The sequence below is a fragment of the Mycobacterium sp. genome, from assembly GCF_052145595.1.
Lineage (GTDB): Bacteria > Actinomycetota > Actinomycetes > Mycobacteriales > Mycobacteriaceae > Mycobacterium.
The window spans coordinates 1-56459 of sequence record NZ_JBKQOI010000367.1 but is presented as its reverse complement, the minus strand read 5'-3'; the positions used below and the strand labels follow the sequence as shown (position 1 = coordinate 56459).

Annotated in this window: 52 protein-coding genes and 4 pseudogenes; 30 read left to right on the top strand and 26 right to left on the bottom strand. The window is 65.7% G+C overall.

Annotated features, from left to right (window positions below; all coding sequences use genetic code 11):
* Nucleotides 1-1034: pseudogene (locus tag ACLP4W_RS30170) on the top strand (PE family protein); the annotation flags it as partial.
* Between the two features lie 144 nt (nucleotides 1035-1178).
* Here the strand turns inward: ACLP4W_RS30170 and ACLP4W_RS30165 are convergent.
* The 3 genes from ACLP4W_RS30165 to ACLP4W_RS30155 form a co-directional block, all read right to left on the bottom strand.
* Entirely contained in the window at nucleotides 1179-1466 is a 288-nt protein-coding gene (locus ACLP4W_RS30165) for a hypothetical protein (RefSeq protein ID WP_442391269.1), read from the bottom strand.
* A gap of 25 nt (nucleotides 1467-1491) precedes the next feature.
* On the bottom strand, nucleotides 1492-1761 hold the full coding sequence (locus tag ACLP4W_RS30160; RefSeq protein WP_442391267.1) for a DUF732 domain-containing protein: 270 nt from the start codon (nucleotides 1759-1761) through the stop codon (nucleotides 1492-1494).
* A gap of 308 nt (nucleotides 1762-2069) precedes the next feature.
* Nucleotides 2070-2441 (bottom strand): hypothetical protein, encoded by a 372-nt coding sequence (locus ACLP4W_RS30155; protein WP_442391265.1) that lies wholly within the window; start codon nucleotides 2439-2441, stop codon nucleotides 2070-2072.
* A 413-nt stretch (nucleotides 2442-2854) separates the two neighbouring features.
* Here ACLP4W_RS30155 and ACLP4W_RS30150 point away from each other — a divergent pair, with 413 nt between their 5' ends.
* The 6 genes and pseudogenes from ACLP4W_RS30150 to ACLP4W_RS30125 all read left to right on the top strand — a co-directional run bounded on the left by ACLP4W_RS30150 (nucleotide 2855) and on the right by ACLP4W_RS30125 (nucleotide 8286).
* Entirely contained in the window at nucleotides 2855-4132 is a 1278-nt protein-coding gene (locus ACLP4W_RS30150) for a bifunctional 3,4-dihydroxy-2-butanone-4-phosphate synthase/GTP cyclohydrolase II (protein ID WP_442391263.1), read from the top strand.
* A complete protein-coding gene (gene ribH, locus ACLP4W_RS30145) occupies nucleotides 4129-4611 on the top strand; it encodes a 6,7-dimethyl-8-ribityllumazine synthase (RefSeq protein WP_442391261.1) in 483 nt (160 codons plus the stop codon). The genes ACLP4W_RS30150 and ribH overlap by 4 nt, the downstream gene beginning before the upstream one ends.
* A complete protein-coding gene (locus ACLP4W_RS30140) occupies nucleotides 4608-5081 on the top strand; it encodes a PH domain-containing protein (RefSeq protein WP_442391259.1) in 474 nt (157 codons plus the stop codon). Before ribH ends, ACLP4W_RS30140 begins: the two co-directional genes overlap by 4 nt.
* Nucleotides 5082-5179: 98 nt before the next feature.
* A pseudogene (locus tag ACLP4W_RS30135) lies at nucleotides 5180-6265 on the top strand (HNH endonuclease signature motif containing protein); the annotation flags it as partial.
* A gap of 15 nt (nucleotides 6266-6280) precedes the next feature.
* Entirely contained in the window at nucleotides 6281-7720 is a 1440-nt protein-coding gene (locus ACLP4W_RS30130) for a recombinase family protein (RefSeq protein WP_442391257.1), read from the top strand.
* A gap of 194 nt (nucleotides 7721-7914) precedes the next feature.
* Nucleotides 7915-8286 (top strand): hypothetical protein, encoded by a 372-nt coding sequence (locus ACLP4W_RS30125; protein ID WP_442391255.1) that lies wholly within the window; start codon nucleotides 7915-7917, stop codon nucleotides 8284-8286.
* A gap of 8 nt (nucleotides 8287-8294) precedes the next feature.
* Here the strand turns inward: ACLP4W_RS30125 and ACLP4W_RS30120 are convergent, their stop codons facing one another.
* The 4 genes from ACLP4W_RS30120 to ACLP4W_RS30105 form a co-directional block, all read right to left on the bottom strand.
* Nucleotides 8295-8549 carry a hypothetical protein gene (locus ACLP4W_RS30120; RefSeq protein ID WP_442391253.1) on the bottom strand — a complete coding sequence of 85 codons (255 nt, stop codon included), beginning with the start codon at nucleotides 8547-8549 and terminating at the stop codon, nucleotides 8295-8297.
* Entirely contained in the window at nucleotides 8546-10069 is a 1524-nt protein-coding gene (locus ACLP4W_RS30115; protein WP_442391251.1) for a replication initiator, read from the bottom strand. Before ACLP4W_RS30115 ends, ACLP4W_RS30120 begins: the two co-directional genes overlap by 4 nt.
* 2 nt (nucleotides 10070-10071) lie before the next feature.
* Nucleotides 10072-11481: an FtsK/SpoIIIE domain-containing protein gene (locus ACLP4W_RS30110; protein WP_442391249.1), complete on the bottom strand. Its 1410-nt coding sequence runs from the start codon at nucleotides 11479-11481 to the stop codon at nucleotides 10072-10074.
* A gap of 104 nt (nucleotides 11482-11585) precedes the next feature.
* Nucleotides 11586-11948: an SCO3933 family regulatory protein gene (locus ACLP4W_RS30105; protein ID WP_442391247.1), complete on the bottom strand. Its 363-nt coding sequence runs from the start codon at nucleotides 11946-11948 to the stop codon at nucleotides 11586-11588.
* A 94-nt stretch (nucleotides 11949-12042) separates the two neighbouring features.
* On the opposite strand from ACLP4W_RS30105, the gene ACLP4W_RS30100 reads away from it, so the two are divergent.
* Both ACLP4W_RS30100 and ACLP4W_RS30095 read left to right on the top strand, forming a co-directional pair.
* Complete coding sequence (locus tag ACLP4W_RS30100) at nucleotides 12043-13311, top strand: hypothetical protein (protein ID WP_442391245.1); 1269 nt, start codon at nucleotides 12043-12045, stop codon at nucleotides 13309-13311.
* Nucleotides 13308-14039, top strand: coding sequence for a creatininase family protein (locus ACLP4W_RS30095; protein ID WP_442391243.1), 732 nt, complete (start codon nucleotides 13308-13310; stop codon nucleotides 14037-14039). The genes ACLP4W_RS30100 and ACLP4W_RS30095 overlap by 4 nt, the downstream gene beginning before the upstream one ends.
* Before the next feature lie 305 nt (nucleotides 14040-14344).
* Here the strand turns inward: ACLP4W_RS30095 and ACLP4W_RS30090 are convergent, their stop codons facing one another.
* From ACLP4W_RS30090 to ACLP4W_RS30080, 3 genes are all read right to left on the bottom strand, one after another.
* Nucleotides 14345-15208: a DUF4352 domain-containing protein gene (locus tag ACLP4W_RS30090; protein WP_442391241.1), complete on the bottom strand. Its 864-nt coding sequence runs from the start codon at nucleotides 15206-15208 to the stop codon at nucleotides 14345-14347.
* Nucleotides 15209-15730: 522 nt separating this feature from the next.
* Entirely contained in the window at nucleotides 15731-16033 is a 303-nt protein-coding gene (locus tag ACLP4W_RS30085) for a hypothetical protein (RefSeq protein ID WP_442391239.1), read from the bottom strand.
* A gap of 59 nt (nucleotides 16034-16092) precedes the next feature.
* The gene (locus tag ACLP4W_RS30080) at nucleotides 16093-16578 is read right to left on the bottom strand and encodes a hypothetical protein (protein ID WP_442391237.1); all 486 of its coding nucleotides are present in this window, start codon (nucleotides 16576-16578) and stop codon (nucleotides 16093-16095) included.
* 89 nt (nucleotides 16579-16667) lie between these two features.
* On the opposite strand from ACLP4W_RS30080, the gene ACLP4W_RS30075 reads away from it, so the two are divergent.
* Complete coding sequence (locus tag ACLP4W_RS30075; protein WP_442391235.1) at nucleotides 16668-16805, top strand: hypothetical protein; 138 nt, start codon at nucleotides 16668-16670, stop codon at nucleotides 16803-16805.
* 256 nt (nucleotides 16806-17061) lie between these two features.
* On the opposite strand, the gene ACLP4W_RS30070 is transcribed toward ACLP4W_RS30075, so the two are convergent.
* Complete coding sequence (locus ACLP4W_RS30070; RefSeq protein ID WP_442391233.1) at nucleotides 17062-17979, bottom strand: hypothetical protein; 918 nt, start codon at nucleotides 17977-17979, stop codon at nucleotides 17062-17064.
* Nucleotides 17980-18076: 97 nt separating this feature from the next.
* Nucleotides 18077-18643, bottom strand: a complete 567-nt coding sequence (locus ACLP4W_RS30065) for a DUF732 domain-containing protein (protein WP_442391231.1) — start codon at nucleotides 18641-18643, stop codon at nucleotides 18077-18079.
* 68 nt (nucleotides 18644-18711) lie between these two features.
* Between ACLP4W_RS30065 and ACLP4W_RS30060 the strand changes: the two genes are divergently transcribed.
* Nucleotides 18712-19869 (top strand): phage major capsid protein, encoded by a 1158-nt coding sequence (locus ACLP4W_RS30060; protein ID WP_442391277.1) that lies wholly within the window; start codon nucleotides 18712-18714, stop codon nucleotides 19867-19869.
* Nucleotides 19870-20251: 382 nt separating this feature from the next.
* Here ACLP4W_RS30060 and ACLP4W_RS30055 read toward each other — a convergent pair whose 3' ends face one another.
* On the bottom strand, nucleotides 20252-20734 hold the full coding sequence (locus ACLP4W_RS30055) for an Ltp family lipoprotein (protein ID WP_442391229.1): 483 nt from the start codon (nucleotides 20732-20734) through the stop codon (nucleotides 20252-20254).
* Nucleotides 20735-21268: 534 nt separating this feature from the next.
* On the opposite strand from ACLP4W_RS30055, the gene ACLP4W_RS30050 reads away from it, so the two are divergent.
* Both ACLP4W_RS30050 and ACLP4W_RS30045 read left to right on the top strand, forming a co-directional pair.
* On the top strand, nucleotides 21269-21712 hold the full coding sequence (locus ACLP4W_RS30050) for a helix-turn-helix domain-containing protein (protein ID WP_442391227.1): 444 nt from the start codon (nucleotides 21269-21271) through the stop codon (nucleotides 21710-21712).
* Entirely contained in the window at nucleotides 21709-21834 is a 126-nt protein-coding gene (locus tag ACLP4W_RS30045; RefSeq protein ID WP_442391225.1) for a hypothetical protein, read from the top strand. The genes ACLP4W_RS30050 and ACLP4W_RS30045 overlap by 4 nt, the downstream gene beginning before the upstream one ends.
* Before the next feature lie 38 nt (nucleotides 21835-21872).
* Here ACLP4W_RS30045 and ACLP4W_RS30040 read toward each other — a convergent pair whose 3' ends face one another.
* Entirely contained in the window at nucleotides 21873-22610 is a 738-nt protein-coding gene (locus ACLP4W_RS30040; RefSeq protein ID WP_442391223.1) for a DUF732 domain-containing protein, read from the bottom strand.
* 375 nt (nucleotides 22611-22985) lie between these two features.
* Nucleotides 22986-23222 (bottom strand): hypothetical protein, encoded by a 237-nt coding sequence (locus tag ACLP4W_RS30035; protein ID WP_442391221.1) that lies wholly within the window; start codon nucleotides 23220-23222, stop codon nucleotides 22986-22988.
* A gap of 326 nt (nucleotides 23223-23548) precedes the next feature.
* Here ACLP4W_RS30035 and ACLP4W_RS30030 point away from each other — a divergent pair.
* From ACLP4W_RS30030 to whiA, 5 genes and pseudogenes are all read left to right on the top strand, one after another.
* Nucleotides 23549-23923, top strand: a pseudogene (locus ACLP4W_RS30030) (HNH endonuclease signature motif containing protein); the annotation flags it as partial.
* A gap of 204 nt (nucleotides 23924-24127) precedes the next feature.
* Nucleotides 24128-26083: an excinuclease ABC subunit UvrC gene (gene uvrC, locus ACLP4W_RS30025; protein ID WP_442391219.1), complete on the top strand. Its 1956-nt coding sequence runs from the start codon at nucleotides 24128-24130 to the stop codon at nucleotides 26081-26083.
* Nucleotides 26080-27012 carry an RNase adapter RapZ gene (gene rapZ, locus ACLP4W_RS30020; RefSeq protein WP_442391217.1) on the top strand — a complete coding sequence of 311 codons (933 nt, stop codon included), beginning with the start codon at nucleotides 26080-26082 and terminating at the stop codon, nucleotides 27010-27012. The genes uvrC and rapZ overlap by 4 nt, the downstream gene beginning before the upstream one ends.
* On the top strand, nucleotides 27009-28085 hold the full coding sequence (yvcK, locus tag ACLP4W_RS30015) for a uridine diphosphate-N-acetylglucosamine-binding protein YvcK (RefSeq protein WP_442391215.1): 1077 nt from the start codon (nucleotides 27009-27011) through the stop codon (nucleotides 28083-28085). Before rapZ ends, yvcK begins: the two co-directional genes overlap by 4 nt.
* Entirely contained in the window at nucleotides 28082-29059 is a 978-nt protein-coding gene (whiA, locus tag ACLP4W_RS30010) for a DNA-binding protein WhiA (RefSeq protein ID WP_442391275.1), read from the top strand. The genes yvcK and whiA overlap by 4 nt, the downstream gene beginning before the upstream one ends.
* Nucleotides 29060-29177: 118 nt before the next feature.
* On the opposite strand, the gene ACLP4W_RS30005 is transcribed toward whiA, so the two are convergent.
* A complete protein-coding gene (locus ACLP4W_RS30005) occupies nucleotides 29178-29507 on the bottom strand; it encodes a hypothetical protein (RefSeq protein WP_442391213.1) in 330 nt (109 codons plus the stop codon).
* Between the two features lie 384 nt (nucleotides 29508-29891).
* On the opposite strand from ACLP4W_RS30005, the gene ACLP4W_RS30000 reads away from it, so the two are divergent.
* On the top strand, nucleotides 29892-31286 hold the full coding sequence (locus ACLP4W_RS30000) for a WS/DGAT/MGAT family O-acyltransferase (protein ID WP_442391211.1): 1395 nt from the start codon (nucleotides 29892-29894) through the stop codon (nucleotides 31284-31286).
* Here ACLP4W_RS30000 and ACLP4W_RS29995 read toward each other — a convergent pair.
* Genes ACLP4W_RS29995 through ACLP4W_RS29985 form a run of 3 tightly spaced genes read right to left on the bottom strand, consistent with a single transcriptional unit; the run spans nucleotide 31283 to nucleotide 34971 of the window.
* Entirely contained in the window at nucleotides 31283-32539 is a 1257-nt protein-coding gene (locus ACLP4W_RS29995) for an alpha/beta hydrolase (RefSeq protein WP_442391209.1), read from the bottom strand. The genes ACLP4W_RS30000 and ACLP4W_RS29995 overlap by 4 nt on opposite strands.
* Nucleotides 32539-34158 carry an acyl-CoA ligase FadD12 gene (fadD12, locus tag ACLP4W_RS29990; RefSeq protein ID WP_442391207.1) on the bottom strand — a complete coding sequence of 540 codons (1620 nt, stop codon included), beginning with the start codon at nucleotides 34156-34158 and terminating at the stop codon, nucleotides 32539-32541. Before fadD12 ends, ACLP4W_RS29995 begins: the two co-directional genes overlap by 1 nt.
* Before the next feature lie 3 nt (nucleotides 34159-34161).
* Nucleotides 34162-34971 carry a 1-acyl-sn-glycerol-3-phosphate acyltransferase gene (locus ACLP4W_RS29985; RefSeq protein ID WP_442391205.1) on the bottom strand — a complete coding sequence of 270 codons (810 nt, stop codon included), beginning with the start codon at nucleotides 34969-34971 and terminating at the stop codon, nucleotides 34162-34164.
* A 353-nt stretch (nucleotides 34972-35324) separates the two neighbouring features.
* Between ACLP4W_RS29985 and ACLP4W_RS29980 the strand changes: the two genes are divergently transcribed.
* From ACLP4W_RS29980 to ACLP4W_RS29965, 4 genes and pseudogenes are all read left to right on the top strand, one after another.
* Nucleotides 35325-35660 (top strand): hypothetical protein, encoded by a 336-nt coding sequence (locus ACLP4W_RS29980; RefSeq protein ID WP_442391203.1) that lies wholly within the window; start codon nucleotides 35325-35327, stop codon nucleotides 35658-35660.
* 162 nt (nucleotides 35661-35822) lie between these two features.
* Nucleotides 35823-37574: a DUF3556 domain-containing protein gene (locus ACLP4W_RS29975; protein WP_442391201.1), complete on the top strand. Its 1752-nt coding sequence runs from the start codon at nucleotides 35823-35825 to the stop codon at nucleotides 37572-37574.
* Nucleotides 37571-38996: pseudogene (locus ACLP4W_RS29970) on the top strand (phytoene desaturase family protein). The gene ACLP4W_RS29975 and the pseudogene ACLP4W_RS29970 overlap by 4 nt, the downstream one beginning before the upstream one ends.
* A 138-nt stretch (nucleotides 38997-39134) precedes the next feature.
* Complete coding sequence (locus ACLP4W_RS29965) at nucleotides 39135-39950, top strand: L,D-transpeptidase (RefSeq protein WP_442391273.1); 816 nt, start codon at nucleotides 39135-39137, stop codon at nucleotides 39948-39950.
* 202 nt (nucleotides 39951-40152) lie between these two features.
* Here the strand turns inward: ACLP4W_RS29965 and ACLP4W_RS29960 are convergent, their stop codons facing one another.
* Nucleotides 40153-40935 (bottom strand): beta-xylosidase, encoded by a 783-nt coding sequence (locus ACLP4W_RS29960; protein ID WP_442391199.1) that lies wholly within the window; start codon nucleotides 40933-40935, stop codon nucleotides 40153-40155.
* A 644-nt stretch (nucleotides 40936-41579) separates the two neighbouring features.
* Here ACLP4W_RS29960 and gap point away from each other — a divergent pair.
* The 7 genes from gap (at nucleotide 41580) to ppc (ending at nucleotide 49936) form a co-directional block, all read left to right on the top strand.
* Complete coding sequence (gene gap / locus ACLP4W_RS29955; RefSeq protein WP_442391197.1) at nucleotides 41580-42599, top strand: type I glyceraldehyde-3-phosphate dehydrogenase; 1020 nt, start codon at nucleotides 41580-41582, stop codon at nucleotides 42597-42599.
* Nucleotides 42600-42601: 2 nt separating this feature from the next.
* Nucleotides 42602-43861, top strand: coding sequence for a phosphoglycerate kinase (locus ACLP4W_RS29950; protein WP_442391195.1), 1260 nt, complete (start codon nucleotides 42602-42604; stop codon nucleotides 43859-43861).
* Between the two features lie 15 nt (nucleotides 43862-43876).
* Entirely contained in the window at nucleotides 43877-44662 is a 786-nt protein-coding gene (gene tpiA, locus ACLP4W_RS29945) for a triose-phosphate isomerase (RefSeq protein ID WP_442391193.1), read from the top strand.
* A gap of 72 nt (nucleotides 44663-44734) precedes the next feature.
* A complete protein-coding gene (locus tag ACLP4W_RS29940) occupies nucleotides 44735-45301 on the top strand; it encodes a PadR family transcriptional regulator (protein ID WP_442391191.1) in 567 nt (188 codons plus the stop codon).
* Nucleotides 45298-46740, top strand: a complete 1443-nt coding sequence (locus ACLP4W_RS29935) for an MFS transporter (protein ID WP_442391189.1) — start codon at nucleotides 45298-45300, stop codon at nucleotides 46738-46740. Before ACLP4W_RS29940 ends, ACLP4W_RS29935 begins: the two co-directional genes overlap by 4 nt.
* Before the next feature lie 66 nt (nucleotides 46741-46806).
* Nucleotides 46807-47040, top strand: coding sequence for a preprotein translocase subunit SecG (secG, locus tag ACLP4W_RS29930; RefSeq protein ID WP_442391187.1), 234 nt, complete (start codon nucleotides 46807-46809; stop codon nucleotides 47038-47040).
* A gap of 88 nt (nucleotides 47041-47128) precedes the next feature.
* Nucleotides 47129-49936: a phosphoenolpyruvate carboxylase gene (gene ppc, locus ACLP4W_RS29925; protein WP_442391185.1), complete on the top strand. Its 2808-nt coding sequence runs from the start codon at nucleotides 47129-47131 to the stop codon at nucleotides 49934-49936.
* A gap of 52 nt (nucleotides 49937-49988) precedes the next feature.
* Here ppc and ACLP4W_RS29920 read toward each other — a convergent pair whose 3' ends face one another.
* From ACLP4W_RS29920 to ACLP4W_RS29895, 6 genes are all read right to left on the bottom strand, one after another.
* Nucleotides 49989-50387: an ATPase gene (locus ACLP4W_RS29920; protein WP_442391271.1), complete on the bottom strand. Its 399-nt coding sequence runs from the start codon at nucleotides 50385-50387 to the stop codon at nucleotides 49989-49991.
* 93 nt (nucleotides 50388-50480) lie between these two features.
* Entirely contained in the window at nucleotides 50481-51224 is a 744-nt protein-coding gene (gene pgl / locus ACLP4W_RS29915; RefSeq protein WP_442391183.1) for a 6-phosphogluconolactonase, read from the bottom strand.
* Nucleotides 51221-52132 carry a glucose-6-phosphate dehydrogenase assembly protein OpcA gene (gene opcA, locus ACLP4W_RS29910; RefSeq protein WP_442391181.1) on the bottom strand — a complete coding sequence of 304 codons (912 nt, stop codon included), beginning with the start codon at nucleotides 52130-52132 and terminating at the stop codon, nucleotides 51221-51223. The genes pgl and opcA overlap by 4 nt, the downstream gene beginning before the upstream one ends.
* Nucleotides 52133-52181: 49 nt before the next feature.
* The gene (zwf, locus tag ACLP4W_RS29905) at nucleotides 52182-53747 is read right to left on the bottom strand and encodes a glucose-6-phosphate dehydrogenase (protein WP_442391179.1); all 1566 of its coding nucleotides are present in this window, start codon (nucleotides 53745-53747) and stop codon (nucleotides 52182-52184) included.
* Nucleotides 53744-54865 (bottom strand): transaldolase, encoded by a 1122-nt coding sequence (gene tal, locus ACLP4W_RS29900; RefSeq protein ID WP_442391178.1) that lies wholly within the window; start codon nucleotides 54863-54865, stop codon nucleotides 53744-53746. The genes zwf and tal overlap by 4 nt, the downstream gene beginning before the upstream one ends.
* 15 nt (nucleotides 54866-54880) lie before the next feature.
* Nucleotides 54881-56459, bottom strand: a 1579-nt coding sequence (locus ACLP4W_RS29895) for a transketolase family protein (RefSeq protein ID WP_442391176.1), incomplete at its 5' end; no start/stop codon positions are given.

Genomic DNA, 56459 nt, shown 5'->3' with positions numbered 1-56459 from the left:
TGGCCGCGGCTGAGGATGAGGTGTCGGCGGCGGTTGCGGCGGTGTTTTCCGCTCATGGTCGGGGTTTTCAGGCACTCGGTGCGCAGGCGGCGGCGTTTCATGAGCAGTTTGTGCAGGCGTTGACCGCGGGTGCGGGCTCCTATGCCAGCGCAGAGGCTGCCAATGTTGCGGCGTTTACGGCAAATCCGGCGCAGACGGTACAGCAGGATCTGCTCACCGCGATCAATGCGCCCTTCCTGGCGCTGACCGGGCGCGCGCTGATCGGCAACGGCGCCAACGGGGCCCCGGGGACCGGGGAAAACGGCGCACCCGGTGGGTGGCTGTTCGGCAATGGCGGGGCCGGCGGCTCCGGCGCGGAGTTCGAAAACGGCGGCGACGGCGGGGCCGCCGGGCTGTTCGGTGTCGGCGGCGCTGGTGGCGCTGGCGGCGCGACCACCGGCATCATCGCCCCTGGCGGCGGGGCCGGCGGGGCCGGCGGGCTGCTGCGGGGCAACGGCGGCGTCGGCGGGGTCGGCGGGGCCGGCCCCATCGCCGGCGGGATGGGTGGGCCCGGTGGCCGGCCCGGCCTGTTGTCCTTCTCCAGCGGCGGGTTCGGCGGGATCCCCGGGCTGTTCGGCTCCGGCGGGGTCGGCGGGACCGGCGGCCACGGCAGCACCGACGGCGGGGCCGGCGGGTTCGGTGGGGCCGGCCGCCTGTTCGGTGCCGGCGGGGCCGGCGGGGCCGGCGGCGCCGCCGCCCTGTTGTCCTTCGCCAGCGGCGGGGCCGGCGGCGACGGCGGGTTCGGCCTCATGACCGGCGGTAACGGCGGTCAAGGCGGCAATGGTGGGCTGTTCATCGGCACCGGCGGCGCTGGCGGCGCCGGCGGGATCGGCGACACCTCCACCGGCGGTAACGGCGGTCACGGCGGCAATGGTGGGCTGATTGTCGGCAACGGCGGGAACGGCGGCAACGCCGGGCTTGGTCTGCCGGTGGGCACCGCCGGTACCGGCGGCACCGGCTCGCTGATCCTCCTCGGCGCACCCGGGAACAACGGGATGACATAGCCCGCGCGGGCAACGGGACGGCGCGATGGTGGTCATCTAGAGCGCACCCGGGAGCTGGAGCGGTTGGTGGATCTCGCGGTAGGGTGCTAGACGTTATACCCCGATTCGGCGGGACGTCGGCGTCCGGAATTGGGTTTAAAGCCCCGCGGAAGGGGGCGTCCGCGGCTCATATCGTTCCGTTTGAGCCATGAAGGTGTTGTCATGAAAAAGCTCTGTGATGAGGTACGCCAATTCGCCATTGAGGTGGGCCAGGTCGGGTTTTCCCTCGGGGGCGTGGAAGAGCGGCGATGCCTGGACCTCAGTGAACGCATGTTCGCTGCAGTTGAACAAGCCGAGGCCAGAATGGCCGCTAAACCACTGGCGGGCACGTTCTCGCATCGCTAAATACATTGAGCGGCTGAGGGCGGCAAAATAGTCGGCCACCGGCTCAGCCTCGGAGCGAGACGCATCACCCTCGCACTTCGTTGCTGTACTGCGGGCAATAGTCGTCGACGGACAGCGCGACGAACTTGTGTGCCTGGTCTTCTCCGAGCCCCGTGGTCGTCATCCGGTCCGCCAGCTTGTCCGGGGTCGAAGCCATGTTCAGCAGGAGGCAGGCCGAGTGACCGCTTCTGATTACATAATCCGGCGGCTGCTGCATGCCCAGGGCGCGGGCTGCGGCGACGAAGTTCGAGTCGTCCGCGTGTGCCGCCGGCGCTCCCAGCAGTGCCAGCGTCACGCCAATCATGGTGGAGCCGATTCGTGTTGCGTACTTTCGCATCTTGGGTTTCCTCGTGTCAGGTGACATCGTTGGGCGCTTGGTAATTTCGCGCGCCACTCTGTGGCCTTCCCAGTGACGTCCGGCGAGGAAACCAACGCCGGTCTCGGTAATGCCTGGGTTACCAGGTGGTTTGGCAATTGTTGGAGAACAGTTCGACAACCGTTTCACGGTTAGCCGCAACCGGGTCAAACGAAAGTAGGCCGTGCGTGCACGGCCCACTTTCGTCCCGTAGTCAGGTCAAATATTTATCGGAACCCGCGCCCCCGTTAGATCGGGACCCACATCCCGTTGTTCCAGAATCCCCAACCATTCGCGCCGGGGTTCCACTGGACCTGAGCCCAAGGCGCCCACGGCGGTGGAGGTGGTGGAGGCGGAGCCCACGGCGGAGGTGGACCGTAACCGACCGGGCCGCCGTAGTTGTCGTCCCAGTCACGGCAGTTGTTCCAGTTCGGGTTAGGGCCCCAGCCTTGGTCCCAGCTGTCGCCCGGGCACCAGTGATGGTGATACATAGGTGCAGGAGGAGGTGCCGCCTGCGCGGTGCCTGAAGCCAGCCCCAGAGTGGACAAAGCCAGCCCACCAGCTGCCAGCGCACCAGTGCAGAGACGGCGCCACGGTGTTGTTTGCTTGTCAGTACTCATGCGCTTAAAGATGCCCCTTAAGAATCGGCTCAAAACGCATTTAATCGTTTCGCCGAATTCAAAAGTTGTTCTCAGCTGGCGTTCACGCGCGGTTAATGTTGCGGGGCGCGTACGACTCCTGTCTTTACGTCATTTTCGCTGCTCAAGTGGGTCGTCGGGCGGATCCTTGATTGCTCGGCAAGCCGTTGTTCATCAAGGAGCGCGGGGTTCGTCGGGCGCCATGCCCACGTCGAACGGCTACCACAAGGGCGAACGCCCGGGCGCCGGGCGCGCCCGCGGCGCGGTCTCGCTGGTCAAGCCGAGGCAATAACCGCCGCGCCGCCGTGGTTCATACTGAGTGCAACACGTGGGCTTCTCGTGTGAGGGTTTTGACAGAGTTCCTGCCGCCGAGCGGGAACGGCGAGGTAGCAAAGATGACGAGGTTGGACTCCGTCGAGAGGGCGGTTGCCGACATTGCGGCCGGTAAGGCCGTCATCGTCATCGACGACGAGGAGCGCGAGAACGAAGGCGACCTGATCTTCGCCGCCGAAAAGGCGACGCCGGAGATGGTGGCCTTCATGGTCCGCTACACCTCGGGATACCTCTGTGTACCGCTGGACGGCGAGATCTGCGACCGGCTCGGGCTACTGCCGATGTACGCGGTGAACCAGGACAAGCACGGTACCGCTTACACCGTCACCGTTGATGCTAAAAATGGTGTGGGGACAGGGATTTCGGCCTCCGATCGGGCAACCACAATGCGATTGCTGGCCGACCCCACCAGTGTTGCCAACGATTTCACCCGCCCCGGTCATGTGGTTCCGTTGCGCGCCAAGGACGGCGGTGTGCTGCGCCGGCCCGGACACACCGAGGCCGCCGTCGATCTCGCCCGGATGGCGGGTCTGCAGCCCGCCGGCGCGATTTGCGAGATCGTCAGCCAGAAGGACGAAGGCTCGATGGCCCAGACGGATGAATTGCGGGTCTTCGCCGACGAGCACGATCTTGCGTTGATCACCATCGCCGACCTGATCGAATGGCGGCGCAAACACGAGAAGCACATCAAGCGGATCGCCGAAGCCCGGATCCCGACTCGTCACGGGGAGTTCCGCGCCATCGGCTACGCGAGCATCTACGAGGACGTCGAACACGTCGCGCTGGTTCGCGGCGAGATCGCCGGGCCGAACGCCGAAGGCGACGATGTGTTGGTACGCGTGCACTCCGAGTGCTTGACCGGCGACGTGTTCGGTTCCCGCCGCTGCGACTGCGGGCCCCAACTGGACGCCGCAATGGCGATGGTCGCACGGGAAGGTCGCGGCGTGGTGTTGTACATGCGCGGCCACGAGGGCCGCGGCATCGGCCTGATGCACAAACTGCAGGCCTACCAGCTGCAGGACGCCGGCGCCGACACCGTCGACGCCAACCTCAAGCTCGGATTGCCGGCCGATGCAAGGGATTACGGGATCGGCGCGCAGATCCTTGTCGACCTCGGGGTGCGCTCGATGCGGCTGCTCACCAACAACCCGGCCAAGCGGGTTGGGCTGGACGGATACGGGCTGCACATCATCGAGCGCGTGCCACTTCCGGTGCGGGCCAACGCGGAGAACATTCGTTACCTGATGACCAAGCGCGACAAGATGGGCCACGATCTGGCCGGACTTGACGACTTTCACGAATCCGCACATTTGCCGGGTGAATTCGGCGGTGCTTTGTGAGCGGTGGCGCCGGTGTGCCGGAGATACCGGCGCTTCACGCGTCCGATGTGCGGCTCGGTATCGTCGCAAGCACCTGGCACGGCAAAATCTGCGATGCGCTGCTGGCGGGCGCCCGCAAAGTGGCCGCCGAGTCGGGCATCGACAGCCCCACGGTGGTCCGGGTGCTCGGCGCGATCGAGATTCCGGTGGTGGCGCAGCAGCTCGCGGCCGACCACGACGCCGTCATCGCGTTGGGTGTGGTGATCCGCGGCGAGACACCGCATTTCGATTACGTCTGTGATGCGGTAACCCAGGGCCTGACCCGGGTCTCGCTGGACGCTTCGACGCCGGTTGCCAACGGGGTTTTGACGACCAACACCGAGGAGCAGGCGCTGGCCCGGGCCGGGCTTCCGACTTCGGTCGAGGACAAAGGGGCCCAGGCGGCCGCGGCGGCGCTGACCGCCGCGCTGACCTTGCGTGACCTGCGCGCTCGCTCGTGAATTCGCCGCCGCACAGTGAGGTCTGGGATGTCGAGCTGCGTCCCCACCGGACGCTACCATTCGTTTATCTCGCAGCGTTTCTGATCGCCGCGGCCCACATCGTGGTGGGCTTGCTGCTCAAGATCAGGTCCAGCGGGGTGATCTTCCAGACCTCCGACCAGGTCGCGATGGCCGTCCTGGGTCTGGTCATTGCCGGTGCCGTGCTGTTGTTCGCGCGCCCCCGGCTGCGGGTCGGGTCGGCGGGGCTTTCGGTGCGGAATCTGTTGGGCTACAGATTGATTCAATGGTCCGACGTCGTCGGTGTATCTTTTCCGGCTGGTAGCCGCTGGGCGCGAATCGACCTGCCCGACGACGAGTACGTTCCCCTGATGGCGATCCAGGCCGTCGACAAGGACCGCGCCGTGGAGGCCATGGACACGGTGCGGTCGCTGCTGGCGCGCTATCGGCCGGATCTGCACTCGGAACGCTGAGCGCTTGCGCGGTTTCGGTGACGGGTCGGGGCCGGGCGTCGAACGGGCCGACGACTTGCGCGGAATCGGTGTCGGCGGCGCTTGCTATACTCGAACGTATGTTCGAATACATTTACGCCTCGCAGGACACGCCGGAGTCGGCGGCGCTGCTGGATCGGGTGCGCGAGGCGGGGCGGGCCGAGGCGCGGGCGGCTGCGGAGCGGCTGGTGGCAGTCGGGGAGTTGTTGGTGCTGCGTTGCCGTCATTCCGGCGAGCAGCAGGATTGGGCTGCCGATGCGTGGGAGGCGGTGGCCGCGCAGGTGGCGGCCGCGTTGAACTGCACTGTGGCGATGGGGCATAGCTACGTGCGCTACGCGATGGCAATGCGGGATCGCCTGCCGCAGGTGGGCAAGGTGTTCGAGTCCGGTGACATCGACTATCGGGCGTTTCAGGCGATCGTGTTTCGGACCGATTTGATCACCGAGCCCGAGGTGTTGGCCAAGGTAGATGCCCGTCTGGCGGTGTTGGTGTCGCGGCGCCCGTCGCTGACCCGGGGTGGGTTGGCCGCCGCGGTCGATCGGGTGGTGGCCGCGGTGGATTGCGATGCGGTGCGCCGGGCCGCTAAGGCTGCACAGGACCGATACGTCGACCTCGTGTCCGATCAGTCGGGGATGGCCTGGGTGGAGGGGAAGCTTTTTGCCTCCGCCGGGCAGGCGTTGGATCGCCGGCTTGATGAGTTGGCGGGCAGTGTGTGCCCGGGTGATGCGCGCACCCGCAGGCAGCGGCGCGCCGATGCATTGGGGGCGTTGGCCGCCGGGGCTGAGCGGCTGGTCTGCGGGTGCGGGCGGGCTGACTGTGCCGCGGGCACCCCGGCGGCCAAGAGCAACGTGGTGATCCACGTGGTCGCCGACCAAGCCACCGTCGAGGGCCGCGGCACCACGCCTGGTGTGCTGCCCGGGGTCGAAGGCCTCATCCCCGCCGAGCTGATCGCCGAGCTGGCCAAGTCGGCTCGTCTGGCACCACTGAACGCACCGGCGGGTCCCGAGCCCGGCTACACCCCGTCGGCCAAACTGGCCGAGTTCGTGCGCTGCCGGGACCTGACCTGTCGGGCGCCGGGCTGTGACCGTCCGGCCACCCACTGCGATCTGGACCATACGATCCCGTATGCCCAGGGTGGGGCCACCCACCCGTCGAAGCTGATGTGTTGCTAAACTATCCTCATGGCGAAGCAGGAAACGTCTGTTCAGCGGGTCGGGGTGACCTCCGCGGCGATCTACGCGCGGATATCGGCCGATGTGGACGGTAAGTCGTTGGGGGTGACGCGGCAGGTGCAGGACTGCCGCAAGCTTGCCGCGGATCGTGGCTGGACGGTGGGTGGCGAGTATGTCGACAACGATGTGTCGGCGTATTCGGGGAAGCCGCGCCAGCACTATGAGCGGATGCTCGCCGATTTGGCCGCTGGCGATCGGGACGGGGTGATCGTCTATAACTTGGATCGGCTGCACCGGCGTCCGGTGGAGTTGGAACACTTCGTCACCTTGTGTGAACGCGCCGGGGTGCGTGATGTGGCGACGGTGACCGCCGACATCGATCTGGGCAACGACGACGGACTGTTCATGGCCCGAATCTTCGCTGCGTTCGCTGCTAAGGAGTCCGGCCGCAAGTCCGCGCGGGTCCGCCGCAAGTTGTTGCAGAACGCCGAGCAAGGGCTGCCGCACGGCTCGGTGCGCCCCTTCGGCTACGAGGACGACAAGATCACGGTGCGCGAGGACGAGGCCGCGGTGGTGGCCCAGATGGTGGACCGTTACCTGGCAGGGGAATCGCTGCGCGCGTTGACAGTCTGGCTCAACGACACCCAGGTCGCCCCCGCGATCGCTACGTCGTGGCAAACCTCAGCGGTGCGCCAAATACTCGGCTCGGGCCGCATCGCCGGGCTGCGCGAACACCACGGGCAGGTGATCGGCACGGCGGTGTGGCCGGCGATCATCACCCCGGCGAAACGCGATCGGGTGTTGGCCCGGATGGCGGCGCGCACCGTCGCCAAAACCCGAGCACCGCGCACCTACCTGCTTTCGGGCATGTTGCGGTGCGGGCGGTGCGGCAATCGGCTGTTCTCCCAGGCTCGCCATGTCAACCCCGACAACCGGGTGCGCCGCTACGTCTGTCTCAAGGGCCCCGACCACGGTGGCTGCGGGCGATTGACGGTGGTGGCTGAGCCCGTCGAGAAGTTGCTGACCGACGCGGTATTGACCCGGCTTGATTCCAAGCAGTTGGTCGAGGCGCTGGCCGGGAAAACCAGCGTCGACGCCGACGTCGTGGCGTTGGCCGCCCAGCTGGAGAATGATCAAGGCCGGTTAGACGAATTGGCGGGACTTTATGCCGACGGGGCGATCACCGCGCGGGAATGGATCACCGCCCGGGATCCCATCACGACCCGGATTCAGCGCGCCCGCCACGACATCGCCGCCATGACCGACACCGGCCCCATCGCGGACCTGGCGGGTACCGGGAAGGCCCTGCGCGGGCAGTGGGACGGACTGGGAATCGACCGGCAGCAAGCGATCGTCAAGACGATCCTCGACCACGCCGTGATCAACCCCGGCACCCCCGGCTCCCGCAGCCTCGACATCAACCGCGTTCAACCCAGCTGGCGAATTTAACGCGGGTCGCAGTGCCCGGTCCCGTCCTCAGCGTTGACAGTGCCTCCGACCAGCAAGTCGACTGTCCGTCCGCAGCAATGGGTTTTGAGTCACCGCGGCGCCCCTTCCGTGCCGGCCCATCGTGGCGAACGGTTCGCCCGTGGTCCAATCTGGAATCGGCTCAGGTGTCGGTCGGTCGTCCTAGGCTTGACGCCATGGTGACTCCTCCGCTTCCGTTCCGCTCTTCGGCGCACCGGCCGCCGCGCTGGCAAGGCTGGATACTCAACGCGCTGTACTACTTCGACCGCTGCACGATCGAGGACTGGCAGGGCCTGATGGCCAGCCACCTCCAGAGTCCCGGCGGCGCGACCCCGATGGCGACTGCCCGCTACACCGTTCAGCTCATGGACTACGCCGAGGCCGTGAGAACCGCTGCACAAACGCTCGCCGCTCATGGTCATCCCGCCGGCCGAGCTCTGCTCGCCGATGCCGCGCTGGATTTCAAAGCAGCCGAAGACCTGCTCTACCCAGCCCGCGACGCCCTGCTGGCAGCCGCCGGCGCCGATCACGTCACCGGCGCCGATTAGAACTGGCTTTAGCCGTCACCGCGGGACATCTGAAACCCTCGGGACTGTCGCAGGAACGGCGTACAGGACTGGGCCCCCCCGAGAAGCGCGACGACGTGCGCGATGACGGCCGGGTCATTGATGGTGAGCGGCACGTTTTGGCTCTGACACGACGCGGTGAGCCATGCGACGAATTCCTCGTGGCCGTAGGGCCGCGCGGATAACGCGGACTGCGGCGAGGCGCACTGTGCGACAGCGGTTTCCTTGGTGTCGACGGAGGTCACGGCGGGCCGGCCGGTGGTTCGGGCGGGTCGTGGGCCCGCAGCGCATCCCGGGCGGTGTGGCGGTGTTCGATGGCGCGGTGGGCGGCGGAGGTGATCAGGGCCAGGTCGCCGAGGGTTCGGTGGCCGGCCGATGGTTCGAACGTCCACTCGAAGTCACCGGACGATTGCGCGGCCCGGGGCGTCGAATGGTGCTCTTCAACAGAGTGTTTGAGTGATTGTTGTTGCGTCCATGCGGCGCGGTGGGCGCGCAAGGCGCTCATGGTGGTGGAAAACCGCCGGGATTTGGTGGTGATGTGTCCGCGGTAGCCCAGGGTGTGCAGCCACCGGATCATGTCGGGGAATCGGTCTTCGGCGAGGCCGGTGATGGTGGTGAGGATGGCCCGCACGTGCGGCGTGACATCCAGCATGGGGATGGCCAGCGGAGAGATTCGGCGGACAGCGACACCGAATTCGGCGACCGATTTCGTCACGTATTTGGCCAAGTATCCAGCGACTGTGCGGCCCGACCGGACTCCGCGCGCGAGTTCGTCATGGTCCGCGGGTCCGGCGGTGGTGAGCGGTTGGGCGTCGATCTGGGTGCCGAATCGCAGCGTCGGGGCGCAGGTGTCGGTCGCGGCGTCTGGGTTGGCGACAGTGAGAGTGACAGCGCGCGCGGCGTCGAGGACCAGAGCGGCCAGCTCGGGAGCCGCGACGCCGGCTGTGGGTGGCAGCGGCGACTGTCCTGGTTCGGCGGACGCGTCGAGACGGATCACGGCGTGCAGGTGTGGGATAGCGCGGCGCTGCATTTCCGTGACCTTGACGAAGCTGATGCGCACGGCATCAGGGGTGACTCCGGCGTCCTGCAAGCGGCTGCGCAGGGCGCGGTGCAAGGTGATGGTGAAGCGGCGCCAGAGTTCGGGCAGGTGCCAGGCAAAGAGCACGTGGCCGGTGTAGTCGTAGCATCGGACGCACAGCGGTTGTCCGACCAGCGGGTCGTCGGGACGGTGTCTTTGGTTGCAGGACAACGGGTTGCCGTGTGGGCAGCGCCGGTCGCCGCTGCGTGGGTGGTCGTGGCAGCGCGCGCCCCGGTTACCGGGTCCCCGATGGGCGCTGCTGTGCACCGGACCGTAGCTGGGGGCGGTCAACGTGACGAACACTTGTGGATGGTCGGCGACGGTGGCGGGAATGCCGTGGTGGCCGCCGGTGATGCCGGCGTGCACGAGCCGCCAGGTGTCGCGGGCGTAGAGATCTGAACATGACGGGCACACCACTGCACGCCGGTTGTTGCATCGCGTCCATACGTGCGCTGCGCTGCCGTGGTGGTCGGTGCCGGTGAGCTGGACCGGGTTCGCGCAGAATCCTGCCGTCCGGGCGCGGTGCCACCAGCGTTCGAACTCGGGTGAGGCCGCCCGGCGCACCATCTGGGAGATCACGTGGTCGTGGTCGACGGTGCCGGGGATTCCGGGAAGCGTCACCGTCGGTGCAGGCGTGCCGCGGCTGATCGCGATGGTGGTGGGATGCGTGTGTGCCGCGCCGGCCATGATTACGTCTGCCCGTCGTGACCGGGGCGGGTGCGTGGCAGTGGCGTGAACCGCGTGGTCAGGTCGTCGATGTCGGCGTCGGTGACGTGGAAGGCGCGGACCCGGATGGGTTCGGTGGCGCCGTCTTCGATGACGTATCCGACGCCGGGTGTGCTGGTGGAGATGTGGTCGCAGACGGCGCCGGCGTCGCGGGCGGCGGCGCCGAGGACCATCGTCGTTTGGCTACTTTCGGTCATCCGCAGACCGACTCGGACGGTGAAGAGTTGCCGGATCGGCAGGACGTCCTTGGAGGGGTCTTGCACCGCGGCTACCACCGATACCCCGACGGCGCGGCCCTGGGAGAGCAGCAAACCGAGGAGTTGTTCGACTTCGGTGCGGATTTTGCGGTCCCCGATGTAGGCGGTCAGGGAGGCGAGTTCGTCGACGATCAGCACGATCAGCGGCTCGGCGACGGTGGGGGCGAGTAGCCGGGTGCGCCCGCGGAGCCGGGCCGCCCGCTGCTGCATGACGGTGACTACGGCGCGCAGCAAACCCAGGGTGTGCTCGCCGTTGTCGTGGGCGAACCCGGTGAACAACGCCGTGCCGCGGCCGAACTCCATGCCACCTTTGGGGTCGATCACGCACAGGCGCACCGATCCGGCGCGCACGGCGGGGGCCAGCGCGGCGATCAGCGACCACACCACGCTGCCCTTCCCAGCGCCGGTAGCGCCGGCGATGAGAATGTGATGGCCCGACAACGGCAGTCGCCACCACCGGCCGGTGTCGGTGGCGCCCACCACGGCAGCACTGAGATCGACGGTCGCGCCGGCGGCCGGGCGGGGCAGGCGTAGCGGAGGGGCCAACGCGTCGGTGTGATGCACCGTGATCTGGATGTCGCCCGGCGTCACGCTGCGGATAGTGACCCGTTGGGCGCGCCATGCCTCGGCAAGGGCGTCGCTGTGTTTCTGCCAGTCGGCGACGCACTGGCCGGTGACGATCCGGACGGCCAGAACATCGGTGGTCGCGCCGATAATCACCGAGCGCAGCTGCGGGATCAGGGTCCGCTCGCCCAGCGTGGCGGACAGGTGATGCAGGGTGAAGACTGCGTCCCAGGCACGGGTGTAGCGCCACCACCGCTGCCACCGCTGCCGCACCGGACCGAGCACCGCGGTGTCGAATGACTCGGGGTCCAGGGAGGCCCACAGGCCGTAGCCGATGCCGCAGCACACCGCCGATGCCAGGCCCGCCGGCCAGCCCAGCGTGAGGGTGACGATGAGGGCGGCGATGATCGGCGCGCTGACGAGCGGGAACAGTACCGACCACCAGACCAGCAGACCGATGACTTTCGCGGCGGCGATCGCCATCTCACCCGCCAGGTCGTCGCTGTTGCTCGAAGAGTTGTTGCTACCGTGAGATTGCGGTGATCCAGCCACGACGGGCACCTCCAAGTGTCTGATAGTGTTGTGAGACAGAGTGATTGAGCGAGCCGGTCGTCAACCCCGTATGAGGCGACGCCAGGGGTTGACGACCAGCAGGGCTACTCGGTGGGCCGACCTGAGGACGCCGGTGCGCCCGACCGCGGTGCCGGGTGTACTGCGGCGCCGGCCGCGGTGACCGCGTCGGCGCGGAACGCGACGCCGGATCGGCTGTCTTGGCTCCAGGGCAGCGCCACCAGACCCGACACCTGCACTGGCTGACCGACGGTGGCGTGGGGTTCACCGGCGACGGTCACCGCGATCACTTCGCCACCGGAGGTATCCAGCGCCATGACCTGCACCTGCCACAACGGCTGACCGGTCGCGCGGTCGATCTTGGGCTGGCCGGAATCGAACGCGATCTTCGGCTCGGGGGCGCGCGTGCAGATGAACGACACCCCGGTGGTGTCAATACTGAGCTTCATCACTGATCTCCTGTTGGTTGGTTCGGATTCACGGCCGATACGCGGCCGTGCAGCAACAACACCAGCCAGACGGAGCCGGGGTAAGTGAGAGCACGTGAGGACAGGTGAGTCCGAAAACGCGCACGAACCTGTCCGCGGCATCCGGCACAATCAGATGGTGGCCGCCCCGGACCCGGCACGACCCGCGCACGCGCAGCGGCTTGTTGATGCCCGGAAGGAATGGGGCTGGAGCCAAGACGACCTGGCCGCCGAAGTGCAGAAAATCCGGGCCGAACGCAAATACCGGCCATCGGAGCGCGAAACGTTGCGCCGACAAATCATTGAGCACGAGAAGAACGGCAAACCCGGCAAGATGTGGCGCTCATTGCTCGCCGACGCGCTACGAGAAGAGGAAGATCAGCTGTTCGGTTTGGTCATCGACGTCGCGCTGCCCCGCCCGCTGCTCCTACAAATGCCCGTCGACATCGACGTGGTTAACCTCGTCCTCGCCCAACGCGCCGCCCACATTCAAGCCGAGCACATCTTCGGCCCAGCCCACGCCCGTGACCTGGTCGACCGGGATTTGGTCACCATCGAACAACTCATCACCGTGACCCCGACAGCATTGCGGCACGACGTTCGCCGCGCCGCCGGACGAATCGCCGAAGTCGGTGGCTGGATCGCCCAAGACAGCGGCGACTACGCCAAAGCACACCGGTTGACCAGCCGCGCCGCCGACCACCTCCGTGGTGCGGACCCCGCGCTGCGCGCCATGATCTCGATGCGCCGCTCCAACATCGTCATGCGCGACGATCCCGACCTCGCCGTCGACCTGGCCGCCGAGGCCGCACAGCTCATCGACGGGCAAACCGTCGGAAGGCTCGCCGCCAGTATCGCCCGACAACAAGCGTTAGCCGCCGTCGCCGACCACGACCCCACCGCCTTCAGACGCCACGCCGCCCACGCCCTCGACCTGGCCGCCATCGAGCCCATCCCCGACGATCACGCCATCTACGCCACCGCGTCCTACATCGCCGGCGAAATCGCCGCCGGATACCTGGCCACCGGTCACGCCGAGACCGCCGTCGCGCTGCTGCTGGCCCACCACCAGCACTGGCCCACAGGCCAATACCGAGACTTCGCCGTCGCCTCCACCCGGCTTCTCCGAGCGTTGATCACCCAACACGACTACCGCGCCGCCACCGACCACCTCGACGCCGCCATCCTGGCCTATCGCGCAGCACCCTCAGACCGAGCCCGCCACGAACTACGCCAATCCCGCAAGATCCTGCGCGACCACACCCGCACCGCCACCAACGCGTCTGTGCTGCACACTCTGCGGACTCGGATCACCGCCGCCCTACAGGAAGCCACCACTCCATGACCAGGCCCATGCCGATCCTGCCCCACACAACCACCACCGACACCGACACCGTGCACGCCGGCGTCGCTGTGTTACCGGTCGGGTCGTTCGAACAACACGGCCCCTACCTGCCGTTGGTCACCGACACCCTGATCGCCACCGCCATCGCCCACACCATCGCCGGCCACCATCGCGTGTTCGAACTGCCCGCACTGACCTACGGGTGCTCCCACGAACACGCCACGTTCCCCGGGACCCTCAGCATCAGCGCAACAACACTGTCCGCCGTCATCGTCGACATCACCGAATCCCTTGCCCACCAAGCTATTAACGGTCTCATCATCGTCAACGCCCACGGCGGCAACGCGGTCCTGACCAACGTCGTTCAACAAGCCAACCTCACCAGCCCCCTGCGCGTCGGGCTCTACCCCAGCTGCGAAGACTGGGCCGAAGCCCGCACCGCCGCACAGATCATCAGCAGCACCCACGACGACATGCACGCCGGCGAACTCGAAACCGCCATCCTGCTCGCCGCCTATCCGACGTACGTGCGCGACGGCTGGCACACCACCGACCACCACGCACCCGATCGTCGGTACCTGACCACGCTCGGCATCAGCGCCTACACCGACACCGGCGTCATCGGCCAACCATCCCAAGCAACACGGGAAAAAGGACTGGGTGCCCTTAACCACCTCGGCGCCGCAGCCGGGACACTCATCGGCCTGCTCGCACCACCACACGACTAACACCTGCGCCGTGGCGGCTCCCGTCCGCTGGCGCTCCCGTCCGCCACCACGGACCGAACAGTCCCAGCCGCCACGAGCCCCAACGAGCAAGTCCTCGGATCGGCGCTGTGAGAACTTTCTTTACTGCTATCCAGGGATGCTCGTGCGGTGGCCACACAACTTGGACGTGTATACCTGACGGCTCGGCGGTATTCGTACGGCTCGACCCGGTCTTCGCAGTAGAACCACGTCCTATCGCTACCGCACGGCAGCCGGACCGACCAATACCTTGCACGCGGTCGCTGTTGTGACTGTGGCGCAGTGGTTTACGCGCCACCCGTATAGCAGTTGGGGTAGTGCTGCGCGGCCATAACGATGTCGCTCGCAACGCTCCTGTCGATACCCCAGCGCTGCGCCAACTGCTGGTCTAGCGCCCCGAAATCGTCTGCCGTCATATGACGCTGCTGAACAATGCTACGACAGGCATCGTGTGCAACTTTGATTGCTAGAGCGGGATTATCTATCCAGATTGGCGGTTCGTCACGCGATGTTAAACCCTGGCTCCTATCGGACGCCATCTGCTGCAGGAATCGTTGGTCATCATCCGCAGTCGGGTCAAATACGCGCGGTGGCGGCAGGGGTGGGATTGAGAGTATTACCCCGTGCGAGTCCAGGGAATCGTGGAGCAACAGCACGTACTGGTTCGGCTTAGTTCCTTTCGGCACGTCAAAGACCAGCTGAGCGTCAGCAGTATTACCGGGATTAATGTCGATGCGGGTCTGCTTGACGAGATACCGGGTCGTCATGGCACGCATGTCCGGGGAAAACTCACGGCCTTCGCCGTCCACGAGCCTCTGGTAATCCGCCGAGTAGGTCTGTGCGCTTCTGCCGATGTTCTCGACCTGCATGGTCACAAAAACAAAGATGCCTTGGGGGTACACGGCGTCGGGTTCGTCGAATTCGACCACGTCGTCAGTGTTGGAACCTTTGACCGTGAACGCGAAGGTGCTATCGATACCTTTCTGGCCAACTTCCACGGGCGGGGGCGCGGACGACGATGCAGGAGCGCGTGCCGGAACCGTGACTGTCATCGTCGCCGTGCGCTGAGTCTGCGGTGGCGATGTACTACAAGCAGCGAGGAACACCGCGACGGTCATCGACGCGGGAATGGCGACCAGTTTCGCCCGCACAAAGGCGCAGTCTAGGTCACCCGTCCCTAGATGCTTCAAGGAATTGCGCAGTAAGCGGCTTTGGTGGCCCTTCCCGGTCGTGTCATGCGCTGAAACAGTGAAATTTGGTGGCCCTTCCCGGTCGTGTCATGCGCTGAAACAGTGAAATGCGCAAACGCGCAGCAATGCCCACACGTGCGGCAATGCCCAGACACGCCGCAACGGTGAAAATGATTGTTCGATAGGCTAATTCGCGCTAGCGTCACGGCTCGTGATTTCATTCCTGAGCTTGTCACTGACACCGCCGCCGTGGGCGGAGAAGGGCGCACGCGCGGACCTCCTACAGTTCCACAACGGCAGTACCGGCTTCAATTGGGAGCGGCCCGAGTGTCGCTCGTGCGGACTGACCATCTGACAGATTACGGATGGTTCGTCGCTGGCGATAGTCGCGTGGTCGTCCATGACCTCGACAGCATCGACGTTGACGGCGTAAGCGTAGATGCCGCAAGGGAACTGGCCGCCGGGCTGCTGGCCGCCGCCGGACTAGGGCGCCTGGTTCTGTAGGACATATTCCTCAACGTCCTTGTGCGTCAGGCTGAAGTGCTGTTGCGCTAACTCGAGATGTTTTTCGCGCTGAGCGAGGATGGTCTGCCACGTAGTGATGAAGGCCGTTGTATCCGGACGCCTGCCAATACCTCCTTGCACATCCCCGAAGATTGTCTTGCGGATGTCAGCAAAGCTGCCCGTGGCGCCCCCGGCTAGCAGGCCCGCGACCCATGATGCGAGCGGACCCCATTGATTCGCGCCCCATTTGCTCAAAAGCCCGAAGACGCCGAGGAAGCCCATGGCCAGCCCTCCCGTGAAGCAAGTGACTATCACCCAGACGTGCGCGCTGGACGGTCTATTCATTTCGGCAACACTGACAATTGGTCGAGCAGACGCAACAAGGTTCCGAATAGGGCGAAAACCGCACCAGTCAGCGCCAAGCACTTGTCCTTTACGCCGAAAACCTTCTCCTGCGCCTCGTGCCCTTCAAGGGCAGTGGCTATTGCGGCATTGATGTCTTTGGCCACTTGACCGGGGAGCCTGGCGAGCTGGTTTTCGACGACGTGTAGCCGCTCCTCTGGTGTGCCAGGCATTTTGACCTCGATGGCTGCGCTGAGTTCGCCGTGGCCGTGAAGCGCGGGGGCGACTTTGTCTTTGTTGTCGGGCGGCACGTATTCGTGCAGCGCCACCTCAAGGTCGGATGCAACGGTGTTCCGTAGCCGCACGATGCCCTTTTGTAACCTATCGAGCTGGCCCGTTATGCGATTCCAGGCATGCCACAGTCCGTACACGCCGACGAGTCCGCCGACGAACTGAAGCCCGGTTGCGACGGTCTGTATGTGCATATCTCTATGGCAGCACCACATTTCCGTTACCCGCCGGACGCCACGCCGTACTTCCCCCGTACGGGTAACTGGTGGCATCATCCCAACCCATGACCGAACACCGAGACGGGGTGGCCGTCCAGCTCCGCGATGTTGCACAGCAACTCAGCCAGCTAAACCAAACCCTCGCGACCGTCGCGCAGCAACTACAGCGCGTCCAGGCACAACTTGCCCTCAAGAGCCTGTAGCGCCCGCTCGCATCGCTCGCATAGAGAAGCCTCGCCAGGACATCGCGTCCCGGCGGGGCTTCTTCGCGTTTCGGGCTTAGCAGTTTGGCAAGGCGGCACCAGACAAACGGAGAGGCCCCGCCGGTCTGGGCAACGGGGCCTCATCCTCTGTGCCGTATAACCCTAGTCGGTAGCGCCGCCGCCGGACATGGCGTCTTGCACCTTCTGCTCGATATTGCTCATCGTGCAAGCCCTCTCGCATGTCAATGGTCGGCTGTCAGTGGAATTCTGCGGTTACGGCTTTCGTGGTTGCGACTAATTTCCCCTTGCCAGAAAGTTGCACCTGGGCCGGGTCTGGTGAGAGAACGAAACTCGCGCTGGCACCTAATGCCACCAACGCCTCTCCTATTTTGGCCGTGTAATTAACTACCGGCGTCTCAAGTGGGATTACCACTCGGGGTCTGCCGTCGTCAGTGGACGAGAGGGTAATAGACAGTCCTGCGTAGTCAGGCCCAAGGAAGGACTCAAGGACGGCGCGAATCTCGGCTAGCGGTATGTCGATTGGCAGCGATAGGCGCCTATCTTGTTGTGGCGGCTCTGCGCCGCCAGTTGTGCGCGCGAGGCCGCGAACGATAGTCAGAATCTCGTCTATGACGGCGCGCTGCTGCCGGTGTCCTTTAACTCGTGCGTGCGTTTTGCGGGCCCCGGAGAACCGACTTTCGTATTCGGTGTCCCAAGCCGTCCTGAATCGTGTGCGGATTGTCTGTTCGTTGGCATTGGCGGCTTGCGCAATCTCGATGAGGATTTCCTCAACGCCTTCGCGGTTCAGCAACTTGCCCTGGAACTGTCCAATGGGTCCAGTTGCCTCACCCGCGCTGGCGAAGTCCACTAATGACGGCATAACGCGGACTGTCTCGTCGTCTACATTCTTCGACAACGCACCGGACTCGTAGTTGAGCCATTGTGACTCCTCATTCTCTTGCGTTAGCACGACGATGCCGAACTTGGTGTGAGCCAATTCGGAGGCAATTACCGGTAGTCCCCGCTGGCCAGCGCCGATGTCCATCTGCGACATGAAGGGGACGACTCCGTCGAACATCAGGTTCACGAGGTCTCGCCAGACGAGCGCAACTTGCCTCGACAGCTCTCCCGACCAGCTGATGAACACCTTCATCTTCATTTCGTCTGTCGCCACGGTGGTGAACTTAGCAAGCGGAGTAAGAGAAACCCCGCCAGTCGCATTTTTTTTGCGTCCTGGCGGGGCGTCTTCGCGTTCCGGGGCTAGTTGACGGTCATCGCAACTCCGGGCAGTACACAGTCACGGCATCGGTTACTAGCGTCAACGCCTGCTCAGCCGTCCAGCCGTCAGCTTCCGCGAACTTCTTGAAGAACGCTTCGGCCTCCGCGCCGGTGGAGGAGCGGTGCTTCGCTATGTCGTCGCACAGCGTGCGCGCCGTGACAATTGCCCAAGCGTTGGCCGCCTTCTCTGCGGGATAAGGGACTTGGTCGGCGTGGATGTTGTCGAGGAAGGTGAGGTCTCTTTGGGAGGCGATGCCGGACCAACGCGGCCCGGCGGGCGTTGATGGTATCGGCGGCGGTGTCGCCGCTGGCGCTGACACGGGCGGCGGCGCTGCCGCTGGCGCTGGACGCGAGACCGGATGGCGCAGCAGCAGCACCGAAAGCCCCACCACGGCAACGGCACCGGAACATACCAGCGCGACCAGTGCGGCCCAGACCAGACTTCGCCGCCGTGTTGACCGTAGCGGCTCATCCTCGACGCCCTCGAATGCCCACGCGACAACGTCGGCGGCCAGGGTCGGCTCCTTAGCGTCCGCCGTCGGGTCATCGTTGTCCGTCATCAGGTCAGCCCGCATCACCGGCCACCGACCGATAGCGACTCGATTTCGTCGGCGGCGGCGATGAGCGGATCGTCCGCGACGCGGAGAAGGCCGGTCGGACGCATCTGGACGCCCGACAGACCCGCCGCGTTGAGGAACTGTTGACCCAGCGCGATGCGCTTGACGAGCGCATCGCGGCCCTGACCGAGGAAATCAACCGCTGCGGGCTGACCTCACCGACCATCACCAAACTGTTAAGAAAGGGCTCCGCACCAATGGAGACTCACGACCGCCAGCTCGGCGGCACCACCGAAAACACCAGCGCGTCCAGCTGGGCGTCAACCGTCGCGACGAGAATCGCCCGCGACGGCGGTCAGGAGCGACGCGAAATTAGTACCGGTGCACTTGACGTGCCGAGTTTGGTGCTTCCATTTGTTGTGCCAATTCCGTGGCCCGTTCGACTAATTGATTTGTTCTCGAATCGAATTGCCGCCCAAAGCAACGCAATCGAGTATTACGTTGAGTCGAGCAGAACAAATAACGCGACGGTTGTCGCGGATTACGGCACGAAACCGACGTCAACGTTTACAGTTACGCCGAAAACCGACCATTGCCGCGTCGTCGCGCATCTGAGCGAACAAATCCCATTCCGCCTATTGCAGGACGTCGACGCATTACAGCCGTGGCTTGTCCGAGAAATGGCGCAGGGCGTTTTAGCCGGTCTCGAAACACATTTCGTGTCGGGCGACGGTTCCGGCGAAAATATGGTCGGGTTATTTCACACGACCGGCACGACGAGAGTCAACTTCACCACCGACCCGATCACCACCATCCGCAGCGCAATCACCCAGCTGCAGCTGCTCGGCGAGATGCCAAACGGCATCGCATTAAATCCGGTCGACGCCCAAACAATTGATTTAACAAGGTGGGGCTCTGCGGGTGGCCTATTGACCGGCGGATTTGAGCACGACACCCTCAACGGATTCGGCACGTCGAATAACATTTTCGGTCCGACCGACCAAATCCGGCGGGTCATTTCACCGTCCGTTCCGCAAGGATTCGCAATTGTCGCCGACTGGAATACCGCAATGCTCTTCGTTCGCGAAGCAATGACGCTGTCCATTAATTATTGGGGCGACGCGCTGTTTTCGACGAACACCTATTTAATGCGTGCTGAAATTCGGGCCGTCGCCGGATTTATTCGGCCACAAGCATTCGCCATCGCCAATCTAGTGTCAGGCTCGTAATGGGTGGGCCACGAATTGCGCCGTATCGCGGAATCGGCCTCGACCAGGACGACCTAGCCGATTTTGTGGAGCCCGCCGAGTGCGCGGCGCGAATGGGCATCACCGTTGCCGAAGTGATCCGCCTGGTACGTCGTGGCGCGCTACGCCATAGCGGCGGACTTATCCAACCCGCGTTGCTCGTCTAGGAGGCATGGAATGACAACGTTTGACGCGGGCGGCTGGTCAGTGCCCGTCGTGTGAGACTCGGGTGTGGCGCGCCCGCGCGGCGGTTGGGCTTCGCCGTCCATTGGCCGCCGCGCGGCGCGCCACACCCGCCAATGGGGCGTCGAACACGCTTGAGGGCACCGCCGACTGGCAGCTATCCAGCTATCGCTGTTGGCTGTCACTGATACGCGGCGGCGACTCCGTACGCGGCCTGGCTTGGAGTGAAGCCTTCGTATTCCAATTGCTCGATGAGGCCCTGACGGGAGAAGGCTGTGTAGTTGAGGTACTGCCGAGCTTTCTTCACCGCCTGCTGATTCCAGTCAACGTTGAGGCTGTCAACTGCGAATGTCGAATCTTCCGTTGAAAAACCCTCGTACTCCAATTGCTCGATGAGACTCTTACGGGAGAAGGCTGTGTAGTTGAGGTACTGCTGCGCTTTCCGCACGGCGTTCTGTTGACTCGCCGTTCCCTCCGGTAGAGCAGCCGACCTAGGGGCGACGGCATTTGCAAGGTCGGCCCGGGAGCCGTCGACCGCCTGGGCGGTGGCGGCGAGGGCTGCTGGACCGAAGGTGTCGTCGGGGTCGGCGATTGCCGGGGCGGCAGAGGCGATAGCCAGGGCGGCGGTTATGGCGGTGGTTACCGCGATTTTCTTGATGATCATTATGACTCCTATTCCCGTTGGGCTGGTAATGAGCTTTCATCGATGTCCAGGCCGACATGCAGGGTCAATAGGCCCCAGGTGCTCCGCCGGAAGTCACTTTCACACACTCACTTAGGCCCACAAAGTGTTTGCCTTTGAGCCAGCCGGTTTCGGCGGCTCCCGGTCGTCAGGTTTCCTCCCTTCTGTGGTGTCCCTCCGACGCGGCACCGCCCGGTCGATGACCAGGAGGGGGACCATAGGCCCAGCATCGACCACCCCACGCTGTGTTGCGTTGTGGACACGGCGCAAGATTCGGCTGACGTGCTGAACAGGCATGACCGGGGTAGGGGGGTAAAAACTAGCAAAGCCGGATGGTCACAACTCCGTCCCGGACTGGGCGTCCCTCCCCGCAAAGTCGTTACAGCAGGCGCAGCAAACAAACGACGAGTTGCGTTGGCTTTCAACGGTTTTCACGTTTTCGTACCCCTCAGCAACTATCTGCGGCCGTCTGCGTGTCCTGCCGTGTTACACCCTCTGAGCTGCAACAATGGCGTTATGCGTTACAGCAAACTTCAGCGTGCCCAGCGTGACGAGCGCATCCGCGTATTGCACCGCCGGGGCTTGTCCTACCGGGAGGTCGCCGACCGGGTGGGGTGTTCTCATATGGCGGTGAAGCGCGCTTTGTCGCGGCCGGTGCCTGAGCCCGACGACGAGGACCTGGACGACGACCGGGTGCCCGCCGCCGATGAGGACGTAAACGGCTTCGCCCCGCCGTTTGCGTTCGCCGGGCTAGAGCCGCCGGGCGGTGGTCGCGGTGCGGAGCGGTACGTGGACGCCAACGGGGTGGAGTGCAGTGCGCTCGACATCTACCGGGCCGACTACGCGGACGGCTCGGTAGGGCACGGTTACCTCGCGGACGCGCAACGACAAATCGAAGCCGCCGGATTTACGCGGGTGTCCACCGGCACCGGCTTTTGGCATTGGGAGCGCAAGCGATGACGACGAGACCGGCGGGTGGCTCCTACGGCGTCGTCCTCGTCGTCGAAACCTCGGCGTCGGCGATACCGGATTGGCGGGCGCGACTGGCCGCCGTCGATGCCAGGGCGGACGACGACGATTAGCAACTTCAAAGGGTGTTGGACAAGTTCGGTAGCAGAAATTACTGCGGGCAGTACACGTCGGAGGCGGCTACCACGACAGCGTTAATCCGCGCATACTCCGTGTCCGGATCGAGTCCCCCCGCTGTACCCGCCGCCGTCTCTTCCCCGAGCAGCCTGCGGGTGACCGCGGACGCGTCGGGGTTCTGCGCCAGAAGCTCACAGGCGCGGTGGCCGTCGTGGATAACGGCGTCGGGCTTATTGGGCTTCCCGCCCCACAGGCCGCTGACTTCGCTGAGGAACTGCTGATCCAGTTCGGGGCTGGACGCCTGCGTTCTGGTCGGCCGCGCGGGTGTAGTTGTCACAGTGACCGTAGGCACCACCACAGTCGTCGTTGACGGCGGAGGCGGCGGAGGCGGCTGTGGGGTCGCCGTCTGCGATGACGTCGGCGGCTGCGGGACCGGCGGCTGCTTCTGGTGCTGGTCCCGCAAGACCCAGACAGCCAGCCCAGCCGCCGTCGCCACCGCCAAACCAGCCACCGTTATCAACGCCGCATCGCGCCACGCCACCCGCCACGACCGCCCCACCCGCTCGGACGACTCCTCGGAGTAGGCCTCCGGGAACGCGTACGGTGTCGCCACCGTCGGCGGCTTGTCGTCGTCAGGGATCGGCGGGGCGACCTGCGTCGGCATCCCCTCCGCCGACGTCAAACACTCATCGACCGCGACCACGGGCAGCTCGCCGCTGGCCGCCAGCTGCCCAGGCTGCTCATCGTGCGGGGGAACCGGCGGGGCAGTCATCGCCGTGACAAATATCGTCTTGGGTGGATGGGCGCGATGCCGGGGATCACCCGCGGTTCCCCAATTTCATCAGCAGCCTGCATCGCTGAGGATGCGCTGGGCCGTGGACTCGCCGACTCCGTAATACATCTTGATCAGGTCTATGGCGAAGTCACGACCGTACTGTGCCAGTGAGTTGCATATCCCTGTGTAGTCGTACGGGCCGATGCCGCCGCAGCGATGCCCCGATGGGCAGGCAGGATTATCTGCGTAGGCTGGTGCAGCGAACTGCACGGATGCCGCAAGCACAACCCCAATTGCTGCCGATCCGATGGCTGACGCGGGCAATGACTTACGAAGCATGTTGAGCACTCCTTTTCCGGCCGGAAGATGGTGTCACTTGCGTTTTGTCGTTGTCATGGCCAGCAGGTAGCCGACGATGAGCCGCGTCCCGAGTAGCCACAGCACCGCAAAGAACACCGCAACCGGCCACGGGAAAAACGGGTCTGGCGGCGCACACAGTGCCCAAACCGGAACGCCGATCAGGATTGTCAGGGACGCCCACCCGGCGAGGCCGAAAAACCACAAAGTGAGGGCGTTGAGGCCGCTGAGGCGTTTCGGGGCGTCACTCACTGGTGGCTCCTTTCTTGACCACTGTGCGGGGGGAACGTAACCCCGTACCCGGAATCAGGGTCCGCACCACACCGGGGCTTTGTGTAGGTCCAAAAGTCACTAAACCGCAGTTAGATTGGCACTTAGCCGACGATGCCGGTACGGCCCAGGGGATGCTGATACGGGCGTGACGGGTGTGGTTTGGCGACTTATTGCGTCAGTTGAGCGTTAGCCGCCCGCCTACGAGCATAAAACCGCAGGTCAAACATGGTGCGCGATACTGGGATTGAACCAGTCGATGCTCACGGCCAGCTGGACGCGCCTTGGGGGCAGATTACTGACTTGTCAGCAACCTGAAATGCCTGTGCCGGCTTCATCATTTGATGAAAACGTTCTGGGGCTGGCGTGACCAACAGTTGCCTGACGGGACGGTGATCTGGCGGCTGCCCGACGGGCACACCTATGTCACGACTCCCGGCAGTGCCTTGTTGTTTCCGTCGCTGTGTGTGCCCACCGGCGATTTGCCCGCCGTCAAAACCCCGGCGCAGGCGCGCTGCGACCAGCGCACGGCCATGATGCCGCTGCGCACGCGGACCCGCGCCCAAAGCCGCGCCCACCGTGTTGCCACCGAACGCAACCACAACCGCCAAACCCGGCTAGCCGCCCAACCCACACAAACCGGGCCGGCGCCGCCTGGCGATGAGGCACCACCGCCCTTCTGACAGCCGGACGACGGTCTCACGAAGAGGCGACCTGTCCCCCGGTCGAGCCCCGGGCCCAGCGGCGCTCCGACCAGCGCACGGCCATGATGCCGATGCGCATCGCCACCCGCGCCCAAAACCGCGCCCGCCGCGTCGCAACCGAACGCGACCAACCACCCGATCCCGACGACGCGCCGCCTTCTTAGTGACTACTAGCCTGGGTACGTGCCAGATCCCGCAACATATCGCCCCGCGCCCGGGTCCATCCCGGTCGAGCCAGGCGTCTACCGATTCCGGGATTCGCACGGGCGAGTCATCTACGTCGGCAAGGCTAAGAGCCTGCGTAGCCGGCTGACGTCCTACTTCGCTGACGTCGCCGGCCTGCACCCGCGGACGCGACAGATGGTGACCACCGCGGCCAAAGTCGAGTGGACGGTGGTCAACACCGAAGTCGAGGCGTTGCAGCTGGAATACAACTGGATCAAGGAGTTCGATCCGCGCTTCAACGTCCGTTACCGCGACGACAAGTCCTATCCCGTGCTGGCCGTCACCCTTGACGAGGAGTTTCCCCGGCTGATGGTCTACCGCGGCCCGCGGCGCAAGGGTGTGCGGTATTTCGGGCCGTACTCCCACGCATGGGCAATCCGGGAGACGCTGGATCTGCTCACCCGGGTGTTTCCGGCGCGAACGTGCTCGGCTGGAGTGTTCAAGCGGCACAAGCAGATCGACCGCCCATGCCTCCTCGGCTACATCGACAAATGTTCGGCGCCGTGTGTCGGCAGGGTCAGCGCCGAGCAGCATCGCCAAATCGTGGAAGACTTCTGCGACTTCCTGTCCGGCAAGACCGACCGGTTCGCCCGCGACCTGGAGCAGCAGATGAATGCCGCGGCAGAGCAACTCGATTTCGAGCGGGCCGCGCGGCTGCGTGACGACCTGTCCGCGCTGAAGCGAGCCATGGAGAAGCAGGCCGTGGTGCTCGGCGACGGTACCGACGCAGACGTGGTTGCCTTCGCCGACGACGAGCTGGAAGCGGCGGTGCAGGTGTTCCACGTCCGCGGCGGCCGCGTTCGCGGCCAGCGCGGCTGGATCGTCGAAAAGTCTGGCGACCCAGGCGATTCCGGCGAGGAGCAGCTGGTCGAGCAGTTCCTGACGCAGTTCTATGGCGAGCAGGCAGAACTGGGCTTCTCAACCGACCAAGCCGCCGACGAATCGGCTAACCCGGTTCCCCGCGAGGTGCTGGTGCCGTGCCTGCCGTCCAATGCCGACGAGTTGGCCAGCTGGCTGTCCGGTCTGAGGGGTTCACGGGTGGCGCTGCGAGTACCCCGGCGCGGCGACAAGCGCGCGCTGGCCGAAACCGTGCAGCGCAACGCGAAAGAAGCACTGCAGCAACACAAGCTCAAACGAGCCGGCGACTTCAACGCCAGATCTGCTGCGCTGCAGAATATTCAGGACGCCCTGGGCTTGGCCGATGCTCCGCTGCGCATCGAATGCGTCGATATCAGCCACGTGCAGGGCACCGATGTGGTGGGCTCATTGGTGGTGTTCGAGGACGGCCTGCCGCGCAAATCGGACTACCGCCACTTCGGGATCCGGGAAGCCGCCGGGCAGGGCCGCTCCGACGACGTCGCCTCTATCGCCGAAGTGACCCGTCGCCGGTTCCTGCGGCACCTCAGCGACCAGAACGATCCCAATCTGCTTTCCCCGGAGGGAAAATCGCGCCGGTTCGCCTACCCGCCCAATCTGTATGTCGTCGACGGCGGGGCGCCACAGGTCAACGCGGCCAGCGCCGTGCTCGACGAGCTCGGCATCACCGACGTCGCGGTGATCGGCTTGGCCAAGAGGCTGGAAGAGGTATGGGTGCCGTCCGAGCCCGACCCGATCATCATGCCGCGCAACAGCGAGGGGCTCTATCTACTGCAGCGGGTGCGTGATGAGGCGCATCGGTTCGCCATCGCCTACCATCGCAGCAAGCGATCCAAGCGAATGACCGCCTCAGCGCTGGATTCGGTGCCAGGATTGGGAGAACATCGCCGCAAGGCGCTGGTTACCCACTTCGGATCGATAGCCCGCCTCAAGGAGGCCACCGTCGAGCAGATCACTGCCGTTCCGGGCATCGGCGTGGCCACCGCCACGGCCGTCCTCGAGGCGCTGCGGCCCGAGCCATCCGGAGTCTCGGAATGACGACTCAAGGTCGGGACGGCGAGCAGTTCGCCGCGTTCGCCGAGAGCCACCCGGGTGACGCCGCGGCCGGTATCGATGTCGTGCTGGTGACCGGATTGTCGGGCGCCGGGCGGGGTACTGCGGCCAAGGTGCTCGAGGACCTGGGCTGGTATGTGGCCGACAACCTGCCACCCCAGCTGATAACCCGGATGGTCGATTTCGGGCTGGCCGCAGGGTCGCGGATCACTAAGCTGGCGGTGGTCATGGATGTGCGGTCGCGCGGATTCACCGGCGATTTGGACTCGGTGCGCACCGAGCTGGCCACCCGCAACATCACCCCGCGTGTGGTGTTCATGGAGGCATCCGACGACGTGTTGGTGCGCCGCTACGAACAGAATCGCCGCAGCCATCCGCTGCAGGGCGAGCAGACCCTGGCCGAGGGCATCGCCGCCGAGCGCCGGATGCTGGCTCCGGTTCGCGCCACCGCCGACCTGATCATCGACACCTCGACGCTGTCGGTGCGGGGCCTGAGGGAAAGCATCGAGCGTGCCTTTGGCGGCGACGCGGGCGCCTACACCAGCGTCACCGTTGAGTCCTTCGGCTTCAAGTACGGCCTGCCGATGGACGCCGACATGGTGATGGACGTGCGGTTTCTGCCGAACCCGCACTGGGTCGATGATCTGCGTCCGCTCACCGGCCAACATCCGGCGGTGCGCGATTACGTGTTGGGCCAGCCCGGCGCGGCCGAGTTCCTCGACGCTTACCATCGATTGCTAAACCTGGTTGTCGACGGCTACCGCCGGGAGGGCAAGCGTTATATGACGGTCGCCATCGGCTGCACCGGCGGCAAGCATCGCAGCGTCGCGATCGCCGAGGCATTGATGCAGCTGCTCCGGGGCAATGCGCAACTGGCGGTGCGAGTGCTGCACCGGGATTTGGGCCGCGAATGAGCCCACCGGATAGCGAGGGCATCGTTGCGCTGGGCGGCGGGCACGGCTTGTACGCAACGTTGTCCGCGGCGCGGCGACTGACTCCCTACGTCACCGCTGTGGTGACCGTCGCCGACGACGGCGGCTCGTCGGGCCGGCTGCGCAGCGAACTGGATGTGATTCCGCCGGGCGATTTGCGAATGGCCTTGGCGGCGTTGGCTTCTGACAGTCCATATGGACGGCTGTGGGCGACCATCCTGCAGCATCGATTCGGCGGTAGCGGCGCCCTGGCCGGACACCCGATCGGCAACCTGATTCTTGCCGGCCTCAACGAGGTGCTGGGCGATCCGGTCGCCGCGCTCGACGAGCTCGGTCGCATCCTCGGCGTCAAGGGCAGGGTGCTGCCGATGTGCCCGATCGCATTGCAGATCGAGGCCGACGTGTCCGGCCTGGAGTCCGACCCGCGGATGTTCCGGCTGATCCGCGGCCAGGTGGCCATCGCGACTACACCGGGCAAGGTGCGGCGGGTGCGCCTCCTGCCGGCCGACCCGCCGGCGACCCGGCAGGCCGTCGACGCCATCATGGCTGCCGACCTGGTGGTGCTTGGGCCCGGTTCCTGGTTCACCAGCGTGATCCCGCACGTGCTGGTGCCGGGGCTGGCGGCGGCGCTGCAGGCCACCACTGCCCGGCGGGCACTGGTGCTCAACTTGGTGGCCGAGCCGGGGGAGACGGCCGGTTTCTCGGTGGAACGTCATCTGCATGTATTGGTACAGCACGCACCCTGGTTCACCGTGCACGACATCATCATCGACGCCGAACGAGTGCCGGCAGAGCGCGAACGGGAGCAACTGCGCCGCACCGCAAACCTGCTACAAGCCCAGGTCCACTTCGCTGACGTGGCCCGACCTGGTACACCTTTACATGACCCGGGCAAGCTCGCGGCGGCACTGGACGGGGTCCGAGCGGGCCATAGGGGCCGGGGGGCCCCTCCAGCAACGGCCACGGCGGACATTCGGGTCGAACGTGAAAGTCCACAGACCGGCGTGAACGGGCCGGCTGGCAGCGGACCGAGGGGTGACGACGCGTGGCGATGACGACCGAAGTCAAGGACGAACTGAGCCGCCTGGTGGTGAAGTCGGTCAGTGCGCGTCGCGCCGAAGTCACGTCCCTGCTCAGGTTCGCCGGCGGGTTGCACATCGTGGGCGGCCGGGTGGTCGTCGAGGCGGAGGTGGACCTGGGCAACATCGCGCGACGACTGCGCAAGGACATCTTTGAGCTGTACGGATACAACGCCGTCGTGCATGTCTTGTCGGCCAGCGGGATTCGTAAGAGCACCCGGTACGTGCTGCGGGTTGCCAACGACGGCGAAGCACTCGCGCGTCAGACCGGGCTGCTCGACATGCGGGGGCGTCCGGTGCGCGGCCTGCCGGCCCAGGTGGTCGGCGGCAGCATCGCCGACGCCGAAGCCGCGTGGCGGGGCGCCTTTTTGGCGCACGGGTCGCTGACCGAGCCGGGACGTTCGTCGTCGTTGGAGGTCAGTTGCCCCGGCCCGGAGGCCGCGCTGGCGCTGGTGGGCGCGGCACGCCGGCTTGGGGTCAGCGCGAAGGCCCGCGAGGTGCGCGGTGCCGATCGGGTGGTGGTGCGCGACGGTGAGGCGATCGGCGCCCTGCTGACCCGGATGGGCGCCCAGGACACCAGGCTCGTCTGGGAGGAGCGCCGGATGCGCCGCGAGGTCCGGGCGACGGCCAACCGGCTCGCCAACTTCGACGACGCCAATCTGCGCCGCTCGGCCCGCGCCGCGGTCGCGGCGGCCGCTCGGGTGGAGCGCGCGCTGGAGATCCTCGGCGACACCGTCCCCGAGCACCTGGCGTCGGCCGGCAAACTGCGCGTCGAGCATCGGCAGGCTTCCCTCGAGGAGCTCGGCCGCCTCGCCGACCCGCCGATGACGAAAGACGCTGTGGCCGGCCGTATTCGGCGATTGCTTTCGATGGCGGATCGCAAGGCGAAGGTCGAAGGCATCCCCGACACCGAGTCGGCGGTGACGCCAGACCTGATGGAGGACGCCTAACGACGATGCGCGCCGTGAAACGGCGGGCTGAGGAGTTGGGCGAATGGAGCACGCCTAACGACGATGCGCGCCGTGAAACGGCGGGCTGAGGAGTTGGGCGAATGGGAGCACGCGTAATTCAGGAGGGTGGTTCGGTGATCCGCTCCAACACGACCCGCAAGCCACCCATGTCGGGTCGGGTCCAGATCATGTGTCCATCCTCGTCGAGCCGCCGGGTGACCTCGAAGCCTGGTTGGCCGACCGGCCGCAGCACGAATACCGCGTCCTCGTAGGAGGCGACTACATGGATGGGAGTCGTGAAGTCGAACACCGACACGTCGTGGACGCCGTTCTTCTCAGTTCCGTCGGCGCGGGCATCGGCAATGGTCCCGCCACCGCAGTCGACGATTCGGTTACCGCACTGTTCGACCCGCTCGGTGTACCCAAGTAACGGGTCCCCTTCCGGCACCGACGCACCTCGACGGGTGGCCGAGACAACTCTCCAAATACCCCTCAAGTCAGGCGCTCCGTCTACCAGAGGCTCGGTGCATCCGGCCAGTATCGGCGGTGGGAACTCATCCCCATAGCCTCCGGGTGGGGTGTGGGCCACAGGGATCTCGTCGGCCATAAGCCCTGCCGCCTTGCTCGCCCGAGGCGTGTGGGCCGCACCTTCAATCGGGGCGTGGATATCGGACACGGTTTGGTACCTCCTCGGGAGCAGCCGACGCCATGACCGTTCGTCTGGCCTGAATATCACACCTCCGCATCCGTGCACCGAGTCGACAGGCAGAGGTGCCGGTGAATTATCCGGGTAGCCATTTTGCGGCGGGTGGGGGAGGGCTACGGTCGGGGGATGAAGCGGCTTTCGAGTGTTGACGCGGCGTTTTGGTCTGCAGAGACTGCGGGCTGGCACATGCATGTGGGTGCACTGGCGATCTGCGATCCCAGGAACGCTCCCGAGTACAGCTTTCAGCGACTCCGCGAACTGATCATCGAGCGACTGCCGGAGCTGCCGCAGCTGCGCTGGCGGGTGACCGGTGCGCCCCTCGGGCTGGACCGGCCCTGGTTCGTCGAGGACGAGGAACTCGACGTCGACTTTCACGTGCGCCGCATCGGCGTTCCCGCGCCGGGCGGTCGCCGCGAGCTCGAAGAGCTGGTGGGCCGGCTGATGTCCTACAAGCTGGACCGCGCTCGGCCGCTGTGGGAACTGTGGGTGATCGAGGGCCTGGAAGGTAGCGCGGGCGGCCGGATCGCGACGTTGACCAAGATGCACCACGCCATCGTCGACGGGGTTTCCGGCGCCGGGCTGGGTGAAATCCTGCTGGACGTCACGCCGGAACCCCGGCCGCCGCAAGAGGAGACGGTCGGGTCGCTGGTGGGAAACCAGCTTCCGGGCTTCGAGCGGCGCGCGCTGGGCGCGCTCATCAATGTGGGCATCATGACGCCGTTCCGGGTCACCCGACTGGTCGAGCAGACGTTGCGCCAGCAGATCGCCAGGCTGGGCGTCAGCAGCAGGCCGCCGCGATACTTCGAAGCGCCCAAGACCCGGTTCAACGCGCCCGTGTCGCCGCACCGGCGGATCACCGGCTGCCGCGTCGAGTTGGCCCGGGCCAAGGCCGTCAAGGACGCGTTCAGCGTCAAGCTCAACGACGTCGTGCTGGCACTGGTGGCCGGCGCCGCCCGCGACTACCTGGAGAAGCGCGGCGAGTTGCCGGCCAAACCGCTCATCGCGCAGATCCCGGTCTCAACTCGTACCGATGAGACAAAGAGCGATGTCGGAAACAAGATCAGCTCGATGACCGCATCCCTGGCCACCGACATCGAGGACCCCGCCGAGCGGCTGTGTGCCATTCACGAAAGCACCAGGAGCGCCAAAGAAATGGCCAAAGCGTTGTCGGCGCACCAGATCATGGGGCTGACCGAGACCACGCCGCCCGGGTTGCTGCAGCTGGCGGCGCGGGCCTACACCGCATCCGGGTTGTCGCGAAACCTCGCCCCCGTCAACCTGGTCGTGTCCAACGTCCCCGGTCCGCCGTGCCGGCTGTACATGGCGGGCGCCAAGCTGGACTCGCTGGTGCCGCTCGGGCCGCCGGTCATGGACGTCGCGCTGAACATCACCTGCTTCTCCTACCAGGACTACTTGGACTTCGGCTTCGTGACGACGCCCGAAGTGGCCAACGACATCGACGACATGGCCGATCGCATCGAACCGGCGCTGACCGAACTCGAGAACGCGCTGAACAGCTAGTCGCGGTTGAGATAGCTCGTCACGTAGACCCAGGACAAGAACCGGGACACCGCCTCCGCGGACTGCTGCGCGCGCGGAGAACCGAAGATGTCGAAAGCGTGTTGCGCATTGGGCAACTCGGCGTAGGCGACGGGGGACTTCGAAACCGCCCGCAGTTCGTCGACGAACTCCTGCGCTTCCCCGACCGGGATCAGGGAATCGTCGTGACCATGCAGGACGAAGAACGGCGGCGCCTCGGCCCGGACCTCGCGGACCGGCGACGCATCGATATAGACGTCGCGGTGGGTGGCGAACTTCTTCTTCACCACGAACTTCTGGAGCAGGGCGATGAATTCGCGACGCCCCTCCCCATCGGTGGAAAACCAGTCGTAGCGCCCGTATATGGGCACGGCGGCGACCACCGAGGTGTCCGCCTCTTCGAACCCCGGCTGGAACTTGGGGTCGTTAGGGGTCAGGGCCGCCAGCGCGGACAGATGGCCGCCGGCCGACCCGCCGGTGATTGCAACGAAATTCGGATCTCCGCCGTAGGCCGCGATGTTCTCCTTCACCCACGCCAGCGCCCGTTTTACGTCGACGATGTGGTCGGGCCAGGTGTGGAGCGGGGAAACCCGGTAGTTCAGCGATACACAGATCCAACCGCGCGAAACCAGGTGGCTCATCAAGGGATACGCCTGGGGACGGCGCCACCCGATCACCCACGCGCCGCCGGGCACCTGCACCAGCACCGGCGCCTTGCCCTCGCGCGGCAGGTCGCGTCGACGCCAGATATCGGCCAAGTTGGCCCGACCGTGCGGACCGTAGGACACGATGTTGCTCTTGTCGACGAAGCGCCGGCGCGCCACGGTAGTACGCAGCGGCAGGTCGCGCCGTCCCCGAACCGCGGGCGTGTTCGGCAGCGTGGCCAGCTCCTCGGCGTAGTCCGGTCCCAGCTGTTCGCGTAGCCCCGCCTCCAGCACCGGGCCCGGCGTGGTGACACCGCGGTAGCGGATCACCCCCAGGATCGCCCAGGATGCTGCCGTCAGGGCCAGCGCCGCCTTCCCCTTCGGCCCGGCGAAATCGCCGCGGCGCCCGCGGCGCAGCGCGTCGGCCAGCGAGGCGGTGAAGTACGGGCCCGGCACCTCCGACGTCGGCCAGCCGAACCAGAACACCAGGACGGTGCTGTAGCCCTTACGAGCCAGAGGGCGTAATCCGTTGGCGGCGTTGACGAATTCCACCGCCGCGCGCGCCAACGGCCTGGGTTTACGCAGCCGCATCAGCCGCTGACCTTCGATTGCAGTTCGGCGCGCAGGACCTTGCCGGTGCTGCCGCGGGGAAGCTCGTCGACGACGGCTACTTCGCGGGGCACCTTGTAGTTGGCCAGGTTCTCCCGGACGTGTTGCTTGAGACTGTCGGGGGTAGCCGATCCGCCCGGGTTCAGCACCACGAAAGCCGCCAGCCGCTGGCCGTACTGCTCGTCGTCCACGCCGATGACCGCCGCTTCGGCCACGTCCGGGTGTGCTGCCAGCGTCTTCTCCACCTCGATCGGGTAGACGTTCTCACCGCCGGAGACGATCATCTCGTCGTCGCGGCCGACGACGAACAGCCGCCCGGCCTTGTCCAGGTAGCCGACGTCGCCCGACGACATGAAGCCGCCATGGAAATCCTTTGTGGTGCCGGATGTATAGCCGTCGAACTGGGTGTCGTTGCGAACATAGATGCCGCCCACCTCACCGGTGGGCAGTTCGTTGAATTCCTGATCCAGGATGCGGATTTCGGTTCCGCCCGCCGGCCGACCCGCGGTGTCGGGCGCGGCGCGCAGGTCCGCCGGTGTGGCGGTGGCGATCATGCCGGCCTCGGTGGCGTTGTAGTTGTTGTAGATCACGTCGCCGAACTGGTCCATGAACGCGATGACGACATCGGGTCGCATCCGTGAACCCGATGCGGCCGCGAACCGCAGCGACCGGCCGCTGTAGCGGTTGCGGACGGTGTCGGGCAGTTCCATGATCCGGTCGAACATCACCGGCACCACCGCCAGGCCCGTCGCCTTGTGCCGGTCGATGAGGTCCAGCGTGGCCTCCGGATCGAATTTGCGCCGGGTGATCACCGTACAGGCCATCGACGCGGCGAAGATCAACTGCGAGAAGCCCCACGCGTGGAACATCGGCGCCACGATCACTATTGGCTCCTCCGTACGCCACGGCGTGCGGTCCAGAATCGCCTTGAGCGTGCCGATGCCTGCTCCACCGCCAGATTGCCTGGCGCCCTTGGGTGTTCCGGTGGTGCCGGAGGTGAGCAGGATCATCTTGCCCTTGCGGCCGGTGCGCTCCGGCTGTTGCCCGGTGTGGTCGGCGATGAGTTTCTCGAGTGTTAGCTCGTGCTGTCCGTCGGTCCACGCCAGGATGCGGGTGGCGCCCGGTTGGTCGGCCAGCGCGCGCTCCACCGTCGAGCCGAAGTCCTCGTCGTAAATGACGGCGTCGACGCCTTCGCGGTTGACCACGTCGGCCATCGCCGGCCCGGCGAACGATGTGTTGAGCATTAAGACGTCGGAGCCGATCCGGTTGGCGGCCACCAGCGCCTCGACGAACCCGCGGTGATTGCGGCACATGATCCCGACGACCTTCGGCTGGCCGCCGGGCAACGCTTGTAGTCCCGCGGCCAGCGCGTTGATCCGCTCGTCGAGCTGTCGCCAGGTCAGGGTGCCGAGTTCGTCGACCAGGGCAGGGCGGTCCGGGCAGCGCTGGGCCGCACTGGCGAAACCCACGGTCATGCCCATGCCTTCGCGACGCATGGCGGCCGCCATCTTCAGGTAGCGGTCGGGCCGCATCGGCGCGATCATGCCGGCGCGCCGCAGAGTGGTGATGATGCCGAGGGCCTGGTCGATACGAGATGCCATGGCTCAGCCCAGAATCGGGAGACGGCGCTTGGCGGCGAGCTCGTTGAGGGCCTGCTGCATCACCGATCGCACGTGCTCGTCGACCTCGTCGACGTCTGGGTCGTCGCCGAACTGCGCGGCGATGTCGATCGGATCCAGCACCCGCGTCACGATCTTGGTGGGCAGCGGCACATTGGGTGGGATCACGGCACTGAACCCGAACGGGAAGCCGAACGAGAGCGGCAGAATGGCGCTGCGCAGCAACCGCTTGACCCCCAGCCGTTCGGCCAGCCACGTGCCGCGGGACAGGTACAGCTGGGTCTCCTGTCCGCCGATGGACACCGCGGGCACGATGGGCACACCGGCTTCCAGGGCCGTGCTGACGTATCCCTTGCGCCCGTTGAAGTCGATGACGTTCTCCGAAAGGGTGGGCCGGTATGCATCGTAGTCACCGCCGGGGAAGACGACCACAACGCCGCCCGACCGTAGGGCCTTCGCCGCGTTGTCACGGTTGGCCCGGATGTAGCCGGCACGCCTGAAGAGCGATCCGGTTGGGCCCATGAAGAGGATGTCGTGGCTCAGCGTGTAGACCGGCCGGTCGTAGCCGAACTTCTCGTAGAAGTCGACGCTGAAGATCGGGACGTCCATCGGGAACATGCCACCGGAATGGTTACCCACCACCAGCGCTCCGCCGGGCGGGAAGGACTCCAGGCCGTGCACCTCCGACCGGAAGTATGCCTTCAAGAACGGCCGCATCACGCCCATCAGCCGCTGGGTCAGGCCGGGGTCGAACTTGTCGATGTCCCCGATGTCTGGGCTGTCGCTTACCGTCACGTCCCTCCCTTGGGCTCCGGCGGAGGCCGCTTTGCCGTACCGGGTCCCTCGATGGTAGCGACCGTGACGGGGGCCGCCGCCACCGTGTTTCACCGCATTCGCCTCACGGTGTTTTTAGTCCTGACCTGGCAGCAACGGCGTTCATCGCGGGCGCATGTGGTGCGGATCGGATCCGGAGTCTATCGTTACCCACACGAAACACCCCAGCTGAGAGGAACGACATGGACTTCGCCGGTTTGTCCGACGAACGTGCTGCACGTTCGATCGCTGGGCACAGGTCGAGCGGGCGCGGACGTCGGGCCCGCAGCATCACGGTCCGGCCCGCGTCGGTCAATGTACGTCAAACGGGCGCCGTGTCTCCGCTGACCGCGAGCCGCCCCGCCGCGGATGTCGAATGCCCGGGACCCGAGACGGCGGATCAGCGCCAGGCCGAGTACTTTCTGCGTCTGCTCACCCAGAGCCGCCACCTCATCGATCACCGGATCGACGAATACCAGAAGGCGATCGCCGTCGCCGAAGCCGAAGGCGACGCAGAGGGCGCCTGCGGTTTTCGGCGCATGGCGCGCATCGAGGAACAGGACGGGCGCACCCTCGACGGAATGATCGAGAAGCTCCACCGCAGATTTCCGCTGCGGGCGTCGGGCGAGGTTCCCCCACTTCCCGGTAAGGCGCGGCTGGTGGTCCGTTAGGACCGCAACGAGTTTCGCGATCGCGGCGAATCCACGCGATCGCTCCATCCACATTTGCCTCAGCTAGTTTCGTAACGAGCGCAAAATCGGCACATCCGTCGTGCGGTGCCGATAGATTGTATTCGCCAACTGGTTTCACCTCCGACAGGAATGAGGCCTCCCATGGGATTCATGTCACCGGAGCTTCCGCACGTCGACCCCGACATCTGGCGGACCGAGCCACGGGCAACGCGGCTGCAAGTCGTCACCCGGCACTGGGTGGAACACGGCTACGGCACGCCGTACGCGGTGTATCTGCTTTACCTGATCAAGATTGCGGCGTACGTCGCCGCCCCCGCCGCGATCATCTCGCTGACACCCGGCCTCGGCGGGCTGGGCCGCATCGGCGACTGGTGGACGCAACCGATCGTGTATCAGAAGGTCATCATTTTCACCCTGCTGTTCGAGGTCTTGGGCTTCGGCTGCGGATCCGGACCGCTCACCGCGCGCTTCATGCCACCGATCGGCGGGTTCCTTTATTGGTTGCGGCCCAAAACAATTCGGCTGCCCGCCTGGCCAGGCAAGGTTCCGTTCACCAGCGGTGACACTCGCACCGCCTTCGACGTCGCCCTCTATGTCATCGTGTTGATCGGCGGGGCGTGGGCGCTGTTGTCGCCCGGTCACGGCGGGTCGGTCACCGCCACCGGCGATGTCGGTCTGATCGATCCTGTCCTGGTGGCGCCGACGATCGTCGCCCTGGCGATATTGGGGCTGCGCGACAAGACCATCTTCCTGGCCGCCCGCGGCGAACACTACTGGCTGAAGCTGATCGTGTTCTTCTTCCCCTTTACCGATCAGATCGCGGCTTTCAAGATCATCATGCTCGGCTTGTGGTGGGGGGCAGCGACTTCCAAGCTCAACCATCATTTTCCCTACGTCATATCGGTGATGACGAGCAACAATGCGCTGCTGCGGCCCAAGCTGTTCAACTGGTTCAAGCACATGCTCTACCTCGACCCGGTCAACGACTTACGGCCGTCCTGGTTGCCGAAGATCATGGCCCATGTCGGCGGTACCACGGCGGAATTCCTGGTCCCGGGGGTTCTAGTGTTCGTTGCCGACGGACAGCCCTGGCGGTGGTTCCTCATCGGGTTCATGGTGATCTTCCACCTGAACATCCTTTCCAACCTCCCGATGGGAGTGCCGTTGGAGTGGAACGTGTTCTTCATTTTCTCGCTACTTTATCTGTTTGGGCATTACGGCGGGATCCATGCCGTCGACCTTCAGTCACCGCTGCTGCTGGCCATCTTAATCGTCGCGCTCGCCATCGTGCCGATCGCGGGAAACCTTTTTCCCGAACAGATTTCGTTCCTGCCCGCGATGCGCTATTACGCCGGTAACTGGGCCACCAGTGTGTGGTGCTTCCGCGCGGGCGCCGAGGACAAGGTAGAAGCCAACATCGTGAAAAGCTCTGCGCTCGTTGTCAATCAGCTGGCCAAGCTCTACGACACGGCGACCGCCGAGATCATGAGCGACAAGACGGCCGCCTTCCGGGCCATGCACGCTCATGGCAGAGCACTCAATGGGCTGTTGCCCCGCGCGATCGAGAACGAAGCCGACTACAGCTTGCGAGAGGGTGAGATCGTTGCCGGGCCGCTGGTCGGCTGGAACTTCGGCGAAGGCCACCTGCACAACGAGCAGCTACTGGCCGCGGTGCAGCGGCGCTGCCACTTCGCCGACGGCGACGTCCGCGTCATCGTCCTGGAAGGTCAGCCGATCCACATCCAAAAGCAGTGGTACCGCATCGTCGACGCGAAGACCGGCCTGATCGAGGCGGGCTACGTAGACGTCAAGGACATGCTGACCCGCCAGCCGTGGCCCCAGCCCGGCGACGAGTTCCCCGTTCACGTCACGACCCAACGCAGCGCTCGATGACGACCGCGGTTGTCGTCTGTGCCGGCCCCAACGGTCTGGCCGCCGCGATTCACCTTGCCCGTCACGGTGTCGATGTGCAGGTGCTGGAGGCTCGCGACACGGTCGGCGGGGAGCGCGCTCGGGTGAGCTGACGGTGCCGGGAGTCATCCACGACCACTGCTCGGCGTTTCACCCGTTGGGCGTCGGTTCGCCGTTCTGGAAGGAGATCGACCTGCAGCGCTACGGGCTGGTGTGGAAGTGGCCGGAGATCGACTGCGCGCACCCGCTCGACGACGGCACCGCGGGCGTGCTGTATCAGTCGATCGAACAGACCGTGGCACGGATGGGACCCGACGTCAAACGGTGGCGGGCCGCCGTCGGCGACCTCGCCGCGGGATTCGATGAGCTCGCCCAGGATTTGATGCGCCCGGGATCCACTTGCCGCGCCATCCGATTCGCCTCGCGTGGTTCGGGCCGCGCGCGGTGCTACCGGCCACCGCGATGGCCCGCTGGTTTCGCACCGAGCAGGCACGCGCGTTGTTCGGCGGCGCGGCCGCGCACGCCTACACCCGGCAGGACCGACCGCTCACCGCAGCCGTGGGCCTGATGTTTCTGGCCAGCGGGCACCGCTACGGATGGCCCGTCGCCGAAGGGGGAACCGGTTCGATCATCCAGGCCCTGGCCGCCGCCCTGAAAGCGCACGGTGGCACTGTGACCACCGGGGTGACGGTTGCCAGTCGCCGAGACATCCCCGACGCCGACATCGTCATGCTCGACCTCAGCCCGGCCCCGGCGCTCAAGATTTACGGCGATGTCATGCCGGGCGGGATCAAGCGGTCCTATGGGCGCTACCGCGAGGGGTCGTCGGCGTTCAAGGTCGACTTCGCCATCGAGGGCGACATCCCGTGGACGAACCCCGACTGCCGGCGCGCCGGCACCGTCCATCTCGGCGGGACATTCGCCGAGATCGCGGACACCGAACGCCAACGCGCACAGGGCAAAATGGTGCAACGGCCGTTCATTCTCGTAGGGCAGCAATACCTGGCCGACCCATCCCGCTCCGCGGGCAACATCAACCCGATATGGGCGTACGCCCACGTGCCGTTCGGCTTCACCGGCGACGCGACCGCCGCCGTCGTCGACCAGGTAGAGCGGTTCGCTCCCGGATTCCGCGACCGCGTCGTCGCAACGGTCAGCAAGGGAACTGCCGAACTACAGGCCTACAACCCCAACTACATCGGCGGCGACATCATCGGCGGCGCAAACGACCGGCTGCAGGTCATCCTTCGCCCGCGGATCGCGGTCAACCCGTACGCGACCGGTGTGCCGGGTGTCTACCTGTGTTCGCAGTCGACGCCGCCGGGAGCCGGTATTCACGGGCTGTGTGGCTACCACGCCGCCGATTCGGCGCTGAGGTGGCTCCGAAAGCGACGCGGCCGCTGAGGTTGCCGGAGTTCGCTCGCTGTAGCCAAAACGTGACCCAGGGTTGATCGAATTGCTAACGCGCCCTTGCGCTTCCACCCGCCACGGCACCCGTACCATCACTATTACAACTCCTGTCAATCAAAGGGAATCGGAGTCATGCGCGCGATTGTTCGGTGTGTTCTTGCCGTCATCGGGATCGCTGCGATTGCTGTTGCGCGGCCAACGGACGTAAGCCTGATGGCGGCGACCCAGTCGTATAGATCCGCTATCGCGTCGGTTCTGCCAACACGGGGGGAGGTGGCGGGTGTGGCGCACCCCGTGGTCGTGACGTTCAGTGCGCCCATAACCAACTTAGCCAACCGGCACGCGGCCGAGCGTGCCGTCGAGATCAAATCGACACCCGCGATGACCGGCAAATTCGAATGGCTCGACAACGACGTGCTGCAGTTTGTTCCCGACCGATTCTGGCCGGCGCACAGCACGGTGGCGCTTTCGGTGGGCGACGTGCACACGGAGTTTAAGACGGGTCCTGCCGTCGTCGGTATTGCCAGTATCTCGGGACACACGTTCACCGTGAGCATCGACGGAGTCGAGGCGGGACCGCCGCCGCCACTGCCAGCGCCGCACCACCGACCTCACTTTGGGGAAGAAGGCGTGATGCCGGCCTCGATGGGTAGGCCGGAATACCCGACGCCGGTCGGCACCTACACCGTGCTGTCCAAGGAACGCTCGCTGATTATGGATTCGAGCAGCGTCGGCATCCCCGTCGACGCCCCCGATGGTTACCGGATCCCGGTGGATTACGCCGTCCGTATCACCAGCCGCGGTCTCTTCGTGCACTCAGCTCCGTGGGCTGTGAATGCGCTCGGGTTGGAGAATGTCAGCCACGGCTGCATCAGCCTGAGCCCCGAAGACGCCGAGTGGTACTACAACATGGTCAACGTCGGCGACCCGGTGATTGTGCAGGAATAGCAACGGCGATTGAGAGCCGCCGGTTTCGTCGGGCTCCGTACCGTGGACCTCGTTACTTAACAGGGAACGGACAGCGTCGAGCACTTCACCCAGCAGAAGAGCGTGCTGATGCCGATGGGCTACACGGTCGAGTGACGCTCGGCAGTTGGCTCAGGACCCGTTGGTGGCAACCCAGCGGGTCCGCACAACCCGGAAAAGGATCTCAGCGCCCGCTCGCACCCGAAGGACCGGGCAGAACCGGCTGACCGGGCACAGGGCTGCCAGCCGGCGCCGGACCAGTCGGCGCACCCTTACCGGTCCCGGACATGTCAATGATCGGAGCACCCGCCGGCAGCGGCGCACCCACCGGCCCAAGCGCAATCAGCGGAGTACCAATCGGCACCACCGGAGCCACCGCCGCACCCACTGGCACTGGTGCGCCAATCGGGACCGGTGCGCCAATCGGGACCGGTGCACCTACCGGCACCGGCGCACCGACTGGCACCGGCGCGCCAACCGGAACCGGTGCACCCACCGGCACCGGCGGCCCAAGGTCAATCAGCGGAGCACCAACTGGCACCGGCGCACCCACCGGAGCCACAACCGGCCCAGGCGCAACCAGCGGAACACCGGCCATGGCAGTGAGTGGAGCGCTGGTTGTGCACACGTCCGTGGCCACCGTTCCACCGGCGGCTCCCGGTCCGCCGGCGGCTGTGGGCCCACCGGCGGCTCCCGGTCCACCAGCAGCTGGTATCGGTCCACCGGCGGCTGCCGGTCCGCCGGCGATGGAGCTGGTGACACACTGGCACGTCGCCGCCGATCCTCCGCCGGCTGCCGGTCCGCCCGCTGCTGGCGCTCCAGCCTCACCCGCCATCCCCTGGACGCACACATAGCCGCCGGTTTTCAGCGGTGGGGCGGCTGCCGCATCCGGGCCCAACGCTAGAGCGGCCCCGCACAACCCAGCGATGGCAACTACTTTGGTGTTGAACCGATCGAAGGCCGTCATCAAGGTCGACTCCTTTAGCGCTCAAGTATTTCCGCAATCAACTCGTGCAGCAGAACCGCATAGTCGTACCGCAGTCGTGATGAATGTACGGCTGGTTATCGCTATTGCACACGCGCCAATCGCGGCGCTTATAGAACCGATACAAAGGAGACATGCTCCGGTTATCGCAGGTGGGCGTGCACTGAGGGGGAGCGCTTCCAGCGGTCCGGTGATGGACCTGTTGTTCCGACTTTGTTGTCGGGCCTAACGGTCACAGAATCGCAGCGGCGGGGTAAACGCGCGACAACACCGAAGCCCGTGGCTCAGCCGGCGGCAGTGCAGTTTGAATTCAAACCTTGGTCATTTCGCCTGCGCGGAATGCGGTATTCGTGGCAATTCCGCGTCGCGCGGGCGGGTGGTTCCAGCCGCTCGGCCCCAACCGGCGAAAAAGCGCAGTCACATCGGGCCGTCCGGTCCACACGAGCGGGCGCGGGCCAGGAACGGGGGTGCAGTTTTCCTCTGTCACGGCCCCCGCCGAACCAGCCACTTCCCGGCACAAATGTCGAGAATGGTCCAGCGCTGTTACCGGCGGCAGCGTCGTTGTTACTGATCTAGGCTGACGGCGAGAGGTTCATCAGCGGACATAGAAAGACAGGGAGAGACAAATGACGGTCCGAGTAGGCATCAACGGCTTCGGTCGAATCGGGCGCAATTTCTACCGCGCCTTACTGGCTCAGAAGGAGCAGGGCACCGTCGACATCGAAGTGGTCGCCGTCAACGACATCACCGACAACGCCACGCTGGCCCACCTGCTCAGATTCGACTCGATCCTGGGCCGGCTCCCCTACGACGTCAGCCTCGAAGGCGAGGACACCATCGTCGTCGGCGACAACAAGATCAAAGCCCTCGAGGTCAAGGAAGGGCCGGCGGCAATGCCGTGGGCCGACCTCGGGGTAGACGTCGTCGTCGAATCCACCGGGCGCTTCAACGACGCCGCCAAGGCCAAGGGCCACCTGCAGTCCGGCGCCAAGAAGGTGATCATCTCCGCGCCGGCCACCGACCCGGACATCACCATCGTCCTGGGAGTCAACGAGGACAACTACGACGGCAGTCAGAACATCATCTCCAACGCGTCGTGCACGACGAATTGCCTTGCGCCGCTGGCCAAAGTGCTGCACGACGAGTTCGGCATCGTCAGGGGCCTGATGACCACCATCCACGCCTACACCCAAGATCAGAACCTGCAGGACGGGCCACACAAGGATCTGCGTCGCGCCCGCGCCGCCGCGGTGAACATCGTGCCGACCTCCACCGGCGCGGCCAAGGCGATCGGTCTGGTGATGCCCGAGCTGAAGGGCAAGCTCGACGGCTACGCGCTGCGGGTGCCGATCCCGACCGGCTCGGTCACCGACCTGACCGCCGAGCTGTCCAAATCCGCCAGCGTTGAAGAGATCAACGCGGCGTACAAGGCCGCCGCCGAGGGCAGGCTCAAGGGCATTCTGAAGTACTACGACGCGCCGATCGTCTCGAGCGACATCGTCACCGACCCGCACAGCTCGATCTTCGACTCCGGCCTGACGAAGGTGATCGGCGACCAGGCCAAGGTGGTGTCCTGGTACGACAACGAATGGGGCTACGCCAACCGCCTCATTGATCTGGTCGCCCTGGTCGGCAAGTCGCTCTAACCGTGACGACGTCCACCGTCCACACGCTCGCAGACCTTCTGGCCGAAGGTGTTTCTGGTCGCGGCGTGCTGGTGCGCTGCGATCTGAACGTCCCGCTCGATGACTCTGCTGGTCAACAGGGCACTATCACCGATCCGGGCCGCATCACCGCGTCGGTACCCACCCTGAAGGCGCTTCTCGACGCCGGCGCCAAGGTGGTGGTCACCGCACACCTGGGTCGTCCCAAGGGCGGACCCGATCCGAAGCTGTCGCTGGCGCCGGTCGCCGCGGCGCTCGGCGAACAGCTGGGCCAGCATGTGCAGTTGGCCGGCGGCCCCGATCGTTCCCCTGTCGGGGGTGACGCGCTGGCGCGTGCCGAGGGGCTGACCGACGGCGACATCCTGCTGCTGGAGAACATCCGCTTCGACCCGCGCGAAACCAGCAAGGACGACGGCGAGAGACTGGCACTGGCCAGGCAACTGGCCGAATTGGTCTCGCCGGGAGGCGCTTTCGTCTCCGACGGCTTCGGGGTGGTGCACCGCAAGCAGGCCTCAGTGTACGACGTCGCCACCCTGCTGCCGCACTATGCCGGCACGCTGGTGGCCGAGGAGATACGGGTGCTGGAGCAGCTGACCAGCTCGACCAAACGCCCGTATGCGGTGGTGCTCGGCGGGTCGAAGGTGTCCGACAAGCTCGGCGTCATCGAGTCGCTGGCGACCAAGGCCGACAGCATCGTGATCGGCGGCGGCATGTGCTTCACATTCCTTGCGGCGCAAGGTCTTTCAGTTGGCAAGTCGCTGCTGGAAGACGAGATGGTCGATACCTGCCGCAGGCTGCTGGACACCTACCACGATGTGCTGCGACTGCCGATGGACATCGTGGTGGCCGAGAAGTTCGCCGCCGACTCGCCGCCGCAGACCGTCGCGGCCGACGCTATCCCGGGCGATCTGATCGGCCTGGACATCGGGCCGGGATCGGTCAAACGCTTCGCAACCGTGCTCTCCAACGCCGAGACCATCTTCTGGAACGGGCCGATGGGGGTGTTCGAATTTCCGGCGTTCGCCGTCGGTACGAAGGGCGTCGCCGAAGCGATCGCCGCGGCGACGGGCAAGGGCGCGTTCAGCGTGGTGGGCGGCGGCGACTCCGCCGCCGCGGTGCGCGCGCTCGGTATCCCGGAGGGCGACTTCTCGCACATATCCACTGGCGGCGGCGCATCGCTGGAATACCTGGAGGGCAAGACGCTACCCGGCATCGAGGTGCTGGGCCGGCCCCAGCCGAATTAAGCCAAAAGGAGACTCGTGAGCCGCAAGCCGCTGATCGCCGGCAACTGGAAAATGAACCTCAATCACTTCGAGGCGATCGCGCTGGTGCAAAAGATCGCGTTCGCGTTGCCGGACAAGTACTACGACAAAGTTGACGTCACCGTTCTCCCGCCATTCACCGACCTGCGCAGCGTGCAGACGCTGGTTGACGGCGACAAGCTCCGGCTGACCTACGGCGGCCAGGACCTGTCCCAGCGCGACTCGGGCGCCTACACCGGCGACATCAGCGGAGCGTTCCTTGCCAAGCTGGGCTGCACCTTCGTCGTCGTCGGGCACTCCGAGCGACGCTCCTACCACAACGAGGATGACGCGCTGGTGGCCGCCAAGGCCGCCGCTGCGCTCAAGCACGACTTGACCCCGATCGTCTGCATCGGCGAGCACCTCGAGGTTCGGGAGGCGGGCGAGCACGTCAGCCACTGTGAGAAGCAGCTGCGGGGATCGCTGGCCGGGCTTTCCGCCGCGCAGATCGGCGCCGTTGTCATCGCCTACGAGCCCGTGTGGGCGATCGGCACAGGGCGGGTGGCCAGCGGCGCCGACGCCCAGGAGGTGTGCGCGGCGATCCGCAAGGAAGTGGGCAAGCTGACATCGCCGAAGGTCGCCGACGGCGTTCGGGTGCTCTACGGAGGCTCGGTGAACGCCAAGAACATCGGCGACATCGTCGCCCGCGACGATATCGACGGGGCTCTGGTCGGCGGGGCGTCACTGGACGGTGAGCAGTTCGCGACGCTGGCGGCGATCGCCGCCGGTGGGCCGCTGCCGTAACACCTAGGGTTATGCCCGAAAAGGGCTTTACCGGCCTGGATTGCGTACGAGTACTCGTGCAAGAGTAGTCGCATGTCGTCCATACGGATCTTCATTCTGGCGGCGCTTCAGGAACGCGGGCCAATGCACGGCCATCAGTTGCGCCTACTCGCCGAAGAGGAGCACGTGAGCTTGTGGACGGACATCACCGTCGGCGGGTTATACGGCGCGATCAAGCGGCTGGCTGCCGAGGATCTCATCGAGGAGGTCCGGGTCGAGCGAGCCGGCGCCTACCCGCAACGGCAGGTATGGGCGATCACCGATGCCGGACGCGAGGCCCTCGGAGCGCTGCGCCTGCGGGCGTTGCGCGAGATTGTGATCAAGCCGGACCCATTCGACTTGGCGATCACCAGGCTGTGCTCGGACCATCTCGATGATTTGCCAACGATTATCGCCGCCCGCATCGGATCGCTGAACGCCATGCTTACCGAGTGGGAAGCCCACGCCGCCACCATCGACCGTTACCTGACCGCCGCCGAAAAGCTGGCATTGAAGCACCGGGCCTACCGGCTGCGCGCCGAAATCGCTTGGCATGAGGAGCTTTCCGAAGCGCTGCCCGGAATCGCCTCGGAACAGCGCGCTGGGGCTGACGGGATGTGAGCGCGTCAATATCGAAAACTGTTGTCACCGAACGTCGTAGCTGGCTGGCGTTGGCGGTCCTGCTGGTCGGTGCATTCATGGCGTTGCTGGACACCACCATCGTCAATGTCGCCATTCCCACCATTCGCACCAGTCTGGCGGCGTCGAACGCCGCGCTGACATGGATCGTTTCGGTCTACGCGCTGGCCTTCGGGCTGGCTTTGATACCAGCCGGCAGAGTCGGGGACCGCCACGGACACAGAAGGGTGTTCATCGCGGGTTTGTCGCTGTTCACCGTTGCGAGCCTGGCGTGCGGACTTGCGGCCAACGAGACGCAGCTCGTTTCCGCGCGGGCGGTTCAGGGGCTGGCCGGTGGGATGTTTTTCACGCCGATCACCGCGTTCATCCAGCTGATGTTCGCGGACCGGACGCGGGCCCGAGCCTTCGCGATGACGGGAGCGACGATCGGCCTTTCTGTCGCGGTTGGCCCGCTCGTCGGTGGCCTGATCATCGCGGCCTCGGGCGCAGACGCCGGGTGGCGGCTGGTTTTTGACGTAAACGTCCCGCTGGGCGTGCTCGCGGTCATCGCTGCCGTCCTGCTGCTTCCGGCGGGAGCCGAAAATACCGATACCGCAGCCGACTGGCCGGGCCTGATGTTGCTGTCGGCGGCGCTGGTGGCATTGCTGACCCCGTTGATCCAGGGGCAGCAAGACGGCTGGCCACCGTGGACCTACGCCTCGATGGCCGGCGCCATCGCGTTACTCGGGGTGTTTGCGCTGTGGGAACGCCACGTCGAGGCGGCCGGCGCTAATCCGCTTGTGCCGCCGCGATTGTTTGCTCATGCCTCATTCAGCGGGGGTGTGCTGCTCGCCCTGGTGTTCTTCGCGGCCTTCACGAGCATCTTCTTCACCATTGCGCTGCTGTGGCAGGCAGGTCTGGGCCACACGGCGCTGCAGTCCGGAGTAGTGCTGACGCCGTTCGCAATCGGGTTGATCGTCGGTGCCTCCCGAAGTGACGCGCTGGCCGCCCGGTTCGGACGCAGGGTCCTCGTGGCCGGGCTGGGCATGGTCGCCATCGGCATCACCGCCGTCTGGCTCCTGCTGGCACTGACACCGCCCACCGGCTACAGCGGCTGGCGACTGGCCGCGCCGCTGTTGATGGCGGGTGTCGGCAGCGGCTTCTTCATCGCACCCAACGTCGACTTCATCGTCGCTACCGTCAACCCTACAGACGCGGGCGCGGCCAGCGGCGTGATCGGGACGATGCAACGGGTTGGCAGCGCTATCGGCATCGCGATCATCGGCACCATCCTCTTCGGGACCCTTCAGGTCAACTCGGCCGGTCCCGACGCGCTCGCGCTGGCGTTTGGTCACAGTGCCGCCCTTGCTATGGCCGCAAGCGCCGGACTGAGCGTCGCGGCCTTCGTATTGGTTTTTGCTTTGCCAAAACGAACCGGGTGACGCCGCGCGCGGCGTCGCCGAGCCTCGGCTACGGGCGAGTGGGCCCGAACCGGTAAGGTGTCTGTCATGCAATTGGCCCTGCAGATCACCCTGGTAGTCACCAGCATCCTGGTGGTGCTGCTGGTGCTGCTGCATCGCGCCAAGGGTGGCGGCCTGTCGACGCTGTTCGGCGGTGGTGTGCAGTCAAGCCTGTCCGGGTCGACGGTGGTGGAAAAGAACCTGGACCGCCTGACGCTGTTCATCGCCGGCATCTGGCTGGTCTGCATCGTCGGTATGGCTTTGACGATCAAATACCGATGACGACGATCAAATACCGATGACGTCGATCAAATACCGCTGATCCCCGCACGACGGGCGGACCGCGCGATCCGCACCGATACTGGGACGCATGGTTGAGGTTTCCGACACCGCGCTAGAACCGATCGGTGCCGTCCAGCGGACCCGGGTCGGACGCGAGGCGACCGAGCCGATGCGCGCCGACATCAGGCTGCTGGGCACCATCCTGGGCGACACCGTGCGCGAGCAGAACGGCCACGAGGTGTTCGACCTGGTGGAACGTGCGCGGGTGGAGTCCTTTCGGGTGCGGCGCTCCGAGATCGATCGGACCGACATGTCGCGGATGTTCGACGGCATCGACATCCACCGGGCGATCCCGATCATCCGCGCATTCAGCCACTTTGCGCTGCTGGTCAACGTGGCCGAGGACATCCACCGCGAGCGCCGACGCGCAATTCACGTCGACGCCGGCGAGCCACCGCAGGACAGCACCCTGGCGGCAACCTGCGCGAAACTCGATTCGGCAGAACTGGATTCGGCCACCGTGGCCGACGCGCTGAAGGGTGCCCTGGTGTCCCCGGTGATCACCGCACATCCCACCGAGACCCGTCGCCGCACCGTCTTCGTCACCCAGCACCGCATCACACAACTGATGCGGCTGCACGCTGAGGGGCACACGGAAACCGACGACGGCCGCAATATCGAACTCGAGTTGCGCCGCCAGGTGCTCACGCTGTGGCAGACCGCGCTGATCCGGTTGTCCCGGTTGCAGATCACCGACGAGATCGAGGTGGGCCTGCGGTATTACCCGGCCGCCTTGTTCGAGGTGATCCCGCAGGTCAACGCCGAGGTCCGGAAGGCATTGCGCGCGCGCTGGCCCGATGCAGATCTGCTTTCGGCGCCCATCCTGCAACCCGGCTCCTGGATCGGCGGTGACCGCGACGGCAATCCGAACGTAACCGCCGAAATCGTGCGACGGGCCACCGGCAGCGCCGCGTTCACCGCGCTGGCACACTACCTGGCCGAACTCACCGAACTCGAGCAGGAACTGTCGATGTCGGCGCGACTGATCACCGTCACCCCCGAATTGAACTCCCTGGCCGAGGGTTGTGACGACAAAGCTCGCGCTGACGAGCCCTACCGGCGGGCACTGCGGGTAATCCGTGCCCGGCTCACCGCGACGGCTTCCGAGATCCTGGACCGGCAGCCGCAGCACGAGCTTGACCTGGGCTTGCCACCGTATTCCGCGCCGGCCGAACTGCATTCCGATCTGGACGTCATCGACGCCTCGCTGCGCACGCACGGAGCCGCGCTATTGGCCGAGGATCGGCTGGCCCGATTGCGAGAAAGCGTGCACGTCTTCGGCTTTCACTTGTCCGGCCTGGACATGCGACAGAACTCGGACGTGCACGAAGAGGTGGTCGGCGAGCTGCTGGCCTGGGCCGGGGTGCATCCGGACTACAGCTCACTGCCCGAGGACGAACGGGTCGAACTGCTGGCGGGCGAACTCGGCACCCGCCGCCCGCTGGTCGGCGACCGCGCCCAATTGTCCGATCTGGCCCGCGGCGAGCTGGGCGTCGTCGCGGCCGCCGCCCACGCCGTCGAGCTCTACGGTCCGGCGGCGGTGCAAAACTACGTCATCTCGATGTGCCAGTCGGTGTCGGACGTCTTGGAGGGCGCAATCCTGTTGAAGGAGGCTGGCCTGCTGGACGCCTCCGGACCGGAACCCTATTGCCCCGTTGGTATCTCACCGCTTTTCGAGACGATCGACGACCTGCACAACGGGGCGTCGATTCTGCAAGCGATGCTGGACCTTCCGCTCTATCGATCGCTGGTCGACGCTCGGGGCGGATGCCAGGAAGTGATGCTCGGCTATTCCGACTCCAACAAGGACGGCGGGTACCTGGCCGCCAACTGGGCCGTCTACCGCGCCGAACTCACCCTCGTGGAAGTCGCACGCAAAACCGGTATTCGGTTGCGGCTCTTCCACGGTCGCGGCGGAACCGTCGGCCGCGGCGGCGGCCCCAGCTACCAGGCCATCCTCGCGCAACCCCCCGGAGCGGTGAACGGCTCGCTGCGCCTGACCGAGCAGGGTGAAGTGATCGCCGCCAAGTACGCCGAACCCCAGCTGGCCCGACGCAATCTGGAGAGCTTGGTGGCGGCCACCCTGGAGTCGACGCTGCTGGATGTCGAGGGCCTGGGCGACGACGCGGAACCGGCCTACGCGGTGCTCGACGAGGTGGCCGCCTTCGCCCATCGCGCCTACACCGAATTAGTGCACGAAACATCGGGTTTTGTCGAGTACTTCACCGCTTCCACACCGGTCAGCGAGATCGGGTCGCTGAACATCGGCAGCCGGCCGACATCACGCAAGCCCACCGCCTCGATCGCGGACTTGCGCGCGATCCCGTGGGTGCTGGCCTGGAGCCAGTCGCGGGTGATGCTCCCGGGTTGGTACGGCACGGGATCGGCGTTCGAACAGTGGATCGCGGCGGGCCCCGAAAGTGAAACCGAGCGGGTGGAGATACTGCACGAGCTGTATCAGCGGTGGCCGTTCTTCCGCAGCGTGCTGTCGAACATGGCACAGGTGCTGGCCAAGAGCGATCTGGGCCTGGCGGCCCGCTACTCCGAGCTGGTGGCCGACGAATCGTTGCGCCGCAGAGTGTTCGACAAGATTGTCGACAAGCACCACCGCACCATCGCCATGCACAAGCTGATCACCGGTCACGCCGACCTGCTTGCCGACAACCCGGCGTTGGCGCGTTCGGTGTTCAACCGCTTTCCCTATCTGGAGCCACTGAACCACCTGCAGGTGGAGTTGCTTCGCCGCTATCGCTCGGGCGATAACGACGAGTTGGTGCAGCGCGGCATTCTGCTGACGATGAACGGGCTGGCGAGCGCGCTGCGTAATAGCGGCTAACCCGGCTTCCGCGTGCCAGTTTGACGGGCCAAGCAGGTGGGCTTGGCCGACATCAATGCACTGTTCGGTTCCGCAGCCTGTCCATCACGCCGCGCACCGCGTGCTCGGTGACCGACAACGGCGACATCACCGTCTCGCCCACCCTCACCATGTAGTCAATCCGTTCGACGATGGCCTCCAGCGGCTCGACAAGGACAATGAGCCGCTTGGCGAGATTGTCCAGGCTGGACAGGGTGCCCTCCAGATGATCCAGACCGCGCTCCAAGCGCTCGACTGTGGCGTTGAGTGCCGACAGCGAACTGTTCAGTTCCTTCATGGTTTTGCCCAGGCCGTCGAGGACGTCTTCGACCTGCTCCACCGTCTTGTCGGCGTTCAACGCGGCCTGGGTGAGGGTTTTGATCCGGCTTCGCTCGGGCCCGCTGCGCACGGTTCTGTCTGCCATGAGGCTCATTATGACTCGCACGGGTCCGCACAAGCCCCCGCGCGTCACGCTGGCGTGGCCTTCGACGCCGACCGTCACGCTGGCGTGACGCTCGGCAAGGGCTTAGCGGGGAAGCTCGGCCGCGGCCTCCTCGTCGAGCAGCCAGAGCGTGGTTTCCAGCCCGATAGCCCCGGCGGCCGGCACCGAGACCGGTGGCGCGCCACCGATGGCAGCGGCCGCCGCGTCGGCCTTGGCCGCCCCGGACACCATCAGCCACACCTCACGGGACCGCCGGATTGCCGGCAGTGTCAAGGTGATTCGTTGTGGCGGCGGCTTGGGGGAGCCTTCGACCGCGACCACCATGCGGGCTGTCTCGAGCACGGCCGGGCTGTCCGGGAAGAGCGAATTGATGTGGCCCTCGGGCCCCATGCCCAGCAGGTGAACATCAAAATTCGGTGCGCGTTCGCCGTGTTCGGCGTTGGCCGCCAGGAGCTGTTCGTAGGCCAGCGCCGCGGCGGCGAGATCACTGCCGAATTCACCGTCGCTGGCCGGCATCGTGTGCACGTGGCTCGACGGGATGTCGATGTGATCGAGCAGGGCCGCCCGCGCCTGCTTGTCGTTGCGCTCGTCGTCGTCCTCGGGAACGTAGCGTTCGTCGCCCCAGAACAGATGCACCTTGGACCAGTCGATCTGCTGTTGCTGCGTGCCGAGGTACTGCAACAGTCCGATGCCGTTGCCACCGCCGGTCAGCACGATCAGCGCTTGCCCCCGGGCCGCCACCGCGGTCTGGATGGTGTCGACCAGCCGCCTGCCCGCGGCCTGGACCAAGGCCTCGCCATCGGGGAAAATATCGACAACGGGGCTCACACGTACTGCACCTTTTTGATGCCTTCCAGCGCCGTCAGGTAGATCTCGTCGGCGTCCAGCCGCCGCAGGTCCTCGGCCAGGCATTCACCGGTTTCCCTGCGCGGCAACGGAAGCAGTGCATCCGGCCTGGCGGTGCGACTCAGTGTGGCCGTCCTGCCCTGCTGGGGCCGGCTCAAGACGATGGTTTCGCTGTTGCGCACCAACTCCACCTTGAGGTCGCCGACGGCTCGGCGCACCGGACCGTCGATCCGGCTGGCCAACCAGCCCGCCAGGATGTCAAGAGCGGGTTCGGTTTTCAATCCGGACACCAGTGCCGACTCGATCGGTTCGTGGGGTGTCAGGTCGACTGCGGAGGTGAGCAGCGCACGCCAGTAGGTGATCCGCGCCCAACACAGGTCGGTATCACCGGCGGTGTATCCGGGCAGCCGGCTCTTGATCGCCGCCAACGGATCGATGCCGTTGGTGGCATCGGTGATGCGCCGAATTGCCAACTTGCCCAACGGGTCTTGGGCAGGCACATCTGGGGCGATGTCAGGCCACCACGCCACCACCGGGATGTCGGGCAGCAAAAAAGGAATGACCACGCTGGATGCGTGGCCGGCGAGCGCCCCGGACAGCCGCAGCACCACTACCTCGCTGGCGCCGGCGTCGCCGCCCGCCCGCAGTTGTGCGTCCAAGCGCGGTTCGTCAGCGTACGCGTCGCCTCTCATCGTGACGATGATCCGACTGGGGTGTTCATGGCTGGCGTTATTCGCTGCTTCGATGGAGTCTTCGAGCACAGCGTCGCTCTCCGGCGCGATGATCAGCGTCAGCACCCGGCCCATCGTGACGGCACCGACTTTTTCACGCAGTTCGTCAAGCTTTTTGTTAACCGCGGTGGTGCTGGTTTCGGGCATGTCGACGATCATCTGCGCCACTCCTCCTCATCGCTTCGCTCTGCATCGTCGCCGGCGCGGATCATGGCCGTCGCCATTCCCGGCCGGTGCGGCGCAGCATCTCGAAGGACGAGTCCGGACCCCACCCGCCGGCCTCGTAGGGGTCCGGCTTACCGTCTGCTGCCCAGTTATCGAGCACGGGATCGAGTATTTCCCAAGCCAATTCGACCTCCGCATTAACCGGAAACAGGGACGGCTCACCCAGGAGCACGTCCAGGATCAGCTGCTCGTAGGCCTCCGGTGATTCTTCGGCGAACGCCGAACCGTAGGAGAAGTCCATGTTGACATCGCGGACCTCCATTGCGGTGCCCGGCACCTTGGAGCCGAACCGCAGCGTGATGCCCTCGTCGGGCTGCACGCGGATGACCATGGCGTTGGTGCCCAGCTCGTCGGTCATCGTGGCGTCGAACGGCAGAAACGGTGCGCGTTTGAAGACCAGCGCGATCTCGGTCACCCTGCGGCCCAGGCGTTTACCCGTGCGCAGGTAGAACGGCACACCGGCCCAGCGGCGGGTGTCGATCTCGAGGGTGATGGCGGCGAACGTCTCCGTCCTGGAGTCCTTGGAGAAGCCCTCTTCGTCGAGCAACCCGACGACCTTCTCGCCGCCCTGCCAACCCGCGGCGTATTGGCCGCGGCTGGTGGTCTCGTCGAGCGGCTCGGCCAGTTGCGTTGCCGACAGCACCTTGATCTTCTCGGTCTGCAACGCCGTCGGCTTGAAGCTCACCGGTTCTTCCATGGCGGTCAGCGCGAGCAGTTGCATCAGATGGTTCTGGATGACATCGCGGGCGGCACCGATGCCGTCGTAGTAGCCGGCCCGTCCACCCAGTCCGATGTCTTCGGCCATGGTGATCTGCACGTGGTCGACGTAGTGCGCGTTCCAGATCGGGTCGAACAACTGATTGGCAAACCGCAGCGCCAGGATGTTGCGCACCGTCTCCTTGCCCAGGTAGTGGTCGATCCGGAACACCGACTCCTCGGGAAAGACGGCGTTGACGGCCTTGTTCAGGTCCTGCGCGCTTTCCAGGTCATGGCCGAACGGTTTCTCGATGACCACCCGGCTCCACCGATCGCCCTGCGGGCGGGCCAATCCGGACTTGTGCAGCTGGTCGCACACCACCGGGAAGGACTTGGGCGGGATGGCCAGGTAGAAGGCGTGGTTGCCGCCGGTGCCGCGTTCGGCGTCGAGCTTCTCCAGGGCTTCGGCGAGTCGGGCAAACGACTCGTCGTCGTCGAAAGAGCCCGGCACGAACCGGAATCCCTCGGCCAGCCGCTCCCAGTTCTCCTCGCGGAACGGCGTGCGGCAGTGGTCTTTGACGGCCTGGTAGACCACCTTACGGAAATCCTGAGTTTCCCAGTCCCGGCGGGCGAAGCCCACCAGCGAGAAGGTGGGGGGCAGCAGCCCCCGATTGGCCAGGTCGTAGATGGCCGGCATCACCTTCTTGCGGGCCAGGTCTCCGGTGACACCGAAAATCACCACGCCGCACGGGCCGGCGATCCTGGGTAGCCGCTTGTCTAGTTTGTCCCGCAACGGGTTACGCCACTGCGTGGCGCCGCCGCGGGCGGCCGTTTTCGATTCTGTGGGAGTCATTTGGCGGCGGAACCCAGTTGTTTCTGCGTTTCCTCCAGCAGCTCGGTCCAGGATTCCACGAACTTGTCCACGCCTTCTTTCTCCAGCACCAGGAACACATCGGTCAGGTCGATCCCGACCGCTTGCAGCTTGTCGAACACCTCCTGGGCGGCCGAAGCGGCGCCGCTGATCGTGTCACCCTTGACCACGCCGTGATCGGCGACGGCGTCAATCGTTTTCTCCGGCATGGTGTTTACCGTGTGCGGAGCGACCAGATCGGTGACGTAGAGGGTGTCGGAGTAGTCAGGGTTCTTGACGCCGGTCGACGCCCACAGCGGGCGCTGCACCCGGGCCCCGTCCGCCTTGAGCGGCTGGTAGCGGTCACCGGCGTCGAAGACCTCCTGGAATGCCGCGTAAGCCAGTCGGGCATTGGCCACACCGGCCTTGCCGCGCAGCCCAAGCGCCTCTTCGGAACCGAGCTTTTCCAGCCGCTTGTCGATCTCGGTGTCCACCCGGGAGACGAAAAACGATGCCACCGAATGAATCTTGGAGAGGTCGTGCCCGGCCTGGCGGGCTTTCTCCAAGCCGGCCAAGTAGGCGTCCATCACCTCGCGGTGTCGTTCGACGGAGAAGATCAAGGTGACGTTGACCGAAATCCCTTCCGCCAGAACGGCGGTGATGGCCGGCAGCCCGGCCTTGGTGGCCGGGATCTTGATCAGCAAGTTCGGCCGGTCGACGATCTTCCACAACTCGACCGCCTGCGCGATGGTCTTGTCCGTCTCGTTCGCCAGCCGCGGGTCGACCTCGATCGACACCCGGCCGTCCACCCCGTCGGAGGCCTCCCACTCACGCGTCAGCACGTCGCACCCGGTGCGCACGTCGTCGGTGGTGACGGTGCGCACGGTGGCGTCGACGTCGGCGCCGCGCTCGGCCAGCTCGGCGATCTGGCGATCGTAGTCGCGGCCTTCGGCGAACGCCTTCTGGAAGATGGAAGGGTTGGTGGTCACGCCGACAACACTTTTGGTATCAATCAGCTCCTGCAAGTTGCCCGACTGCAGTCGCTCGCGCGACAAGTCATCCAGCCAAACGGATACCCCCGCGGCGCTCAACGCCGCGAGGTTAGGGTTCTGACTGGTCATGTGAATCACCCTTTCTCAGTTATCCACTACCTGCTCCGCGGCGGCGGCCACGGCTTCGGCGGTGAAGCCAAATTCGCGGAACAATGTCTTTGCATCGGCGGATTCGCCATAGTGCTCGATCGAGATGATCATGCCGGTGTCACCGACCAGCTTGTGCCAGCATTGCGCGACCCCGGCCTCCACGGCGACCCTGGCCGACACCGACGGGGGCAACACCCTGTCGCGGTACTCCGACGGCTGGGACTCGAACCACTCCACGCACGGCATCGACACCACCCGGGCGATGATGTCCTTGTCCGCCAACAGCTTCGCGGCCTCGACCGCCAGCTGGACCTCGGAGCCGGTGGCGATCAAAACGACGTCGGGCTCTTGGTCCGGTTCCTGGCCGCCGCCGTCGAGTATGTAGCCGCCCCGGGCGACACCGTCGAGGTTGGTGCCTCCCAGGACCGGTACGCCCTGGCGCGTCAGGATCAGCCCAACCGGACCGCTGCCGGCGCCGCGAGCCAGGATGGTGCGCCAGGCGTAGGCGGTCTCGTTGGCGTCGGCCGGGCGCACCACCGACAGCCTGGGGATGGCGCGCAGAGCCGAAAGGTGCTCGATGGGCTGATGCGTCGGGCCGTCCTCGCCGAGCCCGATCGAATCGTGCGTCCACACGTAGATGGTGTCGATGTCCATCAGCGACGCCAGCCGCACCGCCGGGCGCATGTAGTCGGAGAACTGCAAGAACGTGCCCCCGTAAGCCCGGGTGGGGCCGTGCAGCACGATGCCGGACAGGATGGCGCCCATCGCGTGTTCGCGAATACCGAAGTGCAGCGTGCGGCCGTACCAGTGCGCGGTGTAGTCCTTGGTCGAAATCGACGGCGGGCCAAAGGAATCCACGCCCTTCATGGTGGTGTCGTTGCTGCCCGCCAGGTCGGCCGAACCGCCCCACAACTCCGGCAGTTTCGGTCCTACCGCGGACAGCACCGCGCCAGACGCGGCACGGGTGGCCAGCGCCTTGGACCCGGGCTCCCAGTGCGGTATGTCGGCGTCCCAGCCGTCGGGCAATTGCTGCGCGGTCAGCCGATCCAGCAGCGCTTTGCGTTCGGGCTCGCGCCGCGCCCAGGCCTCGAACCCTGGTTGCCAGCGCTCGTGGGCCTCTTTGCCGCGGGCCACCAGCCCCCTGGTGTGGGTGAGGACATCCTCTCGGACCTCGAACGTCTTGTCGGGATCGAATCCCAGGATTTTCTTGACGGCCGCGACCTCTTCGTCGCCGAGGGCCGCTCCGTGCGCCTTGCCGGTGTTCATCGCGTTCGGTGCCGGATAGCCGATGATGGTGCGCAGCGAGATGAACGAGGGCCGGTCGGTGACGGCCTTCGCGCTGGCGATGGCCTCCTCGATCGCGACGACGTTCTCCCCGCCTTCCACCTCCTGCACGTGCCAGCCGTAGGCGCGATACCGGGCGGCGGTGTCTTCGCACAGCGCGATGTTGGTGTCGTCCTCGATCGAGATCTGGTTGTGGTCGTAGAACACGATGAGGTTGCCCAGCTGCTGCACGGCCGCCAGCGACGACGCCTCCGAGGTCACGCCCTCTTCGATGTCCCCGTCGGAGGCG

What these genes read in the sequence shown, in the direction of transcription:
- ACLP4W_RS30000 (WP_442391211.1), top strand. Translation starts at nt 29,892, where the DNA reads ATGAAGCGGCTTTCGAGTGTTGACGCGGCGTTTTGGTCTGCAGAGACT.
- secG (WP_442391187.1), top strand. Translation starts at nt 46,807, where the DNA reads ATGCAATTGGCCCTGCAGATCACCCTGGTAGTCACCAGCATCCTGGTG.
- ACLP4W_RS30115 (WP_442391251.1), bottom strand. Translation starts at nt 10,069, where the DNA reads ATGGCCGGCGCGGCACACACGCATCCCACCACCATCGCGATCAGCCGC.
- ppc (WP_442391185.1), top strand. Translation starts at nt 47,129, where the DNA reads ATGGTTGAGGTTTCCGACACCGCGCTAGAACCGATCGGTGCCGTCCAG.
- ACLP4W_RS29940 (WP_442391191.1), top strand. Translation starts at nt 44,735, where the DNA reads ATGTCGTCCATACGGATCTTCATTCTGGCGGCGCTTCAGGAACGCGGG.
- ACLP4W_RS30045 (WP_442391225.1), top strand. Translation starts at nt 21,709, where the DNA reads ATGACGACGAGACCGGCGGGTGGCTCCTACGGCGTCGTCCTCGTCGTC.
- rapZ (WP_442391217.1), top strand. Translation starts at nt 26,080, where the DNA reads ATGACGACTCAAGGTCGGGACGGCGAGCAGTTCGCCGCGTTCGCCGAG.
- ACLP4W_RS30155 (WP_442391265.1), bottom strand. Translation starts at nt 2,441, where the DNA reads ATGAGTACTGACAAGCAAACAACACCGTGGCGCCGTCTCTGCACTGGT.
- ACLP4W_RS29995 (WP_442391209.1), bottom strand. Translation starts at nt 32,539, where the DNA reads ATGCGGCTGCGTAAACCCAGGCCGTTGGCGCGCGCGGCGGTGGAATTC.
- opcA (WP_442391181.1), bottom strand. Translation starts at nt 52,132, where the DNA reads ATGATCGTCGACATGCCCGAAACCAGCACCACCGCGGTTAACAAAAAG.
- ACLP4W_RS29965 (WP_442391273.1), top strand. Translation starts at nt 39,135, where the DNA reads ATGCGCGCGATTGTTCGGTGTGTTCTTGCCGTCATCGGGATCGCTGCG.
- ACLP4W_RS30105 (WP_442391247.1), bottom strand. Translation starts at nt 11,948, where the DNA reads ATGAAGCTCAGTATTGACACCACCGGGGTGTCGTTCATCTGCACGCGC.
- ACLP4W_RS30125 (WP_442391255.1), top strand. Translation starts at nt 7,915, where the DNA reads ATGGTGACTCCTCCGCTTCCGTTCCGCTCTTCGGCGCACCGGCCGCCG.
- ACLP4W_RS29920 (WP_442391271.1), bottom strand. Translation starts at nt 50,387, where the DNA reads ATGAGCCTCATGGCAGACAGAACCGTGCGCAGCGGGCCCGAGCGAAGC.
- tal (WP_442391178.1), bottom strand. Translation starts at nt 54,865, where the DNA reads ATGACCAGTCAGAACCCTAACCTCGCGGCGTTGAGCGCCGCGGGGGTA.
- ACLP4W_RS30130 (WP_442391257.1), top strand. Translation starts at nt 6,281, where the DNA reads ATGGCGAAGCAGGAAACGTCTGTTCAGCGGGTCGGGGTGACCTCCGCG.
- ACLP4W_RS30055 (WP_442391229.1), bottom strand. Translation starts at nt 20,734, where the DNA reads ATGATCATCAAGAAAATCGCGGTAACCACCGCCATAACCGCCGCCCTG.
- ACLP4W_RS30040 (WP_442391223.1), bottom strand. Translation starts at nt 22,610, where the DNA reads ATGACTGCCCCGCCGGTTCCCCCGCACGATGAGCAGCCTGGGCAGCTG.
- ACLP4W_RS30095 (WP_442391243.1), top strand. Translation starts at nt 13,308, where the DNA reads ATGACCAGGCCCATGCCGATCCTGCCCCACACAACCACCACCGACACC.
- gap (WP_442391197.1), top strand. Translation starts at nt 41,580, where the DNA reads ATGACGGTCCGAGTAGGCATCAACGGCTTCGGTCGAATCGGGCGCAAT.
- ACLP4W_RS30080 (WP_442391237.1), bottom strand. Translation starts at nt 16,578, where the DNA reads ATGCACATACAGACCGTCGCAACCGGGCTTCAGTTCGTCGGCGGACTC.
- yvcK (WP_442391215.1), top strand. Translation starts at nt 27,009, where the DNA reads ATGAGCCCACCGGATAGCGAGGGCATCGTTGCGCTGGGCGGCGGGCAC.
- whiA (WP_442391275.1), top strand. Translation starts at nt 28,082, where the DNA reads ATGACGACCGAAGTCAAGGACGAACTGAGCCGCCTGGTGGTGAAGTCG.
- ACLP4W_RS30065 (WP_442391231.1), bottom strand. Translation starts at nt 18,643, where the DNA reads ATGACGGACAACGATGACCCGACGGCGGACGCTAAGGAGCCGACCCTG.
- fadD12 (WP_442391207.1), bottom strand. Translation starts at nt 34,158, where the DNA reads ATGGCATCTCGTATCGACCAGGCCCTCGGCATCATCACCACTCTGCGG.
- ACLP4W_RS30085 (WP_442391239.1), bottom strand. Translation starts at nt 16,033, where the DNA reads ATGGGCTTCCTCGGCGTCTTCGGGCTTTTGAGCAAATGGGGCGCGAAT.
- zwf (WP_442391179.1), bottom strand. Translation starts at nt 53,747, where the DNA reads ATGACTCCCACAGAATCGAAAACGGCCGCCCGCGGCGGCGCCACGCAG.
- ACLP4W_RS29975 (WP_442391201.1), top strand. Translation starts at nt 35,823, where the DNA reads ATGGGATTCATGTCACCGGAGCTTCCGCACGTCGACCCCGACATCTGG.
- ACLP4W_RS29960 (WP_442391199.1), bottom strand. Translation starts at nt 40,935, where the DNA reads ATGACGGCCTTCGATCGGTTCAACACCAAAGTAGTTGCCATCGCTGGG.
- ACLP4W_RS30050 (WP_442391227.1), top strand. Translation starts at nt 21,269, where the DNA reads ATGCGTTACAGCAAACTTCAGCGTGCCCAGCGTGACGAGCGCATCCGC.
- ACLP4W_RS30075 (WP_442391235.1), top strand. Translation starts at nt 16,668, where the DNA reads ATGACCGAACACCGAGACGGGGTGGCCGTCCAGCTCCGCGATGTTGCA.
- ACLP4W_RS30150 (WP_442391263.1), top strand. Translation starts at nt 2,855, where the DNA reads ATGACGAGGTTGGACTCCGTCGAGAGGGCGGTTGCCGACATTGCGGCC.